Genomic DNA, 57671 nt, shown 5'->3' on the forward strand with positions numbered 1-57671 from the left:
TCCTCACAAACTTAAAACTACGAAAGCGGGGGTTTACCCGATTGTTACCTAAATATGCACTGCATTTGCGGGCTGCGCACAACAACCAGCCATATTAGCGCGCATGTGTGGCGGTGTGGCGCAATGTAGTGGCGACCTGCGCGATAATGGACGGGAATTACACGGAAACGTAAAGGCTTCTTAAAGAAATGGCGAGGATGAGGCGATGAACGAGCAGGTTTGTATGACGAGTGCGGGCGACGTGGGCGCTGGCATGGGCGCGGGCGGCTATCCGGTCGAGACCACGGGCAACGCGGTGCTGGACATTTTGGAGCACCGTTCGTCCACGCGCGCTTTTGCGCGCGATGACAACGACCGTCCCGTAGCAGTGACCGACGAGCAGCGGGCGGCGATTCTGCATGCGGCGAGCCGCGCGCCGTCGGCAGGCGCCATGATGATGTATTCCATCGTGAGTGTCCGCGAGCAGACAACGCTCGATCGCCTGGCCGACCTGTGCGACCACCAGCCCATGATCGCCAAGGCGCCCTGGGCACTTATATTTGTGGTCGACTATGCCAAGTGGATCGATCTGTTTGAGCACGTGGGTTGCTTTGAGCCCGAGTTTGTCGAGCGCACGGGCAAGGCGCCCCGCCGCGCGCCGGGTTTAGGCGACTTTGCCATCGCGGCGCAGGATGCCGTGATCGCTGCCCAAAACGCCGTGGTCGCCGCCGAGGCCCTGGGGCTGGGGAGCTGCTATATCGGCGATGTCGTCGAGAACGCCGAGGAAGTTGCTGCGCTGCTGGACTTGCCGCCCTATACCATGCCGCTGTCGATGCTCATCATCGGCACGCCCCGCAAGGAGCGCCCGGCGATTGCGCATCCCGTGGTGAACCTGGTGCACGAGGAGCGCTATCGCCGCGCCGATGCCGCGACCATGGATGCGCAGGTTGCCGAGATGGACATGATGTTCCGTCCGCATGCCCGCGAGGTGGGGGAGCGCGTCGTGGATATCTACACCCGCAAGCACACGAGCCCCTTTATGGCCGAGATGAGCCGATCCATGGAGTGGTGGTTCAAAAACTGGCTCGGAAAATGACGAATGTGACAAAGGGACAGTCCCTTTGTCACATTCCATATCGCCGCGGTGGCCTAAAGGCCGTATAAATGTTTATCTAGCTGGGAAAACAGTGCATTAAAACATGGGGTGATTATCTATAATCCCCTCGAACGTTAAAGTTGGGAGGAAACCGGCTTATGGAACAAAAGGCCAAGGAGGCAGCCTCGCACGCTGCGATTCCTGTGAGCATCTCGGCGATGCTCGTCACGCTGGGCGTGGTGTATGGCGATATCGGCACCAGCCCCATGTATGTAACCAAGGCGCTCGTTGCCGGCAACGGCGGCATCGGAAGCGTCACGGAGGAGTTCGTGCTCGGCGCGCTCTCGCTCGTCGTATGGACGGTCACGCTGCTGACGACCGTCAAGTACGTGCTCATCTCGCTGCGCGCCGACAACCATGGCGAGGGTGGCATCTTTGCTCTATACAGCCTGGTTAAGCGCTGCGGCAAATGGCTCATCATCCCCGCCATGCTGGGCGGCGCGGCGCTGCTCGCCGATGGCATCCTCACGCCTGCCGTTACCGTGACTACGGCTATCGAAGGCCTGCGCACCATTCCGGCAGTCCATGCCGTGCTGGGCGACGATCAGGCCCGCGTCGTGGCCATCACGCTTGCCATCATCATTGCGCTCTTCTTGGTGCAGCGCATCGGCACGGCCAAGATCGGCCACGCCTTTGGCCCCATCATGACGCTGTGGTTCCTGTTCCTGGGCGGCACGGGTCTGTTCTTTGTCTTCCAGCACCCCGCCGTGCTGCTGTGCCTCAACCCGGTGCGCGGCATCGCCTTTTTGTTGAGCCCCAACAACCATGCGGGCATCATGATTCTGGGCAGCTGCTTCCTCGCCACCACCGGCGCCGAGGCGCTTTATTCCGACATGGGCCACGTGGGCCGCGGCAACATCTACGCAACCTGGCCGTTCGTTAAGTGCTGCTTGCTGCTGTCCTACATGGGCCAGGGCGCGTGGCTTATCAACAACGCCGGCAACCCGGAGCTCATGGGTATCGCCGACCTCAACCCCTTCTACCAGATGCTCACCCCGGGCCTGCGTCCCTTTGCCGTCGGCCTTTCCACCGTCGCGGCCATCATTGCCTCGCAGGCGCTCATCACCGGCGCTTTCTCGTTGGTGTCCGAGGCCAGCCGCCTGGACCTCATGCCGCACATGCAGGTCTTCTATCCTGCCGAGACCAAGGGCCAGCTCTATATTCCCATGGTCAACAACGTCATGCTTGTGGGCTGCGTCATCGTGGTGCTGCTGTTCCAGAGCTCGGCGCACATGGAGGCCGCCTACGGCTTGGCGATCACCCTGACCATGATGTGCACGACGCTGCTGCTCTTCTTCTACCTGCATGTTGATCGCGGCCTTAAGGTCGTCCCGTATATCTTCGTTGCGTTCTTCCTTTTGCTCGAGGGCTTCTTCTTTGTGAGTTCGCTCACCAAATTTTTCCACGGTGGCTATTTCACTATTCTTATGGCCATGCTCATCATGGGCGTTATGCTGTGCTGGTACAACGGCACGGCGGTCGAGCGGCGTCAGTTTACGCTGCTGCCGCTGCGCAGCTATCTGCCGCAGCTCAAGCGCCTGCGCGACGACGATCGCTATGAGCTTATGAGCGACAACATCGTGTACCTGACCAAGGACACCAATACCGACTACATCGACCGCGATATCGTCTACTCGATTCTGGACAAGCATCCCAAGCGCGCCCGCGCCTGGTGGTTCGTGAACGTCGAGACCATGGACGAACCGCATACCTTTGCCTATTCGGTCGAGACGTTTGGCACCGACTATGTTTTCCGCGTGCATCTGTACCTGGGCTACAAGGTTAACCAGCGCGTGAACGCCTACCTGCGCCAGGTTGTTCAGGATCTGGCCGCCACTGGCGAGCTGCCGCCGCAGATGCATGACTACTCGGTCTACAAGGATCCGGGCAACATCGGTACGTTTAAGTTCGTCATGATCCGCAAGCTCCTGGCGCCCGAGAGTGACGTGGAGCCGAGCGAGCGCACGGCCATCACGCTCAAGTACATCATCCGCCGCTTTGCCGGTACGCCGGCGCGCTGGTATGGCCTGGAGAACTCCAACGTGAGCTTTGAGTATGTGCCGCTGTTCACCAAGTTCAAGGCTGTGAACAAGATGCAGCGCCTGGCCCCCAACGAGCGCCCGTAGTCGCCGACAAGTTGCATGGAGTTGGCCTTCGATGGACAGGAGTGTGCGCCCTGCTCGCGCACGTGCTGTTTGTCTAACGACCGCAGACTGCAAAGGCTATACACTTGGAACCACCACAAGGGAAACCACCACAAAGGTGCTGTCCCCTCTGTGGTGGTTTTTGTTTTTAAGAGAGGGGCGGGGTGCCGATGGATGTCCGTGCGGACGGCGATATTGCCGATAACTTTTGGTGGCGGCGCACAACGCTGACACGTCGCAGCCCTCTGTATGACGCCTGCGTATCGGCGGGGCTGCTGGTCGCGGCGACGATTGTGGGTGCGCTTCTCGACCATCCTGGTCTCGCGCCGAGCATCATGATCGTCTATGTGTTCGCCGTGCAGCTGTGCGCATTCTTTACCTGGAGCCGTCTGTATTGCTTGCTGAGCTCGGCTGCCGCCGTAGCGCTCTACAACTTCTTGTTTGTCGACCCGCGCTGCTCGCTATCGTTTATCGACCGCGTCTATCCCGGCATGTTCTTCATCATGTTTGTGGTCTCGCTTGTGTCGAGCTCGATTGCGTTGGCCCTGCGCCGCGCCTTGGCACAGGCTGCCGCCAGCGACCGTCGCACGCATATGGTGCTCGAGACCAACCGCATGCTGCAGCGGTGTTCCGATCAGCAGCAGATTGTGCATGCCATGGCAACGCAGCTGGCGCGTCTTTCGGGCTGTCCGGTCGTGTGGTACAGCGCCGACGCCGACGATGATGACTTGCTGCCGCGTGCGACGTACACGGCCGTGGGTGACGCCTCGCCGGTGCACCAGCTGACGCCCCAGATGCCGCCGCGGCTCTCGGCGTCCGCCTATGTGGGAACGCCGCTCGATGCCACCTATGGCGGCTCGGCGTTTTATGGCGTCTACCTGACGGTTTGCGCAGGCGACAGCTTCGTGCGCTCGGGCGACCCCGCCTCGGTGGTGGGCGTGCTGGCTATCGTTGCCGAGCCCGACGTGCTGACGCACGAGGAACGGACACTTGCCGACGCCATCGTGAGCGAAGGCGAGCTGGCACTCGATCGCGCCCGCGCCATGGAGGCCCGCGAGGAGGCGGCGGTGCTCGCCAAAAACGAACAGCTGCGCGCCAATCTGCTGCGCTCTATCTCGCACGATCTGCGCACACCGCTTACCAGCATTTCGGGCAATGCCGACGTGCTACTCGACCAGGGTTCGACCGGCACGGCCGTGCTCGATAGCCAGACGCGCCGCGGCATGCTCCTTTCCATTCGTTCGGATGCGCAATGGCTCAACGCCACCGTCGAGAATTTGCTCGCCATCACAAAGCTCGAGGGCGGCGGCATGCATCTGTCGACCACGCTCGAGCTCATGGACGATATCGTCGAGGAGGCGCTGCGCCACGTGAATCCGGCTGTACGCGAGCACGATCTTAAGGTGGTGCCGTGCGACGAGCCGGCGCTCGTCAACGTCGATGCGCGCCTGATGGTGCAGCTGGTGGTGAACCTGGTGAACAACGCTATTGCCTATACGCCGTCGGGCTCGCATATCGTGATCTCGATTATGGCGAACGATGGACAGGTGGCATGTTCCGTCGCCGATGACGGTCCCGGTATTGCGCCCGAGGAGCAGGGCCGGATCTTTGAATCGTTCTACACTGTCAACCATGGCTTGGCTGATAGCCATCGCAGCGTGGGCTTGGGACTTTCGCTCTGTCGATCCATTATGTTGGCGCATGGCGGTAGCATAGAGGTTGCCGCGGCGGACCCGCACGGCTCGGTCTTTACGATTGGGCTTCCCGCCGCCGACGTTTCGTTTGATAAGGAGTAACGCTGTGTCGAACTCTGCCATGAAACCGCTCATCTTGGTCGTTGAGGACGACCCCGCCGTCCGCAACCTTATCGTTGCCGCGCTCGAGGCGCACGGCTTGCGCCATATGGCCGTGGAGACCGCCCATGCCGCCATCGCCGCCGCCTCATCGCAGGCACCGAGTATTGTGCTGCTCGATCTGGGCCTGCCCGATATGGACGGCGTCAAGGTGGTGGAGTCGGTGCGCGCATGGTCGGGCATGCCGATCATTGTGGTCTCGGCGCGCAGCGAGGATGCGGACAAGATTCGCGCACTCGATGCCGGTGCCGACGACTACCTGACCAAGCCGTTTTCGGTCGAGGAGCTGCTCGCGCGCATTCGCACGACGCTCAGGCGCCTTTCGTATGCGCAAACGGGCGGCGTTGCCTCCGAGGGCTCGTTCGATACCGGTGAGCTGCATATCGATTTTGATGCCGGCATCGCCACGATGGATGGCGAGGAGCTGCATCTGACGCCGATCGAGTACAAGCTCTTGTGCCTGCTGGCGCACAACGCCGACAAGGTGCTGACGCACCAGTTTATCCTGCACGAGATTTGGGGCACGGCAACTAAGAGCGACCTGGCGAGCCTTCGTGTCTTTATGGGCACGTTGCGTAAGAAGATCGAGTCCGATCCGGCGCATCCGCGCTATATCCAGACGCACGTGGGTATCGGCTATCGCCTGGTCACCCAAGGCTAGATCGCCAACCACCATCCCAATATGAGTTGCGGTGAAATACGGTCTAAATTTGCCTAATTCCAGGCAAAACAGTCCGTATTCCACCGCAACTTGGTTTATCTGCCCTTGGGCTTGCTGGCGTAGAACTTCTTCTTTTTGGGCTTGCCGGCGCAGGCAGGCTTGCCGTCGCCGCGCGACCCTCGATCTCCGGCCTGCGCTTGCGCGGGCGTCGTTGCGCGGGGCTTGCGGGCCTCGGGGTTGCGCAGCTCTTCGGTTCGCTCTGCAATCTCCTCGGCGCTAAAGCCGACTTCGGCCATGGCGTCCTCGATGGGCAGGCGGCGCACGATATAGCAATGGTGCACCTTCTGGTTGCGCGCAAAGTCCTCCGGGATGGTCTGCGCCGTAATGTCCTCTAGCACGACGCCCGCGCGCGCGAGCTTGCGCGTCTCGGGGCGGAAGCCGCGCAGGTTGCAGCTAAAGATGGCGTGGCCGCCCTGTGCGAGCAGGCGCGATACGCCGGCCAAAAGCTCAACATGGTCGCGCTGGACGTCCCAGGTGCGGCGGCCCATCTTTGAGGAGTTCGAAAACGTGGGCGGATCGACAAAAATCAGGTCCCAGCGGTTGCGCGTCTGGCGTTGGTCGCGAATCCAGGCAAGCACGTCGTCGCGCACAAAATGATGCTGCGGACCAACAAAGCCGTTCTGGCGCATATTGCGCTCGGCCCAGTCCAGGTAGGTGTTGGAGAGGTCGACCGTCACAGTTTCCTCGACGCCGCCGTCTGCCGCATAGCAGGTAGCGGTGCCGGTATAGGCGAACAGGTTGAGAAAGCGCCGCGCCTGCTTGGCGTGCTCGCGCACCAGGTTGCGGGTGACGCGGTGATCCAAGAAGATGCCGACGTCCAGGTAGTCGTCAAAGTTGACGGCAAAGGTAAGGCCGCCCTCCTCGATGAGCGGCAGACGACGGCGTGCGATATTGGCGCGCTCGCCCGAGCCGCCCTTGCCGGCGCCCTGCTTGCCGTACTGCGAGCCGCCGCGCGAACGCATGCGGGCCTTGGCGTGCACGTGCTCGGCGGGAACATCTAGGATGCGCGGCGCGATGGCCAGAATGTCGAGCATGCGGGCCTGGGCAAGCGCGGGATCGATGGTCTTGGGCGCGGCGTATTCGGCGATGACGAGCCAGCGGCCCGGCGTCTGCGGGCAGCCCTCGTATAGATCGATGGCGGCGGAGTAATCGGGTAGGTCGGCATCGTAGACGCGGTAGCAGCTCACGCCCTCGCGCTTTGCCCACTTGCGGCGCAGACGGGCGTTCTTGCGCAAGCGGTTGGCGAACTGCTCGGACTCGGGGATGAGCACGGGCAGCGGCTTGCCGTCGCCCAGGTCGAGTGTGGCGGCAGGTTCGGGCATGGGGGTGCTGGCGGCTTTGTCATTGACTTCGTTGGTATCCGCAACCTCGGCCTCGGCATCTGCGCTGGTCGCAGCCTCAAACGCTGCGGCGGCGTGGTCGAGCGACGGCCAGGCTTCGACGGTCGCCTCCTCGTTGTTGGGCATGACGGCGATCGAGCGCTCGGGCTCGGCGTGGAGCGAGCGGGCCAGCAATCCATCGCGGGTGAGCGCGGCGACCGGCGCCGCGGCAAGCTCGGGCGCGCGGCGCAGCTCGCCGACCAGCGTCATGGCGTCGTGCATGAGCGAAAGCGGGGTCTCGGTGGTGTCTGCGACCACGGCGGCACCGGCAACAGCGCCTGCATGGTCCAGCACGGTGGCTGGCTTGGCAGCGCAAAAGTCGACAAAACGCTTGTAGCCGGCGCACTTGACCATGCGCTCGGCAGTCTTGCGGGCAGCGGGGTCAATGTCCACGGCGACAATGCGCACCTGGCGCTCGCGCGCCGCCGCCTCGCGTTCGCGTGCCTCGGCAAGCAGCTGCTCCCACAGGGCGGCGTCGTGCGGCTGCCAGCCTTCAAAGCCCCAGCGCTCGCGTGCAGCGCCCGGGGCGCGGTCGGTCAGAATGTTCACGGCTTCCAGCAGCAGACCGCCGCCGGCGCACGAGGCGTCGATCAGCGTGGGCAGGGCTTCGTTCTCGTAATCGTCGGCCGTCAACTCGCGCTCGCATAGTGCGGTCCAGCCGACCTGCGCCAGCAGCAGGGCGGCGTAGTCGGGGCGCAGCACGTGCGCGCCCTCGCCGGCGCGGGTCGCTGCGGGCGGCAGGCGTTTGAACAGCGGGTCGCCCGAAAGGTCCAGGCTTATGCTCGCACGGCGCTGGCGCAGCGAAAGCAGTAGGTGAACATCGGGGTCGGCGGCATCGACATCGGCACGACGGCCCGTGGTCTCGGCCAGACGGTCGCACAGCGCGTCCTTGGCGCGCAGGGCCGAGAAGCGCGTGTTGCGCAGCTGCTCGGTCACGCCGCGGGCGGTGATGGCGATGGTGGCGCCGGGGCGGATGATGTTCTCCCAGGCGATGTCGTAAACGCTATCGTACAGTTCGTCGGCATCCTGCGCCTCAAAGCGCCCAAGAACCACGAACACGCGGCTCGCCAGGCGCGACCACAGACAGGCGCGGTAGCCTTCTTCGAGCTCGCCCTCAAACGTAGCGCGGCCCTTCAGCCGGCGGACATGCGAAAGCCCGAGGCGTTTAAGCTCATCGGCGAGTGCGGACTCAAAGCCCTCGGGGCAGCTTGCGTAAAATTCCATGGGTGACCTCTCTGGTTGCGTCGCTCCATTATATGATGGATGCTTCGTTTGCCCTTATCCTCGAAAGGAACCCATATGATTGATGCGTGCCCCGATTCCGCCGTGCTCTTTTTTGACGTGGACGGCACGCTGACGTCGTTCGATCCCGACGATATGACCGATAAGGACTTTTCGGCGGTTCGCCCCTCGCAGACGGTGGTTGAGGCGTTCCGTGCACTGCGCGATGCAGGGCACAAGGCATTTATCTGCACGGGTCGCCCCCTGTGGCTTATCGCCGATAGCCTGCGTGCGCTCGACCCCGCGGGCGTCGTGGCCATGGCAGGTGCCACGCTCGAAGTCGAGGGACGCGTGGTACACGAGGACTGCTTTGACGAAGACGTTATCGAGGAGCTTGCGCGTCGCATTACTGTGGCAGGCGGCGAGGCGTTGTTCGAGACGAACGGTGCCACTTATTCACTTGAGCCAGTTGGTGTCGAACAGTCATTTCTGCTAGGCGCCGGCGTGGTGCATGGCGTTGATCAGATGCGCGTCGATGGCCGCTTGCGCGTAGGCAAAGTGTGTATCTCCGCGGGCGACCTGGCTCGCGTAGCCAACGATGACGGCTTTATCGATTGCGAGTTTGAGCTGTGCAACACCGGTGGCCAGAATCGCGAGCTGAGCCCCAAGGGTATTGACAAGGGCGTGGGCGTGGCGCGAGCGCTGGCGTATCTGGGCCGCGAAGGAAATGCGCGCACCTTTGGCTTCGGCGATTCGGGCAACGACCTGGGCATGCTCGCTTCGGTCGAGACGGCTGTCGCCATGGGCAACGCCATGCCCGAGGTCAAGGCGGTCGTCGACTACGTGACCGACGATGTCGCACACGACGGCACCGTCACAGCGATGCGGCATTTTGGGTTGATTGAATAAATGGCCGGGTCGCCCGCAGGGGGGGCGACCCGGCCATTTGAGCTATTTTGCAATATAGAGCTTGGGATGGCTGCGACTGTTCTCGATCGCCGCCGTCATGATGCCCTCGTCGTCTCCATCAACGATGATGCCATCGAGGTCATCGATCTGCGCGGACTGATAAAAACTGGTCTTGTTGAACTTTCCCTGGTCAACCATCATGTAACTCTGGTTTGAGTTGGTCAGGTACATATGCTTGATCATGGCTGAGAAGTCGTGCTCGACGGTAAAACCGTGGTCGGGGTGGAATCCGTCGGCACTGACAAACGCCTTGTCGGCATGGAGTTTGCTCATGCAGTCGAGCGTTAGCGCGCCCGCGAGATAGAGGTGGCCCTTGCGCACGGAGCCGCCCAGCAGCACTACCGAAGCATTGGGGAGATTAAAGCTGGCATAGTTCGCGATTGCAAGATCGCCGGTGATAATGGTGATCTCACGCTTGTCCATGAGGGCCTTAGCGAAGTAAAAGCCTGTGGTGCCGATATCAATTACCAGAACATCGCCATCATCAACAAGAGTTGCCGCGGTTGCGGCGATGGCCTCTTTGGCCTCGACTTGGACATTGATACGCTCCTCGGGATACGAGATTGCGTTGGAGCGAGAAAGCGATACCGCTCCGCCGCGTACGCGACGCAGCTTGCCTTCGGATTCCAGCGAGACGAGGTCGTGTCGTGCGGTGACTTCCGAAACCGAAAAACGGCGAACGATGTCGGATACCGAGATATTTGGCTTTTCGGCCAGCCAGTTCATAATAAATCGCTGACGCTCGGCCGGTGAAAGGTCTGAAGTAGATGCCATATGCCGCTCCTTTTGAACGAAAGGCAAAAGATACGCCTTTCGTAATCGAAATATAACGTATCGATATGAAAAGGACAAGGCAAAATCGAATGAATCAAATGAACGGAATGGCATGTCCCAAATGCATGCGTAGCAGATAGTTTGCACTTAAATAGCGTGTAGAGGGTCTTGTTCTGAAGGTGCCGCCCAAAAGAAGTACGTTCACACCCGATATTCGACCGTTCACGGAAAGATGACAATTGAGCTTTCGATAGCTTTTGAAATGGTTTATAAAAGAAAACCGAAAAGCTTTTGAAACAAAGAAGAAGGCTTTCGATGGCAATAGTGCTAGATGAGAAAGGACCGAACATGGCGATCAAGGTGTTTGCCGACGGCGCTAACCTCGAAGGCATGCTTGACATGCATGACAATGGTAACGTTCAGGGTTTCACGACCAATCCTTCCCTTATGAAGGCCGGTGGCGTGACTGACTACCGCGCTTTTGCCAAGACGGTTCTTGAGCACATCACCGATGTGTCGGTCTCTTTTGAGGTATTTGCCGACGACGAGGCGGGTATGGAAGCCGAGGCCCGCGAGATTGCAACCTGGGCAGACAACGTCTACGTTAAGATCCCGGCACTCAACACCAAGGGCGAGTCCACCGCCGCGCTGGTCAAGCGCCTTTCTGCCGACGGTATCAAGGTGAATGTCACTACCATCTTCACGCCCGAGCAGGTCGACGAGTTTGTCGATGCCGTCTCTGCCGAGACCCCCTCTATTCTGTCCATCTTTGCCGGTCGCATTGCCGATACCGGCGTCGATCCGCTGCCCCTCATGGCGGAGTCCGTAAAGAAGGCTGCCGTCAAGCCTGCTGCCGAGGTTCTTTGGGCGTCTACGCGCGAGGTCCTCAATATCTTCCAGGCGGAGTCCGTTGGCTGCCAGATCATTACGGTTCCCAATGCCCTTCTTGCCAAGCGCAAGAATTTCGGAAAAGATTTACTCGAGTACTCGCTTGATACGGTCAAGGGCTTCGCCCGCGACATTCAGGCACTTGGTTTCCATATCCTGCCCGAGGAGTAGGGGGCGAGCATGCTGACCGATCTTCTTAAGCCCGAGCTTGTTGCCTGCCACGTCGAGGCCTCCGATTGGGAGGAAGCGATCAAGGCATGCGGTAAGCTGCTAGTTGACGCCGGCAAATGCGACCAGAGCTATGTTGACGCCATGATTTCGTCGGTTCACAAATTCGGTCCCTATATGGTCTTGGAAGAGGGCATTGCCATGCCTCACGCTCAGGCCGATGGCAATGTGAGCGAGGCCGGCATCTGCATTGTCACGCTTGACCCTGCCGTTGCATTTGGACATGAGGATTTCGATCCGGTTCACGTGCTCGTGGGTATTTGCGCACCCGACCCCAAGGCTCATCTTGGCTGCTTGGCGGAGCTTTCGCAGATGTTCGAGGACGAGGACTGCGTTGCCAAGCTCAGCGCATGCGATACGCCCGAGCAGGTTTTGGAGACCATGCGTTCATTCTTTTAGGCCTTAATGGCACGGCGATGCGTCGCCGCTTTTGGATAGACGGAAAACCGTCACGTGTAGGAGAGGAAGGTTGCCATGCATATCATCACCGTATGCGGAAACGGCATCGGGTCTAGCCTGATGCTCGCTGGCAAAGTCGAGGAGCTTTGCGAGGAGGAGGGCATCAAGGCCGACGTTGAGTCTATGGACCTGAACGGTGCTTCTTCCGCAAATCCGGATCTGTTCATCACCGTTAAGGAGCTCGCCCCCGAGCTCCACGGCAACGTTGTGATCGTTCGCAGCTATGTGAACAAGAAGAAGATCCGCGAAGACGCCCTTGAGGCAATCAAGGCGGCCGCTGCTAACGCCTAAAGCGGCATAAAAAAGGGCGGTTCCCTGTGGAAGAGGGAAACGCGCCCACGTTAGAGAGAAAGGAAGCGCAGATGCAAGCCATCCTTCCCATACTTGAGTTTATCCAATCGATTCTGACCAAGCCAGCGTGGATCATGGGTCTGTTTGCCTTTGTGGGCCTTGTTGCGCTCAAGCGCCCTGCCCACAAGGTGATGACGGGAACCCTGAAGCCCATTCTTGGTTACATCATGCTGTCTGCTGGCGCCGCTGTTGTTCAGGAGAACCTTGCTCCGCTGGGGACCTTCATCGAGACCGGTTTCCACATCACCGGCGTCGTGCCTAACAACGAGGTCGTCGTTTCGATGGCTCAGAGCGTCCTTGGCGTTCAGACCATGATGATCCTGATTCTCGGCTACGTCGTAAACATTATCATTGCCCGCTTTACCAAGTTTAAGTACATCTTCCTGACGGGCCATCACAGCATGTTTATGGCTTGCCTGCTGTCTGCCGTTCTGCAGGCATCTGGCTTCCAGGATGTCCAGCTTGTCATCGTGGGCGGCATGTTCCTGGGCCTCGTGAGCGCTATGCTTCCCGCCGTTGGTCAGCGTTTCACCGAGAAGGTTACCGATGGCGATGAAATCGCCATGGGCCACTTCGGTTCACTCGCCTATTACATCTCCGCTGCAGTCGGTACGCTTTTTGCTAAGGACGCCGAGGAGAACAGCACCGAGAAGATCGAGGTTCCCGAGAAGTTTGCCTTCCTGCGCGACACCACCATCTCCACGGCTCTTACCATGGCTTTCTTCTACCTGGTTACCGCTTTTGCCGCTTACATCGCAGATCCTGCGGTCGTTACCAAGACCGCTGGCGGCGACAATGTGATCGTCTATGCCCTGACTTGTGCCCTGTCCTTCGCCGTCGGTGTCACTATCGTCTACAACGGCGTCCGTATGATTCTCGCCGACCTGGTCCCGGCTTTCCAGGGCATCTCCAACAAGCTGATCCCCGGTGCCATCCCCGCCGTCGACTGCGCTGTCTTCTTCCCCTATGCTCCCACCGCCGTCATCCTCGGCTTTGTCGCTTCCTTTATCGGTGGCGTTGTCGGTATGTTCATCGTGGGCGCTACCCTGGGCATCTTCATCATCCCGGGCATGGTTCCCCACTTCTTCTGCGGTGCTACCGCCGGTATCTACGGCAATGCCACGGGCGGTCGCAAGGGCGCAGCTCTTGGCGCTTTCGTCAACGGCCTGCTCATCACTTTTGCCCCTGCTCTGCTCCTGCCCGTTCTTGACGTCTTTGGCTTCAAGAACACTACGTTCGGCGACTTCGACTTCTCCGTCATTGGTATTACGCTCGGCCGCGCTGCCGAGGCCTTCGGTACCACCGGTGTCTACGCGATTCTCGCCGTCCTTCTGATCGTCGCCTTCGTCCCCAACTTCATCCACACCAAGGGTGCTGTGATCAACCACGTTGAGGAAGAGTAATCCAGGCATACGTTAAGCCCTAATCGGGCGGAGCTCCGATAACCGGCTCCTACACGGAAGCGGTGACGTCTCAAATGAGGCGTCGCCGCTTTTTGTTTTGGAGCGATTGCGAAAACGCGCCGGTGAAGCGCTGTCTCAGCGCCGCCAACGGAATCAACCGCGATGATTAGCAAAAACGTTTTGCCGCTGGGGCGTCGATATAAAAATGGTAAAACCGCAAAACCGTTCGCCGAGAAGATAAAAAACCGCAGTTCACGCCTTAATAAACGTAGGTAAAGTGTTTAGCAGCTCAATGCCCGTATGCAAACGAAAGGAATCAGGCAGATGGCAATCAAGGTGTTCGCTGACGGTGTAAACCTCGAGGGCATGCTCGACATGTACGAGAACGGCAACGTTCAGGGTTTCACGACCAACCCGTCCCTTATGAAGAAGGGTGGCGTGACGGATTACCGCGCGTTTGCCAAGGAGGTTCTGGCCCACATCACCGATGTGTCCGTGTCGTTTGAGGTCTTTGCCGACGACGTCGAGACCATGGAGGTCGAGGCCCGCGAGATTGCTACCTGGGCAGATAACGTCTACGTCAAGATTCCGTGCGTGACCACCAAGGGCGAGTCCACCGCCGAGCTGGTGCGCAAGCTTTCGGCCGACGGCATCAAGGTCAACGTTACCACCATCTTTACGCCTAAGCAGGTCGATGAGATGATCGATGCCGTTGACGCCGAGACGCCGTCCATCATCTCGCTTTTTGCCGGCCGTATCGCCGACACCGGCGTCGATCCCATTCCGTTTATGACGGAGTCGGTCAAGAAGGCCGCTGCCAAGCCCAACTGTGAGGTCCTGTGGGCGTCCACGCGCGAGCTTATCAACATTTACCAGGCCGAGGCCTGCGGTTGCCAGATCATCACGGTGCCAAATAGCATCCTGGCCAAGCGCAGGAACATCGGCCGTGACCCGTACGAGGTCTCGCTCGATACCGTGCGCGGTTTTGCCAAGGATATCGCCGCTTTGGGTTTCCATATTCTGCCCTAAGCAAGGGTACCCCCTGCAGCGACGTGCAAAATCGCGAGTTTTCAGCATGGTAAAGACTTTTACCAGCTGGTTGAAGCGCGGAACGGCCCCCGTTTTGGCTCTAAAACGCCAAAACGGGGGCCGTTTTTGCTTTTATGGCCCTCTGAAGCGCCGCGGGGCTATCGGGAGATGCTGAATACTCGCAATTTTGCACGCCGCGAAGAGGGGGACGTCCGCTTTGGCGGCTATTTGCCCTGAACCATGGTGAGCGAGATCTTCTTGCGGTTGCGATCGACCTTTTCGACCCACACCTTGACCGTGTCGCCGACGCGCACCACGTCGCTGGGGTGCTTGACAAAGCGGTTAGCCAGCTTGGAGATATGCACGAGGCCGTCCTGGTGCACGCCCACGTCGACGAAGGCGCCAAAGTCCACAACGTTGCGCACCGTGCCCTTGAGCTCCATGCCGGGTTCCAGGTCGTCGATGGAAAGTGCTGAGCGGCTAAAGACCACCTCGGGCGCGTCGTCGCGCGGGTCTCGGCCGGGCTTCTTGAGCTCGTTGACGATGTCGATGAGCGTGAGGGTGCCGCAGTCCAGGTCGCTTGCCAGCGCCGAGATGCTGCCGATGCGTCGCTCGATGTCGGGCACGCCGCCGCGGCTGAGCTCGCTTGCCGCCACACCCGCACGCTCCAGGACGGCCGTGGCCACCTCGTAGCTTTCGGGGTGGACGCTCGTCGCATCGAGCGGGTTCTTACCGCCGCTGATGCGCAGGAAGCCCGCGGCGTTGAGATATGCCTTGGGTCCCAGCTTGGGGACCTTCTTGAGCTGGCGGCGATCGGTAAAGGCGCCGTTCTCCTCGCGGTAGGCCGCGATGTTTTTGGCTACGCTCGGCGTGATGCCCGATACGTATCCCAGCAGGCTCGCACTTGCAGTGTTTACGTCGACGCCCACGCGGTTGACGACGTCCTCCACCACATGTCCCAGGGTGCGCGAAAGCTCGGCCTGGTCAAGGTCGTGCTGGTACTGGCCAACGCCGATGGACTGGGGCGGAATCTTGACGAGCTCTGCCAGCGGGTCTTGCAGGCGGCGGCCCAGGCTCATGGCGCCACGCACGGTGACGTCCAGGTCGGGATATTCCTGGCTTGCGAGCTCGGAGGCGGAGTACACCGATGCGCCGGCCTCGTTGACGATGGTGTATCGCAGTCCAGGCGCCTGTTCGGCGATAAACTCCGAGACGACTTCCTCGGTCTCGCGGCTGGCGGTACCGTTGCCGATGACGATGGTGTTGACGCCGTCCTTCTTGACGAGGCGGGCGAGCTCACGCTTGGTGCCGGCAACGTCGTGGCGCGGCTTGGTGGGGTAGACCACGCCGTGGTCGAGTAGCTTGCCGGTCTCGTCCATGACGGCGACCTTGCAGCCGGTGCGGTAGCCCGGATCGAGTGCGAGCACACGGGCGCCGCGCACGGGGCGTGCCGAGAGCAGGCCCTCGAGATTCTTGGCAAAGACGTTGATGGCCTCGGTCTGCGCGCGGACGGTGAGCTTGGCGCGGGCCTCGCGCTCCAGCGAGGGGGCCATGAGGCGCCTGTAACCGTCGGCGATGGCGGCGTCAAAGACGGGTGCGAACACGCCCTGACGACGGGGCCAGCGGCTGCCGAGGCGCGCCGTGGCGGCGGCGCTGTCGACGTTCACGCGCACGCGGAGCTTGCCCTCGCGCTCACCGCGGTCGATAGCCAGCACGCGGTGGTTGGGTATACGGCGCAGCGGCTCGTCATAGCTGTAGTACGGCTCGTAGGGAGTCTTCTCGGTGGGGTCGGTGGCCTCGACGACGATGTCGGCGGTGTTCTGCGTAAAGGCGCGCAGGTCGGCGACGTTCTCGGGGTCCTCGGCCACCGTCTCGGCCACGATGTCCGCCGCGCCGGCAAGCGCCTTTTCGGTCGTGTCGAAGCCGGCCTCCTCGTTGACGTATGCCGCGGCGGCGTCGAGTGCGCTGCCCTTGACCGAGGCCTGCATGATGATCATGTTGGCGAGCGGCTCAAGGCCTGCCTCGCGGGCCTTCTGCGCGCGAGTCATGCGCTTTTTGCGGTAGGGCTTGTAGAGGTCCTCGACACGCTGGAGCTGCGTGGCCTCGCGAATCTGCTGCTCGAGTTCGGGCGTGAGTTTGCCCTGGGCGTCGATGAGCAGGATGACGTCCTCTTTACGCTGCTCAAGATTGCGCAGGTAGGACAGGCGCTCGTCGAGTGCGCGCAGGGCGACGTCGTCCATGCCGCCCGTGGCTTCCTTGCGGTAGCGCGAAATAAAGGGGATGGTGTTGCCCTCGTCGATGAGCTTGACGGCTGACTCGATGTTGGCGGCCTTAAAGTTGAGCTCGCGGGCGAGCTGGGCGATAAGATCCATGGGACTCCTTGCGTTTAAGGTGCGTTTGCAGCACAGGGCTACCAAGGATACCACCCGACGTTCTGCCAAAGCAGTCTTTTTGGGACGGGGCTAAATTAGCTGTTTTTGGATTAGGGCTCAGTTGCGATTTGTTGATTCATCGATATTGGGATGGAGAACCAGCTAATTTAGCCCCGTCCCAAAAAGACTGGTCCTCCACCACCTCCCAAATCATCCTTACAAAACGAGGCCCTGGCCAAACGGCCAGGGCCTCACCACTTCTTTTCAGGCTGCGAGAAAAGACCGTGTGCGCAGGAGCTCCCCGAGGGAGACGGGGTGTTTGCTCCGCGCGCGGTTCCGCAGCGAAGCGAGAATGTTTGAGCACGGAGTAAACACCCCGTCTCCCTCGGGGAGGTCCGTTGGGAGCGTAGGGGATGTTTTGAGCTACTCCAGCTCAAACGCTCCGGTATAGAGCTGGTAGTAATATCCGCGCTTGGCGATCAGCTCGTCGTGGTTGCCACGCTCGATGATGCGGCCGTGATCCAGGCAGATGATTGCGTCGGCGTTGCGCACGGTGGACAGGCGGTGCGCGATGACAAACGTCGTGCGGCCCTCCATGAGCTTATCCATGCCCGCTTGCACGATGGCCTCGGTGCGGGTGTCGATGCTCGACGTGGCCTCGTCCAGAATCATTGCCGGCGGATCGGCGACGGCAGCGCGTGCGATCGAAATCAGCTGGCGCTGGCCCTGCGACAGCTGCGCGCCGTTGCCGGTGAGCATGGTGTCGTAACCGTCGGGCAGGCGGGTGATAAAGTCGTCGGCGCCCGCGAGCTTGGCCGCCGCGATGCACTCCTCGTCGGTGGCGTCCAGGTTGCCGTAGCGGATGTTGTCCATTACAGTACCGGTGAACAGGTTCACGTCCTGCAGCACCACGCCCAGCGAGCGGCGCAGATCTGCCTTGCGGATCTTGTTGACGTTGATGCCGTCGTAGCGGATCTTGCCGTCGGCGATGTCATAGAAGCGGTTGATGAGGTTGGTGATGGTCGTCTTGCCCGCGCCGGTGGCACCGACAAACGCGACCTTCTGGCCCGGCTTGGCAAACACGGACACGCCGTGCAGCACCTCGTGGTCGGGCGTGTAGCCAAAGTCGACGTTGTCCATGACCAGGTCGCCGCGCAGCGGTACGTACTCGATCTCGCCGGTTGCACGGTGCGGGTGTTTCCATGCCCACATGCCGGTGTGGTGGTCGGCCTCCTCGAGCTGCCAGGTATCGGGGTTCACCTGCGCGTTGACGAGCGTCACGTAGCCTTCGTCGGCCTCGGGCTCCTCGTCGATGAGCTCAAAGATGCGGTCGGCGCCGGCGAGACCCATGACCACGGCGTTGATCTGCTGCGAGATCTGGCCGATCTGTCCGCAGAACTGCTTGGTCATGTTGAGGAACGGCACCACGACGGCGATGGACAGCGTCATGCCCGAGAGGCTCAGGTTGGGCACGTCCAGCTCCAGGAAGATGCCGCCCGCCAGCGCGACCAGCACGTAGAGCAAGTCGCCCAGGTTCCCGAGGATCGGCATGAGGATGTTGGCGTACATGTTGGCCTTCTGCGAGACCTCGAAGAGCTTCTCGTTGCGCTCGTCAAAATCGGCCTCGGCAGCGGACTCGTGACAGAACGCCTTGACGACTTTCTGGCCGTTCATGACTTCCTCGATATGGCCCTCGACCACGCCGAGCTCGGTCTGCTGCGCGATAAAGAAGCGCGCGGAGTTGGAGCCGAGCAGCTTGGTCATAAAGGTCATAAAGGCGACGCCGGCAACAATGACCAGACACATCCACACGCTGTAATACAGCATGATGAAGAACACGGTGACGATGACGATGATCGTCATGAGCAGGTTGGGCAGCGATTGGCTGATCATCTGACGCAGCGTGTCGATGTCGTTGGTGTAGTGGCTCATGATGTCGCCGCGCTGGTGCGTGTCGAAGTAGCGAATCGGCAGGTCCTGCATGCGGTTGAACATCTTTTCGCGCAGCTTCTCGAGCGAGCCCTGCGTGATGACGGCCATGGCGCGGTTCCAGAAGAGCGAGGAGGCGACGCCCACGGCGTAGATGCAGCCGAGGGTGGTCACGAGCTTCAGAATCTTGGGCTGCGCGGCCGTCCAGTCGCCCGACTGCCACGATTCGCTAATGACCTGCAGCGCGCTCTGGAGAAACGTCGCGCCGATGGAGTTGATGATGGCGCAGAGCACAACGCCGGCGACGACGAGGGGCAAAAGCACCGGGTAGAAGCCAAAGAGCATCTTGATCAGGCGCGTCATGGTGCCGCCCTTGCGGTTGCGCGCGCGCTCGGCGGTAGCGGCCTTACTCATGTGCCTCGCCTCCTTCCTGAGTCTGAGCTTGCGGTGCGGATGCCTCGGTGTCGGCTGCGGCGGTCTCGACCGCGTCCTCGCCTTCGGCACTCATCTTATTTTGCGAGGTAAAGGTCTCGCGGTAGATCTCGCTCGTCTTGAGCAGCTCATCGTGGTTGCCGATGTCCTTGATGCGGCCGCCCTCCATGACGATGATGCGGTCGGCGTCCTGAACGGAGCTGATGCGCTGGGCGATGATGAGCTTGGTCGTGTTGGGCAGGTAGCTCGCCAGGCCCTCGCGGATCTTGGCGTCGGTCTTGGTGTCGACGGCGCTCGTGGAGTCGTCCAGGATCAAGATCTTGGGGCGACGCAGCAGGGCACGCGCGATGCACAGGCGCTGCTTCTGGCCGCCGGAAACGTTGGAGCCGCCCTGCTCGATCCAGGTGTCGTAGCCCTTGGGGAAGCCGTCGACAAACTCGTCGGCGCAGGCCAGATGTGCGGCCTCGCGGACTTCCTCGTCGGTGGCGTTCGGGTCGCCCCAGCGCAGGTTCTCGGCGATGGTGCCGCTAAACAGCACGTTTTTCTGCAGGACCATGGCTACCTGGTGGCGCAGCGCGTCCAGGTCGTAGTCGCGCACGTCCACGCCGCCGACGCGCACGGTGCCCTCCGTGACATCGTACAGACGGGCGATCAGGTTCACGAGCGTCGACTTGGCCGAGCCGGTGCCACCGATAATGCCGATGGTCTCGCCGCTCTTAATATGCAGGTCGATATCGTCGAGCGCCTGGCGGCGGGCATGCTCGGAATATTTAAAGCTCACGTGATCGAAGTCGATGGAGCCGTCGGCAACCTCGTGCACGGGCTCGGTCGGGTTAGCGATCGTGGGCTCGGCGGCCAGCACCTCGGTAATTCGGTGTGCCGACTCATCTGCCATGGTCACCATGACAAAGATCATCGACAGCTGCATTAGGCTCATCAGAATCTGGAAGCCGTAGGTAAAGATGGAGGAGAGCTGGCCCACATCGAACAGGGTGCCCTGGCTCGTGATGATGAGCTTGGAGCCCAGGTAGATGATGACGACGAACGCGCCGTTGACGCAGATGTTCATCATGGGGTTGTTGAAGGCGAGCAACTTCTCGGCGCGGGTGAAGTCCATCTGGACGTCGCGCGCGGCGGTGGCGAACTTCTCCTTCTCAAAGTCTTCGCGCACGTAGCTCTTGACCACGCGCATGCCGGTGACGTTTTCCTCGACCGATTCGTTGAGCGCGTCGTACTTGCGGAACACGCGGGTAAAGATCGGGCGCACCTTATAGATGATAAAGAACAGGCCAAAGCCCAGCAGCGGAATGATGACCAGGTAGACCATGGCGACGCTGCCGCCCATGGCGTATGCCATGGTAAAGGCAAAGACCAGCACCAGCGGCGAGCGCACGGCGATGCGGATGAGCATCATAAAGGCCTGCTGCACGTTGTTGATGTCGGTGGTGAGGCGCGTGACGAGCGAGGAGGTCGAGAACTCGTCGATGTTGGCGAAGCTGAACGTCTGGATCTTGTAGAACAGGTCGCGACGCAGGTTCTTGGCAAAGCCGCAGCTGGCATGGCTGCAGGTGATGCCCGCGGCGGCGCCAAAGGCGAGTGACGTCAGTGCGATGAGTACGAGAAGGCCGGCGGTGGGCAGCATCTCGGTAACGGCGGTGCCGTCCTTGATGGCGTCGATCATGTCGGCGGTGATAAACGGGATCATCATCTGGCAGATTACCTCGCCAAGCACCAGCAGCGGCGTAGCGATCGTGACCTTCATGTAATCGCGGATGCTGCCCATAAGGGTTTTAATCATCCAGTTCCTCCCAGGTTACGCGGATTTTCTCGAGCATCTCGGCGAGCTGTTCACGCTCGTCGTGGGTGAGCGCGCTAAAGGCCTGTTCCCTAAAGCGGATGCGCGAGGCTTGGTCGATGCGGGCCTTCTCCCAGCCGATCTCGGTTAGGCGAATGGTGAGTTGCCGTCGATCCTGGGGGTTACGGCTGCGCTCAATGAGGCCGTTGAGCTCGAGCTTGGACAGGATCTCGGAAAGCGACCCCGGCTTGAGGCCGAAGTGCATGCCGAGTTCCTGCTGCGACATCTCGCCGCCGGGCTGCTTGGCCAGTAGGCAGATGATGGGCGCCTTGCCGGACACGCCTCCGCCATGAAAATGCATGTAATGGCCGCAAAAGCCCAGGTTATTGAGGATGCGCTTGGCAAGCTTGTCTTCCGAGCTAACCGCTTCGGATACATCCGCCGGCTGTGACGGGTCGCCGCCGGGCTCGTGCGAACAAAGGCTAAGAGGTTCATCGCACATGAATGAGTGCTGCTCCTTTCTTTAGTTAGGTAGTGGAATTGTTTTGTGCCTAACCAATTTAGGAGCGTGAGAAATCAATGTCAAGGTACCAAACTTATAGTTACGGCGTTTTGCCAAACGCCGTAACGGCTCGACGCTGCAAACCCGCCAGAGCGGCAATCTGCCTTTCAACTTCGGCGGCATGACCAGAAGGTCAATGCCGCCTCGTTTCAAGGCACCTTGCTCACTCTGGCGGGTTTTCGCTGACTTCGCCAAAACATCGGCGTTGCCCTTGTTGGGATAGTCGTTGGGGACGTTCTTGTTTGACTAGTCGTTTAAGAACGTCCCCAACGACTAACTTAAAAACTATGCCGGATTACGGGGCTGAATGACGGATTGCCGACCATGCCGAAATTGGTAAAAAGAAAACCGCAGGTAGAAGGTTCGCTATGATTTGAAAATAAGGGGTGTGGTTGGCTCATTCAGGTTCAGCCCCGTAATCCGGCATAGTTTTGAAATGGCACTGAATAAGTGGCGGCAAATGAGCCGCAATGAAGCAAGCTAGCCCCTCGTTTCCGAAACCTTTCCGCAACAATTTGCCCTTCGTGCCGCTCGACTCCGCTCGCAACGTCCCCTGCGCTACACTTAGTCGCACTGTGGCGCCGTTGCGCCGCGCCCGACCCAAGGGGGACACTCATGAAGAACACTCAGCTGTTGCTGATCAACGATATGTGCGGCTACGGCAAGGTCGCGCTTTCCGCCATGCTGCCGGTGCTGTCGCACATGGGTTACCGTATCCACAATCTGCCGACGGCACTTGTGTCCGATACGCTCAACTATCCCAAGTTCTACATCCACGACACCACGGAGTACGTGCGTCAGAGTCTTGCCATCTGGGAAGAACTCGGCTTTGAGTTCGACGCCATCTCGACCGGCTTTATCGTGACCGAAGAAGAGACGCGCATCATCTCAGACTTTTGCCACCGCCGCGCGCAAAAGGGCACCAAGGTATTCGTCGACCCCATCATGGGCGACAACGGCAAGCTCTATGCGGGCGTGCCCGAGTCCACGATTGGCCTTATGCGGCACCTGCTGGAGTGCGCAGACTACGCGGTGCCCAACTATACCGAGGCGTGCCTGCTTGCCGATAGGCCTATTGCCGAGCAAATTACGCCCGAAGAGGCCCACGCCCTTGTGGACGCCATGCGCGCGCTGGGCGCCAAGTCGGTGGTCATTACGAGCGCTGTGGTCGACGGCACGAACGCCGTCATCGGTTACGACCACGTGGCGGGGGAGTACTTCACGATTCCCTTCGACCTGATCCCGGTCTATTTCCCGGGCACCGGTGACACGTTCTCGGCGGTGCTCGTCGGTCGCGTTATGGCTGGCTGGAGCCTGCAGCACGCAACGGCCGATGCCATGCGTGTGGTGGCCGAGCTTATCGAGCGCAACGCTGACCAGGAGGACAAGTCTGCCGGCCTGCCCATCGAGGCCTGCCTGGATGTGATCGACCATGAGTAGCGCCAGCGAAAGCGGCCCCGAGCCCGCGAGCGAGGGCAAGTTGCTCGGCGCGCCACGCGGCAAGCGCCCACGTATCCGCATTAGCTGCGTGGACCAGCTGGGCACGTGCCGCTGCCACCATGGCCACACGCCCGGCGACGTCTTCGACTTCGACCGCGATCGCGGCAAGATGTGCTCCATGGCCTGCCATGTGGGCTTTCCCTATATCGACATCCTGCGCTACGGCGGAACCGTGCCCGGCAACGAGCCCGGTACGGCAAAGTTCTGCTGCCCCGAGGTCGATACGTTGAACGTCTGGCTCGCCGAGATCGTCGACGAGTAATCGAGCGTGGATTTTCTCCCACCAAGATAATGAGCGTGGATAATCTCCCGTTTAGAGCGCCGTTTTGCGTTCAAAGTGGGAGATTATCCACGCTCAATTTGTATGCGGGAGATTATCCACGCTCATTTTATGCCGATGGCGTGGCTCACGCATCCGCGCCGCCCGGGCGCCTACAGTTGCTCGAGCATGGCCGTGCAGCCGGCGAGCACATCGCGGTAGGTGGCATCGAAGTTGCCGGTGTACCAGGGATCGGCGACGTCGCCGGGGCGATCGGTCCAATCCAGCAGCCGCGAAATCTTGCCGTCGGCATCGTCGCCGAAGATGCGACGCAGGCCGCGCGCGTTCTCGGCATCCATATAGACGATGTGGTCCCAGTCACCATACTCCGCGCGACGAACCTGGCGCGCGCGGTGCGCAACGACGGGAATCCCGACCTCGCGCAGCTTGGCGACGGTGCCATGATGCGGAGGGTTGCCAATCTCCTCGGTCGAGGTCGCGGCAGAGTCAATGACGAACTCCGCCTCGCGCCCAGCACGGCGCACCAGCTCGGCAAACACCGACTCAGCCATCGTCGAGCGACAGATGTTCCCATGACAGACAAATAGGATTTTGCGCATTGGCTAAAACCTCTCGAATATCAGAGTTTTCGCAGATAATCGCACTGCTTTTTGATCCCTCGTCAAGGACAGAATATCAAATTGATTCATAAATGAGCGGATTATTCTTCTTTCCAGCGTCGTAAGAATTGTCGTAAAGAACGAGGGTTTACGACTTGTTGTCACAATGTTGACCGTCCTTTGCATCCAATTTTCAGCATATCCTCTCTGACGTCGTCGAAATCAAGATGGGTGTATGTGTTAAAAGTCACGTTGATGTCGGAGTGGCCCATGATGCATTTTAGCTTCGCAGGGTTCATTCCCCTGCGTGCCATCTTCGAGCAGAAGGTATGTCGGCAGACATGTGGTGTGATTTTGGGAAGCTCATCCTTGTAGATGCGATTATGTTTCTCTATCGCGTGGTGGAAGTACTTCTCCCAGTGCAGGGCAACACGCGGCATCTCGTTTTTATCAAGAAACAGAAAACCGCTAACACCGTCAACGACCGGCTCACTCGAAGGCTTTAGACGTTGCGCAAGGATACTCCTGAAACACTCTGTCACGGCTTGAGTCATGGGAACATAGCGGATCCCGCTCTCCGTCTTGGGACGTTCGATGTAGTATCGCATGTTGCTGGTCCGCTGAAGTTGCTTGTTTACCCGAATGCTTCCGTTTTTGAAATCAAGGTCTTCGACGGTAAGACCGCAGAATTCAGAAATGCGCAGGCCCGTATTTAGAAGGATGTAGATGGCGTCACGATAGCGGTGAAAGTGTTCATCGCCCTCCACGAAAGCAAGAAATCTGCGTTCTTGGTTAGTGGCCAAGGCCTTGCGTGTAACCATGTCGTTTGTCAGTATCGTTGCGAGCTCGAAATAGAAGGGATTTCGGCGAATCAGGCTGTTCTCCTCTGCCAGTTGAAACGCCGGTCTCAGAACACCACGGATGCTATGGATTGTGCTATAGCGCTTGCCGTGGATTTTTTGCAGGTTGATGAGCCATTCCTTGGCATCAAGGGAGGTGACACCGCATATTCGTCGCGAGCCGAATTCATCTGTAGCAAGAAAATTGAGGATTGTCTTGTAGGCGGCTCGAGTGGATTGTTTCACGGCAGTCTTTGTTTCAGTGTAACGAGATGCGAGTTCGTAGACTGTCATATTGTTCGGCGCGACCTTATCAAGCAGATCGCGCTGGATCTCATGCTCCAACGCGCGCAAGCACGGACTGGCTTTCTTCCCCTTCGGAGTTAGATCATGAGTTGTCAAGGTCCACGAGTAGACGCTCCGCGTTTTACCTCTTGCATCCACATACTTGAAGCAGTAACGGCCGTTTTTTCTCTGGCTTTCCCCGCGTCTGAGGATTCGCCCTTTGCTGTCTTTTCTCACAGTCACTAGCAGGCTCCTTCCTGTTCAGAAAAGAGCCCCGATGCGATATTTCAAGATTATCGCACGGGGCCCGATTGGTTAAGCTGTCAAGTGCGAAACGGTGTCGAGAAGCTCTTTATAAAGAGCGTTGGCGCAGGACGAGGGGGCGAGTCCTCGCGCATAACTCGAATATGGGTTTGTACGAGAGGAACCTTCGACCGGCCAGTATCCGTCGAGATCGTGCCTAAACTCAGAGAGACAGATCTCCCTCGTCTGCATCTCCGCAACGACGGAGAGGCGCCTCTCAAGTTGACCAAATCCGTCGACATCGTTTTGCGGACGATAAGTCGCGGATCGGCGCATCTGTTCTCCATAGAATTCCAAGGGGCTGTAGGGCGTCGTGACGATTACGAGATCGGCGGCTATCGCTTTGTCGGAATATCGGGACGGTGCCATCACCTCATGCTCCATCGCATAGGGATCCGTGATGCGAAGCAGGTCGGCGTAGGGGATGGATGAGGGACGAAGTTCGTCAAGAATCACCGTGTGCTTGCCCTCATACCCCTGAAAGATGTCTCTCGTAGATCCAGAGACGAAGAACGGTTCGCCCTTCCGCTTCGCATAGAGCTTTGCGAGGGTGGACTTCCCCGTTCCAGCAGGCCCGAAGATCCAAACTGATTCCACCCTTCTTTCGCCCTTGAGCATCAACCCCCGCCATTCCCGGGCCTGAACCTGAAGGCGGCGTGCATAAACGTCTTCGATCTGACGCTATGTCCGGGCATATTCGGATCCGGAGAGCTGAGAGATCAAGGACTCCTTGTCGATACGACCTTCGAGAAGGTCATCGAGAAGGACTTTGATGCTGCTATGGGACCTCGTTCGAGCAACGCGCGACTCAATAGAAGCAAGTAGCGCTGGGTAATCGAAATTGGAGCGCACGATTTTGGGGTCGTACTGATGCTTGGATCGTGCGCCATCCGTTCTGTGGCACAGGTAGGAAAAACCGTTTTCCACACCTGCCTTCCAAGCCTCGATGCGCTCAGGTTTATCTCCAAGGAGCTTCGCGATGCTATTGAGCGAGCGCGGATTCTGGAACTCCATCATCACGTGAAGATGCGCGGCTGCCGGACGTCCCGCGTCCGTCGTGTCGCTGTCGTGCACGATGCCCGCATAGCGCTTCGGGGCGAGTGTTTCGATTCTTCGGTACATTTCGTCCACAAGACGGGGCAGGTGATCGAGCTGCTGCTCGTACATCATCGCGCGGGTCTTCATGGGCAGAGAATTGGTCATGGTTCCGAGTCCTTTCTCGTAAATGAGCTATTTCGGGACGATTTTGGAACGCGCCCGAGGGTGCGCCTTGGGATAACAAGCTCCCCAAGGCGCATAAATGAGCAGAATTTCAAGTAATGGAACAATCGACGGGGTCCGCTTTTGCTGCGCGAAGCGGACCCCGCGGTGGTTATTCTCTGAAGTACAGGTCAAGGAGCCGCCCAAGCTCGCGGTACACGGGGAAGTCCATGATCGGAAAATGCACAAAGCCGATGCGGTCGTGCGCCCCGTCCGTACTGCTGAACCAAGCGTCGCCCGGGGAGAAGGTGCGAGGTGCACCGAGGTCGAGCAGGCGTTCCGCGCCCCATATGAGCCGCGCCTCGGGAAGCGTCGGCTTGAAGAGGACGCGGGTGCTGCACGCCGAGCGCAGCATCGACGGCAAGCCCCCCTCCTCAACAGACGCCTCGGCGATCGAGATGATGGCGTAGCAGCCCGCGCTCGCCCCCATCGTTACGATGCGCTTCACCAGCCCATCAAACGTCGCGAGGCAGTAATCGGGGTCCTCCTTGCTCGCGCGCTTGGGAAACAGCGTGCGGAGTGCCACGTACTCATCCATGAAGAGAAGCGAAACGTGAAGCCTCGCATCCCACCAGTGCACGGCGTCTCCCGTCTCTGTCGACCTGTCGTTGAGGAAGCTCTGTCGCTCTTTGATGCTGTCGGCGAACCGTGATAACGCAGACAGGATTGCGCGAGCGTCCCTGTCAGCATTCAGTGAAACCACGCGAGGAAGTCGGGAGGGCTCGGCCTGCTTGGGGTCTATGATGAGGACTTGCGATCCGTGTCCGTCAGGACCAGCCAACAGGGCTTGGAGCAAGAGGGCGATCACGCCCGTGGTCTTTCCAGCGATGAGCATGGAACCGGAGGTGCGGAGGTCGATGCTCGTGCCGTTTTGAACGCGGAATTCGTAGGCGTTCGCCGGGCACAAATCCTCGACACGCGATGCCTTGATCTCTCGATGCAACGTCACATCTTCAAGGAAGAAGGTCACTTGATTGCATGCGACGTCTGCTTCGGCAAGTACGACGGCGTAGCGGGAGAACCTTCCGCGAAGTCGGGAGCTAATGCTAGGTCCCATCTTCGATATTTCTTCTGCCGTTGAGGATGAGGTTGAGATGGCGAGCTCGAACTGTCCAGGAGCCGTCTCTTTGCAAGAGATGTCGGGAAGAAGCTCGCCTTCTCGCAGGTGTAGAGGATTCCCGTAACGTGGATCAAAGAGCCCCTTCCTAATGCGTGCATGCAACCGTGTTGATTCAGATAGCATGACGTAATGTGTGATCCCTCCCGCAAACAACATGGTCCCAGCGAGGCTAAGAGTGGCCGCTGCGGAGGTAAGGTTGCCGCCAAACGCCATCACCGTACTGGGCTCTATGGCGATGGGCGCAAGAATGGTGTTCACGAATAGCCCGATGCAATAAACGCACGCGGCGACCGCAAATAAAGCGACCCCCAGCACACAAAGCTTTGCGCTGGGGGTCGAATACACGATCGCCGGTGCGCCACTGGAGTAACGCACCACAATCACCTAGCCCTTCGCGGGGATGACGGTAATGCCGTCCGCCGTGATGGACAACTGGTTGCGATAATCACCGTAAACCTTTGCGACCACGCCGGTGGGAATGACGTGCTGATTGACGGGAATCTCGATATCGTTCGAAACCTTGATGGAAAGCTTCTCGAAACGATTGCTGACCACCTCGCCTTCGTTTTGGTGATACTGCGTGTTATCGGTTGTGATCACCACGTCGATCTTGGTGCCGCGATGCTCTTTGGTGTTTTAATCAACCCATTTACCACCTCCGACACAAAGGAAACGCTTGCCTTTCGCAAAAGCTTCCCAATCGAACTTCATAAACTGATTCAATTTCCTCATACTCGAACTCCTCTCAATCCAATTATTTGCTGACTCCACGTTGCGGCTCGCCGTGGACATCGAGATAGAGGCGCAGGACGTTGCGCAAGATCTCCTCGACATTTCTTGTTGCGGCATGAAGATCATCGTCCCCAAACATTGCCCCATGGAGCTTCGTGTGGGCACAAAGAATCTGGCGATACATGACGCGAGAGAACATCTCTTCGGCCTTCAGGGCATGTCGAACAGCTCGTTCAGAACAAGTCGGCATGCTCGCCGAAGACTCCTTTATAGACGACATTGCCGTACTGGTTGTTGAGATGGAGCCGCATTCAAACGGTCCGCGCATGATCTTCGGTCGGGTCATACACACCTCTTTCCTAAAATTGGATATTACCGACGATTCGTCAACCGTCATCGAGCACTCGGTGAGCACATCATGCCATAAGCTTCTGAGCTGGGATTATTTCGCAAGGACCTGTCGTTCTCGACGTCCTCTGATGAGAAGAAGTGGGGCGTAATGATGACAAAGTATTCAATCACGGAACAAACACAATTTAATAATCACCCAGATGGGGCAAATATGGACATCCAGATATTGAATCGTCGGTATCGTTGGTGTCGCTGAGCCTTCAGGCTGAGGGGGATGGGCCATTTGCGCTGAGTTGCTTGCAAAACGGGGGAGGGGATATCAGAAGAAGGCGGCTTGCAGAAGACATGCCTGAGCGCTAGAGGAGGGGCTGACCAATAGTGTGCTCCTCTTCTGGGGCCAAATCCAAGCGGAGGGGGCATGAGGCCGAGAGGAACTGCTCGTCATGGCTCACCAAAACAAGCGCGCCGGGAAAGGCGGAAAGCGCTCGCTCGAGTGCCTCCACCGAGTGCAGGTCCAGGTGATTCGTGGGTTCGTCCATGACGATGATTTCGGGGGCATCTAGTATACCGCGGGCGAGCATGAGCTTCCGCAGCTCCCCCGGGCTGATGTTCTCGCCGGACAATATTCGTTCGGGATCCGAATTGAGTTGCGCAACGATCGAAAGCAGGGCTCCACGTTCGGCTTGGGGCAGGTCCTTGATTTCCGAGAGGAATTCAATTGAGGATGAATCGTCGACTTCCTGAGGGATATACAGCGTGCGAATGTCCAATCCCGTGGCCTTGCGGCCTTCCAATATCTCCAGGATATGCTTGACCAGTGTTGTTTTCCCCGCTCCGTTGGGGCCGCTTATGCCCAGATGATCGGTATTTCCCAGATAAATCTCGGGAACCCGCAAAGATTGCCTCGGGCCGCACGGTATGCGATCTGAGCTGACGTGAATCAGTGTTTTGCGCGGGCTGGGTTGCGCTTCCATCCACAAGGTGCTTTCGTAGCGCTTTTCGACATGGTGGGCGTCGACGGCGGCTTGCGCGCGCTGGATTCGGGAGTCCATGCGCGAAGCGAGCTTGCCCGCAACGCCGTCTCTGCCAGTGAGAATGGCGAGTTTGATTCGTGCTTTCGCGTCGTGATCCTTCGGATCGACATGACGGGCGCTTCTCTTGGATGCGGACCGTGAGGCGTTTTCAACGCGCCTGATATACTCAGCCTTCATGCGCTTTTCTTCGGATCGCGCAATCGATTTGGCCCGCGCCGCGCTTTCGCGCTCCAGATTCGCCTGCGAGCGAGCTTGGGAGTAGTTGCCGGGGCGCATGGTGACGTGCCCCGACTCAAAGCACAGGCAGTCATTTGCCAAGGAGTCGAGCAACGCACGGTCGTGCGAGACGAGGAGGCCAATACCCTTGTACTCGGCGAGTGCTTTGCAAATCTGCCTTCTGCATTCTGCGTCCACATGGTTAGTCGGTTCATCCATTGCCAGAAGATCGGGATTCTGCCAAAGCGCGACGGCTATTTGAATTTTCTTCTGCTCGCCACCGGAGAGCTCGGAAAAACGCCAGAGCATATCATCGGTGATGCGGAGCATCCTTCTGAGGTGCGTGGTCGCCGGGGCGAAGTCGCACGCAAAATCGAAGAGCATGGGCGGTTCGACTCCGGCTTCTTGCGCGCAATATGCGGAGACGAGACGCGGTGAAACGACGCCGCGATCTGGAATCAGAAGTCCGCACGCAATGCGGACGAAAGTTGATTTCCCGCACCCGTTGTCTCCGACGATGCCGTGCCAGCCGGGGGCAAATGTCGCCGACACGTTGTCGAGTGCGGGCATTGCGCTGCCAGGATATGCATAAGTAATATGGGAAAGAACGAGGGTGGTGGAGCTGTTCAAATTGGTTCTTGACATTGTGCCTCCTCGGCATGGGAGGCCGCGTTTTGCCGCATATGCTCTGATTGGCTCGTTCCGACCAACGTGAACGCCCGTCGACTCGAGTCAAGCTGAAAGAAAATGAGTCGACGGCAATGCTCGCAAAGGTAGTGTTTAGGATATACGAGGATCAGTGAAAAGACGATACGACAAATGTGCAGCCAGATTTATTCTTGGATAGATGGCAATTTGCAAATTGGCGTCGATATGTATCGTCTACAGCTTCACGAATCCTTTTCCTTTCCGGGGCGCTGGCTTGGCATATGGGCCTGCGCTGAATTCTTCCGTAGAGTCTAACAAAGCAATAATGCGGACGCAAGGAGGCGTTGCGTCTGAAAGCACGCCATTGCGTTGGACGCTTGAAGGGGTTTGCAAGTCGATTGAAAGAATACTAGTGCATCCGCTTCTTGTAACTAGCATGCGATGGTGGGCGTCGTTGTTAGCGCCGGGCGATTTTAGCCGCTAATAGTCAACCGATTTTGACCAATCCCGGTCACCGAATAATGGCCACCGTGCCTCCCCGCCGCCACTACGCTGGTGGCGCCAACACGCCGCCCTCGACAGGCTGCTCGACAAGGCGTCGGTGTTCGTGATGCGGGGCCCGAGCTACCGCGGCAGGGGGCTCGACACGTACTCGGTGGAGGCCGTCCCCCAGGCGGTGAAGGTGAGGGGGATCCAGCCCGAGGGGATGTAGGAATGCGATAGGAAAGTCATAGATGCGGGCGTGTTGGCCAAAATGGGTCGGCCGGGATTGGTCAATCTCGGCCGACTATATTTGGCTAAATTTTTCCGACACTAACATCGTGAATGTTGAGCGAGGTCATCGACTTGATTTTTCTGGTGTTTGAGATATTAGCTTTCGCGATTTACCCTCCAAATTGCAGAGGTTTGAGACGACCGGAAAGGAATGCTTATGCTCGATTCTCCGTTCTTCAGCTACTGGGGAAAGGCGAAAGGAGTTGCTTTTCTCCATCACGGCAATATCGCATCGGGGCTCAAAGTCGTAAAAACGTCGTAAGGTACGCGATATGGTTCGCCGGGATCCTAACTAGCTAGGCATTTTTCTGAATCTGCAGATGTTCCCATGACAGATAAACAGTACGCGTTGCATAGGGCGATACCTTTCATATAGAAGGCTGCTAAAGAGTCGAAGCCGGGCGCATACCAAGTTTTATTTCTTGGCCAGTTTGAAGTAGCGCTCAAATATCAATTCGAAAACGTAATAGAACATCAATCGACTGTCGAGGTCCATGCTGCCCAAGCGGATTTCTTTTTGCACGGTGTAGATAGGGTAGTCGGCTAGTTTCGAGAGGGAATTTCGAGAAAAGCCGGTGAGCGTGACAACCTTGCATCCGCGCGTTTTGGCTATCGATGTGGCGTCAATAGACACCTGCGTCTCGCCGCTTACGGAAACGCTGAAGACCAGGTCGTTTTTGCCGAGGAGTTCTGCGTAATGCCTCATGACGTGGCGTTCACTGAGCGTGTCGGTATTCTTGCCCATTATTTTGAGCTTTTCAGCCATCTCGAGGCACGGGTATTTCGAAAAGCCCGAGCAGAAGAAGACGATATGCGAGGCGTCCTGGATAAGACTCACAACCGAATCGATGACCCGGTCGTTAAGCAGATCTTTGGTCTGTACGAGCTGGGTATCAAGAGGAAGTGCCTCGATAGTGAATCGATTGCGATCGAGCGAGGCGGAATACGATTGTTTGAGCTCCGTAAACCCCGAGAAGCCAAGTTTATGGGCAAGCCTGACGATTGTATTGGGAGCGACGAAGAACCGTTCGGCAACGCTCTTAAGCGTGACATCGTCAATATCATCACGCAGCTCGATGATGTAGCGCATGATCTCGCTTTCGAGATCGTTGAGCTTGCTCTCGCCAGCTCGCACATGATCATAAAAAGATTCTTGATCTTTCATAAGATGTTTCAGCCCCTCGCACCTCGCCGTACATATGGTACCGCTTTGTGTAGCCAGGTGAGAAATCGGTAATCGGTCAAGATTGCCTATTGCCCATGAACTGGGCAAACGCGCGTGTCTGCCTACACATATCTGTGTCGTGAGCGAAATCATGTGTCCCCGTTTCGCATTGGCCCACACGGGGACTTGCAAATGACCTTATGTCGCAAAATACCAATCGAAACGAAGCAAGCCGAGGACAGCCGCGGAGCCCAAGGTCTTCGAGAACACCGATCAGCCAACCCTGGAGGGACGGAACATGAAGGACAAGCTCAATATTGTGATTGTTGGCGGCGGCTCCACGTGGTGCCCTGGCATTCTTAAAGCCCTGACCAAGCACATGGACATTCTGCCGCTGAACCGCGTGATGCTCTATGACATCGATGCCGAGCGCCAGCGTCCGATCGGCGAGTTTGGCAAGATCCTCTTCGCCGAGGAGGAGCCCGGTGTGGAGTTTGGTTACACCACCGATAAGGACGAGGCTTACACCGACGTCGACTTTGTGCTCTGCCAGATTCGTACCGGCGGCTACGAGATGCGTAGCAAGGACGAGAAGATTCCGCTGCATATGGGAATCATCGGCCAGGAAACGGTGGGCCCTGGCGGCATGGCTTACGGTATGCGCTCCATGAATGACATGGTTGAGATTGTCAACGACGTTCGCGCCCATAGCCCGGAGGCGTGGATTATCAATTACACCAATCCGGCTGCTATTGTGGCATATGGTCTCGAGCGCGTCCTGCCCGATGAGCATCGCGTTCTCAACATCTGCGACCAGCCTGTCAACCTCATGCGCTCTTACGGTCGCCTGCTCGGTCGCGATATGAGCAAGACGGAGCCCGTGTACTTTGGCCTCAATCACTTCGGTTGGTTCAAGCACATCTACGATGAAGAGGGCCATGACCTCGTCCCGCAGATTAAGGAGTACACGGAGAAGAACGGCTTCCTTCCTGCCGATGCCGAGCAGCGTGACCAGTCCTGGCTTGATACCTACGCCATGGTCAAGGACATGCTCGAGGACTTCCCCGACTATCTGCCCAACACTTATCTGCAGTACTATCTGTATCCCGAGTACAAGGTCGCTCACCTCGACCCCGACTACACTCGCTCCGACGAGGTTATCAACGGTCGCGAGAAGCGCGTGTTCGCCGAGTGCGAGCGTGTTGCCAAAGTCGGCACCGCAAAGAACTCCTCGGTTGTGCAGAACGATGCTCATGGCGATATGATCGTGGAAATCACCTCGGCCATTTATCGCAACACCAACAAGACCTTCATTGTCATCGTGCCCAACAACGGCATTATCGAGGGTATGCCCGATGACGCCATGGTCGAGGTCGCGGCAAGCGTGGGCGCCAATGGCCCGCAGCCCTATGCTGTTGGCAAGATTGGCACCTTCTATCGCGGTCTTATGGAGAACCAGTACGCCTATGAGCGCCTGACTGTTGAGGCTTGGATGGAGGGTTCCTACGAGAAGGCCCTGCAGGCACTCACGCTTAATCGTCTGGTCGGTGACGCAAAGAAGGCGCGCAAGGTGCTCGATAAGCTCATCGAGGCCAATAAGGATTACTGGCCGGAGCTTAAGTAGCTAGTTCCATAGCGTTAGATAACTGTTATGGGGCGTGTGGGTTGTAGAGCTGCACGCCCCGTTTCTTTAAGAGGGGTATCCCATGAACAAAGATGAGCTGCTGGCAAAGTTCCAGCGCCTGGGCAAAGTCCTCATGACGCCTGTCCTAATCCTGCCAATCGCCGGTATCCTTCAGGGCTTTGGCAATGCCTTTACCAGCCCCACCCTTACGGCAGCTGTTCCCTGGCTTGCTGCTCCGGGCTTTGCGATTTTCTTTTCGATTCTTAAGGCCGCAGCCGGCATCGTTATGAGCAACATCCCGGTTATCTTCTCGATTTGTCTCGCCTATGGCTTCGCCAAGTCCGAGAAGGCTACCGCGGCGCTTTGTGGCTTTTTGGGCTACATGTGCATGAACTCCGTGATGGGCACGTTCCTCACGGCGACCGGCGTTATCGATCCCGCCAATCTTACGACGGGTCAGAGCACGATCCTCGGTATCACCACGCTCGACACGGGCGTTATCGGCGGTCTTCTGGTGGGTGCAATCGTCGCATACCTGCATAACCGTTACTACAAGATTGAGCTGCCTGCCGTGTTCTCCATCTTCAACGGCACGCGCTTTATTCCGGCGGTAACGCTGCTCTCATGCAGTGTCCTCGCATTGGTCATGTCCTTTGTTTTCCCGTTTATCCAGAACGCTCTCGGTGCGCTGTCCGAGTTCATCAAGACTACGGGTGCCTTTGGTGCATTTGTCTACGGCGCTGGCGAGCGCATGCTCCTGCCTTTTGGTCTGCATCACTTTGTCTATTTACCGTTCTTCTTCACGTCGCTCGGTGGCGTCGAGACCATCGACGGCCAGACCGTTCAGGGCGCTATCAATATCTACAACGCGATCCTGGGCTCTCCTAGCACGCCGTTTAACATCGAGGTCAGCCGTTTTGTCATGAACGGTAAGGTTATCTTCGCCATGTTCGGCCTGCCCGGTGCTGCACTCGCCTTCTACAAGACGGCGCTTCCCAAGAACAAGAAGAAGACCGCAGCGCTCATGATTGCCATCGTGGTGCCTTGCATCCTCTCCGGCATTACCGAGCCGCTCGAGTACTCCTTCCTGTTTATCGCGCCCATCCTCTACGTGTTCCACGCTCTCATGGCTGGTCTTGCCTATGCGCTGACCTATATCCTGCAGTTCAACGTGGCCGGCTCCGCATCCTTTGGCGGCCCGCTCTTGTCGTTGATCTTTAACGGCATTATGGGTGCAGCCAAGGGCTCCAACTGGCAGGTTATCCTGTTCCTCGGCCCCATCTACTTCGTGGTGTACTACTTCGTCTTCAAGTTCATCATTCTTAAGAAGGATCTAAAGACCCCTGGCCGTGAGGAAGAGTCTGGCGATGAGGCCGAAAAGGCTCCCAAGACCGTGATCAGCGACCTCATTCCCGCCATCGTTGAGGCAGTGGGCGGCGACAACAACATTAAGTCTGTCGAGGCCTGCTTCACCCGTCTGCGCATCCAGCTCAATGACTGTGACAAGGTGGTTGATGACGCCGAGTTTACCGAAAAGCTCGAAGCGCGTGGCATCGTGCATGTTAACGGCGGCGTGCAGATTGTCTACGGCAACATGGCATCTAACTACGCAACCCAGATGCGCGAGCTGCTGGGTATGGAGTAAACGTCCCACATATCTATAAAATCCTGTATAAACGGCGGTGGCAGACAATGTGTCTGCCACCGCCTTTGAGTTGCCCCACGCGCATTTCGTGTATTTGAAATACACGAAATTGCACTGTCGGAGCTTGCAGGCGGATAGGCACTACTCGTATGGGACGGTTTTCACCGGTTGCTCGCCACCTTGGGCTATGTTCGCCCCTATGCCTGCATCCGGGGCTGTGTTGATTGACGACGGCGTTCCCAGCGGGCGAGCTTAATCGTCACCAGCGTGAGCGCCCAGGCCACAAGCGAGAACGCGGCGCCCACTGCGCCTACGTACGCAATGCCAATGTTGCTTACCACGGCTCCGCCCACTGCGGTGCCAAACGTGATGCCGACGCTAAACCCATGGGCTTAACCGAGCTTGCGAGTACCATCGACTTGGGATGGCGGCGGCGTGCCACGTCCATGAAGTGCGTGAAGCATGACACCGAGAACAGGCACATGAGCAGCGCCAAGCTAATGTGACAAAGGGACAGTCCGTTTGTCACATTCCATACCTTAGAAACTTGCAAATTCTGCAAGTTTCTAAGGTAACATCTTATAAACTTGCAAATAATGCAAGTTTATAAGATTTCATGTCTGGTCGGGCGCTAGGGAGACTCTATGGATATCGTTCGCCGAAGCCGTTATCTTGATCGACTCATTGCTTTTCAGGATACCGACCTCATCAAAATCGTGACGGGCATACGCCGTTGTGGCAAATCAACGTTATTGGACATGATGAGGGACTATCTGGCGCAACAGGGGGTGCCAGCCGAGCGTTTGCTGACCTTTAAGATGGAATCTCTAGAGTACGCGGGAATTACGGATTATCTGACGTTTTATCGTATGGTTCGGGAGCGCATCGACGGCATCGATCATCCCTACCTGTTCTTTGACGAGCTCCAGAATGTCGAAGGTTGGGAAAAGGCGGTCAACTCGCTCCGAGTGGATTTGCCGTGTGATATCTATGTCACGGGCTCCAATGCCTTTTTGCTATCGAGCGAGCTCGCAACGCTTATCTCGGGCCGATATGTCGAGGTCAAGATGCAGCCTCTCACGTTTGGCGAATATCTTGATTTTCGCTCGATTGATGCGGTCGCCGCTGAAGGGCTTGGTGAGAGGGTCGAACTTGTTTCCAAGACGGGCGATCGCCTTAATTCAAATACCGTGCTTGAGCAGTACATAACCTATGGCGGCATGCCGTTTCTGGCCCATGATGAGCCGAGACGTGAGCTGTGTCGCGACTATATCCGTAGCCTCTACCAGACGATCGTCGCGCGCGATATCCTGTCGCGTGTGACGCGTAGGGGTCGCGGAGCTATCACCAAGCGCGATGTTCTCGAGCGGCTCTGTGCGTATCTGGCAGACAACATCTCCAACCAAACCTCGGTCAACAAAATCGTAGGGACGCTCAACGAATCAGCGGGCGGTAAGACCAACGCATCGACGGTGTCGGCATATATTGACGCTCTGGAAGAGACGTACCTGTTTACCAAAGTAAAAAGGTATGACATCAAGGGGCGGGAGCTTCTTAAGACAGGCGGTAAATATTACATAGCTGATACGGGAATTCGCAGCTATCTTGACGGATATAGAGGTAGCGATAGCGGAAGGATGCTCGAGAACGTTATCTACAACCAGCTTGTCTTTGAAGGATACGAAGTGTTTTGCGGCCATCTACGCGCGGGGGAAATCGACTTTGTCGCAATCGGCGAGGGATCAGACCGCAAATATATCCAGGTTACCGAACGGATCGATGCCGAGGCGACGAGGGAAAGAGAGCTGCGACCGCTCAAGCTAAGCACGCTAGGAAAAATTCCTGATTCGTATGAGAAGATCCTGATTGTCAGGGATGGCGACCATCCAACGGACATCGATGGCATCAGAATCGTGGGGGCAGTCGACTTCTTGTTGAGAAATAAGATTACCCGCGGCTAAACGTAAACAGATCCGTTTCGATGCGACAAAGGAGCAGTCCTTTTCGCATTCCGTGCGAGCCCTCGTGCCGTCTGGGGGTATAAGGCTAGCAGGTGTTTATTTGCGAGGCCTAAGGGGCGCCCCGTATGGATATCGATGACTTTGAATGGTGGTATAGCGAGGGCGAGGTTCCGGACGAGGAGTGGGACGAGCCCGCGCCGCATGACGTGTCGATCGACGAGGACGAGAGCGGCAACGATGCCGTCGAGACGGACGCCGCTTCCGACTCGGCCGAACCCCTAACCTTTGAACAGGCCTGGGCCCAGGCTGAGGCCGACGAGGCAAAGGCCGACGCCACGGCCACACTGGGCGAGCCGGCCGACATGTCCATCTCGCCGGCAAAGACCCCACAGCCGCGTCACACTATCGACCCCGACAGCACGGCATCCTTTAGCATTCTCGACGTGCCCGCGCAGGGCGCCCAGGCGCCTGCGCCCACGCATCGCCCCGATCTGGCTCGCGAGGAAGGCGCGGGCCGGCGCTCTCCGCTCGGCCCCATCCTCATCGCCTTCATGGCCGGCGTTATCGCCTGCTCGGCAATCGGCAGCGTCTGGAGCCATGTTGAGCAGCAGCGCCAAGACGCCGCCAAGGTCGAGATCTCCGTCGAACAATCGCTCAGCCGTACGCGCTCGGTGCATGTGTCGGTCGAGGTCAAGGACGGCGCGACGTGGGATACCGCGCGCGGCGACAGCCAGATGCTCATCCATATCGTGGGCCGTACGCTCAAGGGACAAGCGATCGACGAGCACCAATACGTCAATTCCGAAGGTGACGGTATCGAGCTCAAGCCCGGCGACTACGAACTTACGGTCGATGAGCCACCTGTCGCCACCGACGGCACGCGTTTTCGTGCCTCGAAAAGAATGGTTCCCGCGAGCTTTAACTCGCGGGCGCCCGATACGGTCGACACCACCTCGCAGGGTGGGTTTGACCTTTACGTGGATACCCAGTAGGCGCTCGCCGCCCATTTCCGCTATGGCTACTCAATAATCGCCTGTCGTCCCGTCCCGCCGCCAAGAGTGGGACAATAGTCCTCGACACTATTGTTTACTTTTGGAGGAAGCAGCATGTCTACCGTCACTACCATCAGGCGCGGCGGCCTCACCGCGGCCATCGATTCCATGGGCGCCCAGCTCACGAGCCTTGCCCTCAACGGCAACGAGTATCTGTGGCAGGGCGATCCCGCTTTTTGGGGCAAGCATGCGCCCATCCTGTTCCCCATTGTGGGCTCGCTGCGCAACAACACGGCGACGTCTGCGGCCGGCAGCTGCGAGATGGCGCGCCACGGCATCGCGCGTATCGTGGAGCACAAGCTGGTCGAGGTGTCGGAGGACGGTTCGTCCGTTACCTACGAGATCACCGATACGCCCGAGTCGCTCAAGGCCTTCCCGTTCCACTTTAAGCTCAACATGACCTATGCCCTGACTGGCGACGCCACTCTTACGCAGACCTTTGCCGTCACCAACACCGGCGACGTGGACCTGCCGTTTTCGGTGGGCGGCCACCCCGCATTTAACGTGCCTGTTCCCGGTGCCGAGGACGAGGCGTTCGAGGATTACGAGCTGGCGTTTACCGAGGCTTGGACTAACGAGGCCCCCATCATCACGCCCGATGGCCTTATGACGTTCGAGGGAAGTTACAAGGCTCCCGATAACTCGGACGTGCTGCCCATCACACACCGTAGCTTCGACAACGACGCCATCATGTTCACCGATACCCCGGGCTCCACGCTCACGCTGCGCGGTCGCAAGTCGGGCCACGGCGTCAAGATTGACTTTGAGGGCTTTAAGTACATTGGCGTGTGGTCTGCCGCCAACGACGCCCCGTTCGTGGCGCTCGAGCCTTGGACCGGACATACCACCATGGACACCGAGGACGACGTCTTCGAGCACAAGGTCAACACCATCACCTTGGCTCCCGGCGCCACCGACAAGCGCGCCTTCGAGGTTACGCTGCTCTAGAGGTTCCGCCGTTCTAACGAACGGCGGACCGGTCGACGCTGCGCGCCACCCAGAGCGACACATTTGTCATTCAAAAGGCAAGGCATGACCAGAAGGTCTATGCCTTGCCTTTTTCATGCCAACTTGTTCGCTCTGGGTGGCGCTCGCTGGCATTGCCGAATCATCGACGTCCCCAACGACTGTCCCCGATGACTACTTGTTTGACTGGTCGTTTAAGAACGTCCCCAACGGCTACCAATCGTTTTCAGTTTGTTAATTTGTATATATGCATCTGCTGTAGGTAACGCTGAGCGGTATCCTGTTAAGTCATTAGCATACGATTCAACAGGGAAGGCAGATTATGCATTCTCCCCATCAGTGCGACGTGCATCCACAGCCGGTGTGCAGCCGTCGCATCTTCTTGGGTAGCGCTCTTGCCGCGAGCGCTTCCGTCGTCGCCGGCGCGCTCGCCGGCTGTCAGCGCCCGTCCACGCTCAAGGTGGTTCAGCCCACGACGGGCGGCGGTCGCGATGACCTGTCCGATTCCGTGATCGGCAAGGATAAGATCCGCATCGGCATGGAGGCGGCCTACGCCCCGTACAACTGGCAGGTTTCCGAAGCCAGTGAGTACACCATCCCCATCGACAACGTACAAGGCGCCTATGCCGATGGCTACGACGTGCAGATCGCCAAGATCGTCTGCAAGGCCCTCGGTGGCGAGCCCGTTGCCGTCAAGCAGAGCTTCTCGGGCCTTATCGATTCGCTCAACAACGGCCAGATCGACCTCATCATCGCCGGTATGAGCGCCACGCCCGAGCGTGAGGAGTCGGTCGGCTTCTCCGACCCGTACTTTATTGGCTACTTTGGCCTGTTCGTAAAAGAGGGTTCCCCCTACCAAAACGCCACCAAGCTCAGTGACTTCAGCGGCGCCACGGTGCTCGGCCAAAAGGACACCATGCTCGATACCGTCATCGACGAGATCCCGGGCGTCGTTCACAAAAACCCGGTCGACTCCGTCCCCACGGTGTTCTCGAACCTGCTGCAGGGCACCTGCGACGCCGTGACGTACAACACCGAAAACGAAAAGGGCTACATGGCCCAAAATCCCGGTATCGTCCCCATTCATTTTGCCGAGGGCGAGGGCTTTAAGCGGGAGGTCGCGGCAAACGTCGGCTGCCGCAAGGGCTCGGACAAGCTGCTTAAGCTCATCGACAAGACGCTCAAGGGCGTCAGCCAGGAGGAGCGCGACCAGATGTGGGACGCGTGCCTCGACCGTCAGCCGGCATAGGGAGGCAGCATGAAAGCCATCAATCGTCTGGTCTCCTTTATCAAAGCCGACCATCGTTATGTGTACCTGGGCACGAGCGTCATCGCGGCGCTCGGACTGGCGTTTAGCCAGCGCAACCCCACGCCGCTGAGCTTCCTGGCCCCCACGGGCGTGTTCCAAGATTGCCTTTGGGCGATCCTGTGGGCGTGGCTCGTCGTGTCGGCGGCGGCGCTGGTCACCAAGCTTATGCACAGGAGCGACTATCGCGAAAAGTCGCCGTTCGCATCCGAGCGTTTCCGTCGTGGAGCACGCTTGGGCAGCTACGTCGCGGCCGCCATCGCGGCAGTTTTCTTTATCGACCGCTGCGTCATGTCGTTTATCGACCTGGTGCAGGTGAGCATTGTCTCGGATTCCAACCCCAGCGACTTTTTGTCGAGCCTGGTCTACATGACCTACAAAAGCGGCGACTTCTTCATTCGCGGCATCGAGATCACCGTCGCACTTGCGACCTTCGGCACCGTTATCGCCTTTTTCCTGGCACTGCTCTTTGTGTTTTTGCGCATTCAGACCTTCGATCGCGTGGACAACGACCTGGTGCGCTTCTTTAAGAGTATCGGCCGCGGCTTTACGACCGTCTACTCCACCATCGTGCGCGGCACGCCCATGATGGTCCAGGGCCTGCTCATCTATTACGCGGGCTTCACCGTTTTGCGCGGCATGGGCTTCGAGACCGCCCAGGCCAACCAGATTTGGAGTACCTTTACCGCCGGCCTCGTCACCATCTCGCTCAACTCCACCGCCTACATGATGGAGGTCCTGCGCGGCGGCATCGAGTCCATCGATTCCGGTCAGGCCGAGGCGGCGCGCTCGCTGGGTCTGTCGCAGTGGCAGGCTATGCGTAAAGTCGTGTTTCCCCAGGGCATTAAAAACGCGATTCCGGCGCTCACCAACGAGCTCATCATCAACATCAAGGACTCGTCGGTGCTCTCGGTCATCGGCGTGTTCGACCTCATGTACGCCACTACCACCGTCGCCGGCGTGTACTACCGCCAGATGGAGGTCTACTGCGTGACGCTCGTGGTCTACCTAATCCTGACGCTCGTGGCGAGCCGCCTGCTCGAGGCCTTTGGCAAAAAGCTCGGCGCCGAGGCCCCGGCCACGCTGCCCAGCTCCAACTAGGCTCAAGACGAGGAGAATCATCATGGCAGATACCGCCACTACCGGCGCTGCGGCCGCCGCACAGACCAATGAGCCGCTCATCCGCGTCGAGGGCCTGCACAAGAGCTTCGGCTCGCTCGAGGTGCTCAAGGGCATCGACCTGTCCGTTAACCCCGGCGAGGTCGTTACCATTATCGGCGCTTCGGGTTCGGGCAAATCGACCTTTCTGCGCTGCCTCAACCTGCTCGAGACCCCGGACGCGGGCCATATCTGGTTCCATGGCCAGGACCTCACGGCCGAGCGCTGCAACATTAACAAGCTGCGTGAGGACATCGGCATGGTGTTCCAGGGCTTCAACCTGTTTAACAACATGGACGTGCTCGATAACTGCACGCTTGCGCCCGTCACGCTCAAAAAGATGAGCAAGGCCGAGGCCGAAAAGGTCGCGCTGGAGCATCTGACGAGCGTGGGACTCGAAAAGTTCGCGCACGCCGCCGTGGGTCGCCTGTCCGGTGGTCAAAAGCAGCGCGTGGCCATCGCTCGTGCCCTATGCATGAATCCGCAGATCATGCTGTTCGACGAGCCGACCTCCGCACTCGACCCCGAGATCGTGGGAGAGGTGCTCGAGGTCATGCGCAAGCTCGCTGCCGACGGCATGACCATGGTCGTCGTCACGCACGAGATGGCCTTTGCCCGCACCGTGTCCGATCGCGTGGTCTTTATGGACAAGGGCGTGGTCCTCGAGGACGCCGCGCCGGCGGAGCTCTTTGGCAACCCCAAGCACCAGCGTACCCGCGAGTTCCTCTCGCGCTATCTTGAGGACAAATAACCAACCGCAAATGTTTGCATGGCAGGGCCGTTCCGGTGGGGCGGCCCTCGTCATCACAATCGAAAGGATGTCATGGCCGAGGTTTGGCGCTTCTTTGCGCATGAGGATGATTTTGCCGATTTGGACGAAGTTGGCGCGTGCGAGCGTCTGGGGCGCGTGCTGTCGTTTCCGACCGTTTCGAGTATGGATGCCGAGGCGGTGAACTGGCAGCCGTTCGATGACCTGCGCGCCTATATGCAGCAGGCGTGGCCACATGTGTTCGCGGCGGGCGAGGTCGAACTCATCGACCACTCGCTGCTGGTGACACTTGGCGGTTCCGACCCTGCCCTCAAGCCCGTTATGCTCATGGGCCACATGGACGTGGTTCCCGTGGTGCCCGGCACCGAGGCCGACTGGACGCATGCCCCCTTTAGCGGTCACGTGGACGACACCTACATTTGGGGTCGCGGCGCTATCGACATGAAAGACCAGGTCGCAGGTATTCTCGAGGCGGTTGAGTATGCGTTGGTGCACGGCTGGGAGCACGAGCGGACGCTGCTGCTCGCCTTTGGCCAGGACGAGGAAACCACGCAGTATGGAGCGGGGGCCATCGGCCGCGTGCTCGAGGAGCGCGGCGTTGAACTTGAATACCTGATCGACGAGGGTGACTACCGTATTGTTTCGGCTGCCGAGTACGGCGCGGGCGAGGGCTGGCTTATGCATGCCGACCTTGCCGAGAAGGGCTATGCCGATATCGTGCTCAAGACGAAGAGCGAAGGCGGACATTCGTCCAACCCCTACGGCGGCACATCGCTCGAGGTATTGAGCCGCGCTATCGCCGCAATCTGCGATATCGAGTGGCCGACGCGCGTGACCGATCTGCTTGCCGCGCAGCTTGTCGAGTTGGGGCTCTACACGGCGGATGAGATTGCCGCCAACGGAGGCGTCATTGTTCGCGACTGCCTCGCCAGCAACAAGCTCTATCCGCTCGTGACCACTACCTGTGCGCCCACGCAGATTGAGGGCGGCAGCACTGGCGCCAACGTGATGCCGCAGGATATGTGGGCCAATATTAACTTCCGCATGCTCGAGGGCACGGGCGTGGCTGATGTTGTTGATCGTTGCCGCGAGGCCGTTGCCGCTGCGGGCCTTACCGGGCGCGTGGAGGTCGAACTTGGCCCCGGCAGCTCAGAACCTTCGCCGTCCCCACGTGTTGGCGGACCGGGGCTCGAGGCCGTTCGCGCTATTGCCGCCCGCTACTTTCGTGATCAAAAGGGGGCGGAGGAAAACGTACCGAATGCGGCGGGCGGGGCTGCTGTCGGCATTGTGCCCTCAACTGTGATCGGTGCCACCGATGCGGCTAACTATCAGCGTATTTGCTCTGAATGCATTCGCTTTTCGGCGTTTGTGGTCGACGATGACGAGTGCGATCGCGGTGTCCACGGCACCAACGAGCGCATTACCCGCCGTGCCTACCTCCAAGGTGTCCACTTTTTCATCGCTCTGCTTCAAACGCTCTAGAATGTGACAAAGCGACAGTCCCTTTGTTAGCCGTTGTAGTCGTTGGGGACGTTCTTAAACGACTCGTCGTTAAGGAACGTCCCCAACGACTACGTCCACTCATTCCGTGCGGGTTATATGCAGGTTTGCCTGCGCACGCTATCATATATGGGTTAGACCGCAACTATGTACCCTATACGCGAAGGGATGCGCATGTATCTGAAAATCGACATGTTCTAGCTGGGCTTACCCCGCAACGGCGCCATGCGCCCCATCAATTCCGCCGATTTTCACCTTCACGCATATAAAGGAGTTCCGCCATGCGCGACAAGCTCGAAAAGATCATCAAGGCCTACGAGGAGCTCGAGAAGAAGCTTTCCGACCCGGCCGTCGCCTCCGACATCAAGGAGTTCACGCGTCTCAACAAGGAGTACGCGCACCAGTCCGACCTCATTGCCGCTGCGCGCGAGTACATCGGCGCGCTCGACGACATCGAGGCTGCCAAAGAAATGCTCCGTGACACTACCGATGCCGACGAGAAGGAGATGCTCCAGATGGACATCTCCGAGAACGAGGACAAGCTTCCCCAGCTCGAGGAAGACATCAAGTACATGCTCATCCCGAGTGACCCCAATGACGACAAGAACACCATCGTCGAGATCCGCTCCGCCGCAGGTGGCGACGAGGCGGCCATTTTCGCCGGTGACCTGTACAAGATGTACCAACGCTTCTGCGAGTCGCGTGGCTGGAAGACCACCGTGCTCGACTCCAGCCCCAGCGAGGCCGGCGGTTTTAAGTCCATCGAGTTCAAGGTCGAGGGCGACCGTGTCTACTCCGTCATGAAGTTCGAGTCCGGCGTGCACCGTGTCCAGCGCGTTCCCAAGACCGAGTCCCAGGGCCGCATCCAGACCTCCACGGCAACTGTCGCCGTGCTTCCCGAGGCCGAGGAGATCGACGTTCAGATCAACCAGTCCGACCTGCGCATCGATACCTACTGTGCCTCCGGTCCTGGCGGTCAGTGCGTTAACACCACCTACTCCGCCGTGCGCATTACCCACCTGCCCACCAATACCGTGGTGCAGTCGCAGGAGCAGCGTTCCCAGATTCAAAACCGCGAGGTCTGCATGCAGATGCTGCGTGCCCGTCTGTACGAGATGGAACTCGAGAAGCAGCAGGCCGAGCTCGGCGCCGAGCGCCAGAGCCAGATTGGCCACGGAAACCGTTCCGAGAAGATCCGTACTTACAACCAGCCCCAGGACCGCGTGACCGACCACCGTATCGGTTTCAACTCCACCTACAACGGCGTCCTTCTGGGCGACCAACTCGGTGCCGTCATCGAGGCGCTTGCCGCCGCCGAGCGTGCCGAGAAGCTGGCACAGGCCGTGTAGTAGGTTCCGCCGTTCTACCGAACGGCGGACCGGCCGACGCTGCGCGCCGCCCAGGGCGACAATTTGTCATTCAAAAGGCAAGGCATGACCAGAAGGTCTATGCCTTGCCTTTTTCATGCCAACTTGTTCGCCCTGGACGGCGCTCGCTGTCCGTCCTCTACCTGCGGCGGGTAGTCATTGGGGACTTATGCTCAGCCTGCGGCGCCTCAGAGGTAGTCATTGGGGACGTTCTTAAATGACTAGGTTGGGTAAATTACTTTTCGAGTTTATTTAATCTGCTTTGTTGGAAATTGAGCTGTCTACCTGCTTAAAGTAATTAACAACCTTCATCTGCTATTGAAAATATTGCTCGAAAAATCGTCCAAGAAGTCGCGGGGCCATTTTTGGTGCGTCGCACGTTAAGTGATTTGGCAAGTTCTTGGTTAGATATTGGTCAGTTTTGGGGCAACCTTGCCAAAAGCTTGACGAATGCAAATCTAGACGTCGGCGAATGAACACTTTGAACGAGCCCGGTGCAAAATTCTGGGCTGATTCTCGATAATCGCTTCCAATCGTCTCTTGCCGCGTGCCGCCCTCGCGTACAATCTGCTCCGACATTCGCGCGCCGCCCGGCGCTTAAGAGGGGAGGACCCATGGCAAACGAGATCTGGACCATCAGGCGTTGTCTCGAGTGGACCAAGGAGTACCTAGCCGAGCGCGGCGAAGAGCACCCCCGTCTTTCTGCCGAGTGGCTGTTGTGCGCAGCCACAGGCCTAGCGCGCATCGACTTATATATGCGTATGGACGACACGCTCGATGCAGCGCAGCTCGAGACCATGCACGCGGCGGTTGTCCGTCGCGCCAAGGGCGAGCCGCTGCAGTACATCACCGGCAGCACGCAGTTCCGCATGATCGACGTCGCGTGCGCCCCCGGCGTGCTCATTCCACGTCCCGAGACCGAGATGCTCGTCGAGGAAGTCCTCAATTATCTGGATGCCGAGGTTCTGAGCCCCGAGGCTGCCACCCGCCAGCGCGTAGAGTTGCCATGGAACGACGAGGTCGAGCAGGCGCGTAAAGCCGAAGTCGCATTGGCTGACGAACGCGCGACTGCCGAGCGCCGTGCCGCCAACCTCACGGCTGCCGATGAGGCGGCGTTGGGCGGAGACGTGCTGGGCAGCCGAGCTTATGCCGAGGAGCTGGCCGATCGTGAGGCCGAGGAAGCCGCCGCGCAGGCAGCTGAGGCCGAGACCGCGGAAGTCGCTGAGCCCGAGCTCGACGAATACGGCATTGCCATCGAAGGCGTCGAACAAGAGACGGCCCTAGTGCAGGATGCCGCCGCGTCTGTGCCTGCCGACCCCCGCATTGCCCGAGTTCTCGAGGTCGGCTGCGGCACGGGCTGCATTTCGCTCTCCCTTGCTTGGGAGCGTCGCGGCCATGTCGCCTGCACCGCTACCGATATCGAGCCGCGTGCCATCGACCTGGCCACCAAAAACCGCGATGCACTCGGGCTTACGTCCGATGAGGTCGCCTTCAGCCTCACGAACCTGGTGAGCTCTATCCCCCGCGAGGAGTGGGGCACCTTTGACGTGCTCGTTTCCAACCCGCCTTATATCCCGACTGACGTCATGCGCTCGCTGCCGCACGAGGTCAAGGACTTTGAGCCCGATTTGGCGCTCGAGGGCGGCGCCGATGGCCTTGATATCTTCCGCCGCCTGCTCAATGCGGCGCCCTATATGCTGCGCGCCGGCGGCCTGTTTGCCTGCGAGCTCTATGAGGGTGCCCTCGACGCCGCGGCCGAGCTCTGCCGCCAGGCGGGTCTTTCGGACGTACGCATCGTCCGTGACCTCACCGATCGTCCCCGCATCGTTCGAGCTATCGTCACCGAGCCCAAACAACGTCAGTAAAGTACGAAACGTATTGGCGGCGCGGCGGCGGGAGCGCTGCGCCGGAAATGTAAAGAGGCTTGTCACAGCTCAATTACCCCTCACTTTCACCGACTGCTATAGCCGCTCACCAAACCAACATGCGCTGTGGACAAATAGGTTAAACGTTTCGTGCGAGAATGCCCCTCAGTAAACAAACTTTCACCAGAGCGTAAGGGGCTGGCATACACATGCAGACGGTCTATCGGGTATTCGAGGGAGCGCGCGAGCCGCATCGGCTCGCCGTCGAGCGTACGGCCGAGGTGCTCGGCCGTGGCGGCCTGGCCCTGATCCCAACCGAGACCGTCTATGGCGTCGCTGTGGCAGTCAACACCTTCTCGGACGCCGTGCCCCAAGATACAAGCGAATCTCTGCCGTGGCCGCGCGATCCGCAGGCTGCCGTCAACGGCGCCGCGGTGCCCGCGCTCGGTACCGGCTACCGTCGCATCTTTACCCTCAAGCAGCGTGAGCTCACCCAAACGGTCGCCTGGCTGGTCGATGATGCCGAGGCCCTCGACCGCTACGGCGTGGATATCCCAGAAGAGGCACGCATACTTGCCCGACGATGCTGGCCGGGCGCCCTGACTATTGTGGTCAAGGCGGCTCCCTGCGTGCCGACCTTTATGCGTGCCGCCGACGACACGGTGGCTCTTCGCGCGTCGGCCTCGCCCGTGGTACAGGCGCTCATTCGCACCTGTGGCAGCCCACTTGCCTGTACGAGCGCCAATACACACGGCGCGCCCGCACCGGCAAGCTTTGCCGACGTTGAAGACCGCATTCTAGAAGGGGTCGACGTGGCCGTCGACGCGGGCGAGACGCCGTGCCGCGACGCTTCGACCATCGTGTCGTTCCAGCACGGCGGGCTCCAGATCCTGCGCCAAGGCGCACTTCCCGCGTCAGAGATTGAGCGGGTCCTGTCCGACCCGATGCAACAGAAAGGTGTAAGCGATGTCGTTGAATCTGGGCAGCCTGGGCATGGAAGATGCCTCGTTTGACTTTGGCGGTTCCTACATCATGGCGCTCGACTGCGGCACCACCTCGGTACTTGCGACCATCGTCGACGAGTACGGCTGCATTGTCGCCCAAGCGCGCCGCAGCGTCAAAACCAGCTTCCCGCGTCCCGGCTGGGTGGAGCAAGACCCCATGGCGGTCCTTGCCAGCCAGATTGCGGTCATGATGGAGGTTCAGTTTAAGAGCGGGATTCATTCCGATCGCATCGCCGCCATCGGTATCTCCAATCAGCGTGAGACCACGGTGGTCTGGGACCGCGTGAGCGGCCAGCCCATCTATAACGCCATCGTATGGCAGTGCCGTCGCACCGCGTCTCTGATCGATAATTTGGTTGAGCAGGGCGCAGAAGAGCTGGTGCGCTCCCGCACGGGGCTTACGCTCGACCCGTATTTCTCGGCCTCCAAGGTGCAGTGGATTCTCGACAACGTCGACGGCGCACGCGAGAGCGCGGCGGCGGGCGACCTCATGTTTGGCACCATCGACACCTGGCTCATCTACAACCTCACCGGCAGCCAGGTCTTTGCCACCGACTACACCAATGCCAGCCGCACGGCACTCTTTAATATCCATACGCTCGATTGGGACGACGACCTGCTGGCGCTCTTTGACGTTCCACGTTCCATGATGCCCGAGGTTCGTTGGAGTTCGGGCGACTACGGCCGCGTCGCGAGCGACATCATGACCAACATGCCATCCATCATGGGCGTGGCGGGCGACCAGCAGGCGTCGCTGTTCGGCCACTGCTGTTTCCATCCCGGCCAGACCAAAAACACCTATGGTACTGGTTGCTTTATGCTCATGAACACCGGCGACGAGGTCGTCGAATCCAAGAACGGTCTGGTCTCCACCATCGGTATCGCCGCGGACGGGAAGATCAGCTACGCACTCGAGGGTTCCATCTTTGCCGCCGGCTCCACCATGAACTGGCTTCGCAACAACATGGGCATCATCTCGAGCGTGAGCGAGTCGGCACAACTCGCCGCTTCGATTAACGACAACGAGGGCTGCTACTTCGTTCCCGCCTTTGCGGGTTTGGGCGCTCCCTGGTGGGACCCGCGTGCCCGCGGTATCGTGTGCGGTCTGACCGGCGCCTCGAGCCGTGCGACCATCGTACGTGCCGCCTGCGAATCCATGGCATATCAGAGCTACGACGTGCTGCGCGCCATGGAGCAGGACGTGGGGCTTTCGATCGAACGCCTGTCTGTCGATGGCGGCGCGTCGCGCAACGAGTTCATCATGCAATTCCAGGCCGACCTGCTGGATATCCCCGTGCTGCAATGCGAGACGGTGGAGACCACGGCAATCGGTGCCGCGTACTTGGCGGGCCTTGCCGTCGGCTATTGGGAAGACCTGGAAGAGCTGGAGCAAAATGCCCAGATCGTTAGGACCTTCCTTCCCCACATGTCCGCCGAGCGCCGCGAGCAAAACCTTGCGGGCTGGCGCGATGCGGTCAAGCGCTCGCTCAGTACCGCACAGTAGGGCTGCGACGGGCCACTCGATACAGCAAACCGCTAAACTTGTGTATGGCGCGCGGCGGCAACATCGCTGCGCGCCATGCCAGCAAGGTCGTTTTACGGCCGCAACGAAAGGGGCAATCAACTCATGACCGTTACCTACGATGCGTCCCGTGTGACGCTTGTCGATCATCCGCTCGTCCAGCACAAGCTGTCGATCCTGCGCGACAAAAACACCGGCACCAATCAGTTCCGCCAGCTCGTGCGCGAACTCGCGCTTTTTGACGGCTACGAGGCCATGCGCGACCTGCCTATGGAAGACGTCGAGGTCGAGACCCCCATCACTACCGCCACGTTCAAACAGCTCGCCGGCAAGAAACTCGCCATCGTGCCCATCCTGCGTGCGGGCCTTGGCATGGTCGACGGCATCCTCGACCTGGTGCCCTCCGCTCGCGTGGGCCACATCGGTATGGAGCGCGACGAGGTTACCCACGAACCGCATGAGTATTACTGCAAGATGCCCAAGGATATCGACCAGCGCATCTGCCTGGTTGTCGACCCCATGCTCGCCACGGGCGGTTCGGCCGAGATGGCCATCAGCTACCTGCGCGAGCGCGGTGTCAAGGACATCCGCATGCTGTGCATCGTCGCGGCCCCCGAGGGCCTCAAGTCGCTGACCGAGAAGGACCCAGATGTGCATATCTATACCTGTGCCATCGACGACCATCTCAACGAGGCTGCCTACATCGTTCCCGGCCTCGGCGACGCCGGCGACCGCATCTACGGCACGCTCTAGTCGCTGGGCATGGGCAGCTGCACGTGCTCATTCGTGCATGATTGGTGCGTGCGGGTGTACGAGTGACGCCTGCACGCATATTTATGAGTGTCGTCGCAGTCACAGAGGGCCCAAAACGCGCTATACCGTAGGTACGGTATAAAGAGTGTCTTAAGAAAATGTACAGTTGTGTATTAACTTACGTTTTTCCACTTGTCATCGCGTGTTCGGTTCGTACAATAGTCAACAACGCTGTCGCGCTGCGCTTACGCGGGTGCGGCGGCGTTTGTCAAGTACGCTCGTCGGCCATCGCGACCCATTCGTCCTCAGTGCTCGGCCTTTTGTCCGTTTGACACCCCAAGGGGCTAAAGACGCGATTAAGGTTGGGCAACAGTGCATTGATTTTGCAATCATGCGCCCTAAAATACTAGGACGATGTGAGCGGGGTATGGCTCCATGTGGGCTATATGTCGCGAGAAGGGAACGCACATGCCGGTTGAGCTGGCAGGCCACGTGCCGTTCATCGCAACGGGATTCGTCGTCGGTCTTGTTGCATTTTTGCCGTTGTACCTTGCGCTTGCTTCGGTGCTGGCGCATCGACGCGATGCCAACATGACGGTAGGCATGTTGGGTATCATGGTGTCGTTTGCGGTGCTCTTTATGGGCGTCGTAATTGTGCACCTGGTAGCCCCCGTGGCGCTCATCGCCTTTTTGTGCGGCGAGCTCGCCGGGTTTTTGATTTGTTGGATCGTGATCGCCTGCATGGTGATTATGAAGGATTAAAGGCGTTGCCCCACCTTGGTGCGGGCAAACAGGGAAGGTGGAATCTTGGACGCATTTGCCAAGTTACCCAGCGCGATCGCCGAGCTCGTCGCTGAGTTCTCCTCGGCTCCGGTCGTGGGTGACCTTAACGCGGGCCTGACGCAGTACTCGTTCTGGCTGCTTATCGCCGCTGTCGTCATGTTCGTGGTCTTTTTCGCGTTTACTAAGAAGCAGAAGGTTGTCCCCGAGGGCTTCTTCGTTAACGGCGTCGAGTGGGTCATCGAGTACGTGCAGGACGATATCGCCAAGGGTGTCGTTGGCGACAACTGGAAGAAGCACTTCCCGTTTTTGGCCTCGCTGTTCTTCTTTATCCTGATCAACAACTTTATCGGCCTCATCCCCGGCATGAAGCCCGGCACCGGTGCCATCGGCTGTACCGCCGCCCTCGCACTCGTATCGTTTGTGTACTTCATCTATTTCGGTATCAAGAAGCACGGCTTCTTTGGGTACTTCAAGAGCCTCGCCCCTGCGGGCGTCGCCTTCCCCATGAACGTCTTCGTGTGGGTCATCGAGCTCTTCTCGCTGTGCCTGCGCCTGGTCACGCTCGCCGTCCGTCTGTTCTGCAACATGTTCGCCGGCCACATCGTCATGGGCTCGTTCGCCATCATGGCCACGCTCTTTGCCCAGCCGATGCTGGAGCACTTTACGGCCATGAACGCCGTGGGCGCCCTGCCCAGCGTGGCGTGGGTTTTGATTCTTTTGGTAATCTACGCCGTCGAGCTGATCGTTGCCTTTGTTCAGGCATACGTTTTTACGGTCCTCGAGGCCGTGTACATTCAGATCGCAGAGGCTGACGCCCACTAGCGGTCGCATTTATTTGGTGTTCGGAGGCGCGGCACCCGCGTGCGCCTCTACAACATAGGTATTTATCCTGCGCACACGCGCACGACAAAGGAGGAATCGTGGGAGTTATCGGATATGGTCTCGGCGTTATCGGTGCCGGTCTCGCAATTGGTCTTGCAGCATTCGGTGCTACGGGCGCTATGGCTCGTCAGCCTGAGGTCCAGGGCCGTGCCTTCACCGTCTTCATTCTTGCATCTGCATTCACCGAGGCTCTGGGCCTGATCGGCTTCGTCGTTACGCTGATTTCGTAATTGAGCACGAAGGTAGTCGCCATGAAGCATTTCAACCACGCGAAAGTCGCTGCTGCGCTGACGGGCGCCATGCTCGCCATGCCGGTGTCGGCATTCGCCGAGGAGTCTGAGAACAAGGCCGAGATCCTCGTCCCCAAGATGGCGGAATTCGTCCCTGCACTCATTGCCTTCCTCATCATCTTCATCGTTTTGGCCAAGTTCGCCTGGCCGCAGATTCTGCAGACGATGGAAGAGCGCGGCAGGCGCATCAAGGACAGCCTCGATGAGGCTGAGACCACCAAGCGCAAGGCCATCGAGGCCCGCAAGGAGTCCGACGCCCTCCTCACCGACGCCCGTCGTCAGGCTGCCGACATCGTGACCGCCGCCCGTCAGGACGCCGAGTCCGAGCGCGCCCGCATTGTCGCCAAGGCTCACGAGGAGGCCGAGGACATCATTGCCAAGGCCCACGCCAACGCCGAGGACGAGCGCAACTCCATCTATGCCGCCGCTGCCGGCTCCATCGCCGATCTTTCCGTCTCCGTTGCGACCAAGATTGTCGGCGAGGCCCTCGAGAACGACGACGAGCAGCGTCGTCTGATCGAGCGCTACATAAAGGAAGCAGGTAGCCTGAATGCCTAACAGCCGCATGGAGAACAGGGTTCTCGAGACCTATGCACGTACCCTCCTGGAGGCCGCTAAGGCCGAGGGCCGTGTGTTCCGCGATCTTCACGAGCTTGAGGTCATCGCGAACGCCAGCCCCGAGGTGCTTGCTGTCCTCGGTACCGTGTTCGAGCGCGGCCAGCTCGATCTTCTGCCGCAGATTGCATCGGCTTATCGGATGGTAACCGCGACCGACGAGGACGTCGTAGGCGTCACCGTCACCACGGCTGTCCCGCTCGATGACGAGCTGCGCCGCACGATTACCGAGAAATGCGAGGCCGATCTAAAGCGCAAGGTGTTCCTGATCGAGAAGGTCGATCCGTCCATCATCGGCGGTCTGATTCTCGAGGCCCGCGGCCAGCGTCGCGACGTTACCGTCAAGACCCAGCTGCGCGCAGCGCGTGAGGCCCTCGGTTCCACGATTTTGAATAACGGAGGTGAAGCCTAGTTATGTCCGATACCCTCAATGCCGAAAGCATCGCCCGCGTCCTGCAGGCGAAGCTCGATGGCCTGGCGGCTACCGTCGACACGCAAGAGGTTTCCCATGTTGACGAGGTTGGCGACGGCATCGCGCGCGTCTCGGGACTGCGCAACGCCATGGCCGGCGAGCTCTTGGAGTTCAAGAGCTCCGAGACCGGCGAGACCGTCTACGGCCTTGCCCAGAACCTCGACCGCGATGAGGTCGGTGCTGTTCTGTTCGGCGCCGTCAACGTCATCAAGGAAGGCGACGAGTGCCGTACCACCGGTCGCGTCATGGATATTCCCGTGAGCCGCGCCATGCTCGGTCGCGTCGTCAACCCGCTGGGTCAGCCCATCGACGGCCTGGGCGATATCGTCGCCACGCACCGTCGCCCCATCGAGTTCAAGGCCCCCGGCGTTATCGACCGCACCCCGGTCTGCGAGCCGGTTCAGACTGGTCTGCTCGCTATCGACTCCATGGTTCCTATCGGCCGTGGCCAGCGTGAGCTCATCATCGGCGACCGTAAGACCGGCAAGACCGCCATCGCGATCGATGCCATCCTCAACCAGCGCGGTAAGGACATGGTCTGCATCTACGTCGCTATCGGCCAGAAGGCCTCCACGGTTGCCAACATCCGTGAGACCCTCGCCCAGCACGGCGCACTCGACTACACCATCATCGTCTCGGCTACCGCTGCCGACTCGGCCCCTATGCAGTACATCGCCCCTATGGCCGGTGCCGCTATCGGCGAGTTCTTTATGTACAACGGCGAGAACGGCGAGCCCGCCAGCGAGACCAACCCCGGCGGCCATGTGCTCGTCATCTACGATGACCTATCCAAGCAGGCTGTCGCCTATCGTCAGATGTCGCTGACGCTGCATCGTCCGCCCGGACGCGAGGCCTATCCTGGCGACATCTTCTACCTGCACTCTCGCCTGCTCGAGCGTGCCGTCAAGATGTCCAAGAAGAACGGCTACGGATCCATGACGGCCCTGCCGGTCATCGAGACCCAGGACGGCGACGTTTCGGCCTACATTCCGACCAACGTCATTTCCATTACCGATGGTCAGATCTACCTGCAGTCCGAGCTCTTCTTCCAGGGCCAGCGCCCGGCAGTCGACGTCGGCATCTCGGTGTCGCGCGTCGGTGGCTCCGCTCAGACCAAGGCCATGAAGCAGGTCGCCGGCAACCTCCGTCTGGACCTTGCCGCCTACCGTGAGCTCGCCGGTTTTACCCAGTTCGGTTCCGACCTGGATGCAGCCACCCAAAAGCAGCTTACCCACGGTGCGCACATGACCGAGCTTCTTAAGCAGCCGCGCTTTAAGCCGTTCGACGTCGCCGAGCAGATCGTTACGCTGTTCGCCGGCAACGAGGGCTTTATCGACGACCTGCCCCTTTCCGAGGTGCTGCCGTTCCGCGCCGAGCTGCTCGAGTACATGAATGCTGGCTTTGGCGGCTTGCTGCAGAAGGTCCGTACCAACAAGATCGACGGCGAGACCAAAGAGCAGCTGCTTCAGGCCATCACCGATTTCAAGAACGAGTACGCCTCCAAGCATGCCTCCACCGCGAGCGCAGCTGAGGGCGCAGAGGAGAACTAAGCTCTATGGCTAACCTTCGCGACATTAAGAAGCGAATCTCCTCGGTCACGAGCACCAAGCAGATCACGCGCACGATGGAGATGGTCTCTACGGCCAAGATCCGTCGCGCGCTCGATCGAGCCACGCAGGCTGAGCCCTACAAGAAGGCGCTCACCGACGTCATGCACACCGTTGCGAGCGATACAGAGACTGTCGGCGACAACCCCATGCTCAAGACGCATGAGGAGTTCAAGCGCGGTCTGATCATCGCGATCACGTCCGATCGCGGTCTGGCGGGCGGCTTCAACGTCAACGTTGAGCGCACCTGCGAGAAAATCGCTCGCGAATGGGCACATGATGGCGCCGAGTGCGAGATCATCGCATGCGGTCGCAAGGCGAGCGAGTATTTCCGCAGCCGTGCCAACACGGTCATGCACTTCGAGGGTTCCTCGGCCGACCCGAGCCTCGAGGATGCCCGCATGATCGCGAGCTATATCTGCGACGAGTACTCCAAGGGTCAGCTCGACCGCGTCGAGATCGTGTACCATCACGCTCGCAACCGCGTCGATCAGGTTCTTCGTACCGAGCATTTGCTTCCGCTCGACCCCGAGATGATCGCCATGGCACATGGCCCGCGTAAGAACGCAGACGAGGGCCCCGAGCGCGTTTCGTCCTCGTTCAAGTTCGTGCCGAGCGCCCAGCATGTGTTGGCTGAGCTGGTCCCCAGCTACATCCTGACCGTCATTCACCAGGCGCTGATCGATTCGGCCGCCGCCGAGCAGGGTGCGCGCCGTAAGGCCATGCACTCCGCCACGGAGAACGCGTCGTCGATCATCTCGACTCTTACCCGTACGTATAACCGCGTGCGTCAGGCTTCCATTACCACGGAGATCAACGAGATCGTGGGCGGAGCCGCAGCATTGGAGGAACACTAATGGCAGATACCACCGTTAAAGCGGCGGTCGAGGAGGCCACGGCACGTCAGACGGCCGGTGAGGGACGTATCGTCCGTATCATCGGCGCAGTTGTCGACGTTAAGTTCGATGGCGCTGTCCCCTCGATCTACAACGCGCTCACGGTCGAGGCCGATACGCCGATGGGTCACATCAGCACCATCCTGGAGGTTGAGTCTCAGCTTCCCGGCGGTGTCGTTCGTACCGTCGCCATGACGTCGACCGACGGCTTGCAGCGCGGCGTCGTCGCGGTCGACACCGGCGCACCCATGAAGATGCCCGTCGGCCCCGAGACCCTCGGCCGCATTTGGAATGTTATGGGCCAGCCTGTCGATGGTAAGCCCATGCCCCAGATCGATGAGTTTTATCCCATCCATCACCCGGCACCTCATTTCGACGAGCTCACTACCAAGACCGAGATCTTCGAGACCGGCATTAAGGCCGTCGACCTGCTCGAGCCCTACATCCGTGGCGGCAAAACTGGTCTGTTTGGCGGCGCCGGCGTCGGCAAGACCGTTCTGATTCAGGAGCTCATCAACAACCTCGCCCAGGAGCATGGCGGCACCTCGGTGTTCACCGGCGTTGGCGAGCGTACCCGTGAGGGTACCGATCTGTTCCTCGAGATGAGCGAGTCTGGCGTTATCGACAAGACCTGCTTGGTCTACGGTCAGATGAACGAGCCGCCTGGAGCGCGTCTGCGCATCGGTCTGGCCGGCCTCACCACCGCTGAGTACTTCCGCGATCGTGGCCAGGACGTCCTGCTGTTCATCGATAACATTTTCCGCTTCTCCCAGGCCGGTTCCGAGGTTTCCGCCCTTCTGGGCCGTATGCCGTCCGCGGTTGGCTACCAGCCCACGCTGGCTACCGAGATGGGCGACCTCCAGGAGCGCATCACCTCGACCAAG

General features: G+C 59.2%; 50 protein-coding genes (1 of these 50 only partly in view). 34 read left to right on the forward strand and 16 right to left on the reverse strand.

Going from position 1 to position 57671, the window contains the following annotated elements; translation table 11 throughout:
- Positions 1–205 precede the first annotated feature (205 nt).
- The 4 genes from ACTQX9_RS06440 to ACTQX9_RS06455 all read left to right on the forward strand — a co-directional run bounded on the left by ACTQX9_RS06440 (position 206) and on the right by ACTQX9_RS06455 (position 5793).
- Positions 206–1075 (forward strand): nitroreductase family protein, encoded by an 870-nt coding sequence (locus ACTQX9_RS06440; protein WP_441540799.1) that lies wholly within the window; start codon positions 206–208, stop codon positions 1073–1075.
- A gap of 158 nt (positions 1076–1233) precedes the next feature.
- Positions 1234–3261 carry a KUP/HAK/KT family potassium transporter gene (locus tag ACTQX9_RS06445; RefSeq protein WP_441540800.1) on the forward strand — a complete coding sequence of 676 codons (2028 nt, stop codon included), beginning with the start codon at positions 1234–1236 and terminating at the stop codon, positions 3259–3261.
- A 188-nt stretch (positions 3262–3449) separates the two neighbouring features.
- Positions 3450–5075: a sensor histidine kinase gene (locus tag ACTQX9_RS06450; protein ID WP_441540820.1), complete on the forward strand. Its 1626-nt coding sequence runs from the start codon at positions 3450–3452 to the stop codon at positions 5073–5075.
- Between the two features lie 4 nt (positions 5076–5079).
- A complete protein-coding gene (locus ACTQX9_RS06455) occupies positions 5080–5793 on the forward strand; it encodes a response regulator (protein ID WP_370450656.1) in 714 nt (237 codons plus the stop codon).
- Between the two features lie 95 nt (positions 5794–5888).
- On the opposite strand, the gene rlmKL is transcribed toward ACTQX9_RS06455, so the two are convergent.
- Entirely contained in the window at positions 5889–8456 is a 2568-nt protein-coding gene (gene rlmKL / locus ACTQX9_RS06460) for a bifunctional 23S rRNA (guanine(2069)-N(7))-methyltransferase RlmK/23S rRNA (guanine(2445)-N(2))-methyltransferase RlmL (protein WP_441540801.1), read from the reverse strand.
- A 75-nt stretch (positions 8457–8531) separates the two neighbouring features.
- Between rlmKL and ACTQX9_RS06465 the strand changes: the two genes are divergently transcribed.
- Positions 8532–9362: an HAD hydrolase family protein gene (locus tag ACTQX9_RS06465; RefSeq protein WP_441540802.1), complete on the forward strand. Its 831-nt coding sequence runs from the start codon at positions 8532–8534 to the stop codon at positions 9360–9362.
- Between the two features lie 42 nt (positions 9363–9404).
- On the opposite strand, the gene ACTQX9_RS06470 is transcribed toward ACTQX9_RS06465, so the two are convergent.
- The gene (locus tag ACTQX9_RS06470; protein ID WP_320677128.1) at positions 9405–10196 is read right to left on the reverse strand and encodes a DeoR/GlpR family DNA-binding transcription regulator; all 792 of its coding nucleotides are present in this window, start codon (positions 10194–10196) and stop codon (positions 9405–9407) included.
- Between the two features lie 348 nt (positions 10197–10544).
- On the opposite strand from ACTQX9_RS06470, the gene ACTQX9_RS06475 reads away from it, so the two are divergent.
- The 5 genes from ACTQX9_RS06475 to ACTQX9_RS06495 all read left to right on the forward strand — a co-directional run bounded on the left by ACTQX9_RS06475 (position 10545) and on the right by ACTQX9_RS06495 (position 14554).
- Complete coding sequence (locus tag ACTQX9_RS06475; protein ID WP_117564350.1) at positions 10545–11255, forward strand: transaldolase; 711 nt, start codon at positions 10545–10547, stop codon at positions 11253–11255.
- 9 nt (positions 11256–11264) lie between these two features.
- Positions 11265–11711: a PTS sugar transporter subunit IIA gene (locus ACTQX9_RS06480; protein WP_154517874.1), complete on the forward strand. Its 447-nt coding sequence runs from the start codon at positions 11265–11267 to the stop codon at positions 11709–11711.
- Between the two features lie 75 nt (positions 11712–11786).
- Entirely contained in the window at positions 11787–12062 is a 276-nt protein-coding gene (locus ACTQX9_RS06485; RefSeq protein WP_022094539.1) for a PTS sugar transporter subunit IIB, read from the forward strand.
- Positions 12063–12133: 71 nt separating this feature from the next.
- Positions 12134–13525: a PTS ascorbate transporter subunit IIC gene (locus tag ACTQX9_RS06490; RefSeq protein WP_117635569.1), complete on the forward strand. Its 1392-nt coding sequence runs from the start codon at positions 12134–12136 to the stop codon at positions 13523–13525.
- A gap of 324 nt (positions 13526–13849) precedes the next feature.
- A complete protein-coding gene (locus ACTQX9_RS06495) occupies positions 13850–14554 on the forward strand; it encodes a transaldolase (protein ID WP_441540803.1) in 705 nt (234 codons plus the stop codon).
- Positions 14555–14778: 224 nt separating this feature from the next.
- Here the strand turns inward: ACTQX9_RS06495 and ACTQX9_RS06500 are convergent, their stop codons facing one another.
- The 4 genes from ACTQX9_RS06500 to ACTQX9_RS06515 all read right to left on the reverse strand — a co-directional run bounded on the left by ACTQX9_RS06500 (position 14779) and on the right by ACTQX9_RS06515 (position 21584).
- Positions 14779–16926 (reverse strand): Tex family protein, encoded by a 2148-nt coding sequence (locus ACTQX9_RS06500; protein ID WP_441540804.1) that lies wholly within the window; start codon positions 16924–16926, stop codon positions 14779–14781.
- A gap of 423 nt (positions 16927–17349) precedes the next feature.
- Positions 17350–19269, reverse strand: a complete 1920-nt coding sequence (locus tag ACTQX9_RS06505) for an ABC transporter ATP-binding protein (RefSeq protein WP_441540805.1) — start codon at positions 19267–19269, stop codon at positions 17350–17352.
- On the reverse strand, positions 19262–21085 hold the full coding sequence (locus tag ACTQX9_RS06510) for an ABC transporter ATP-binding protein (RefSeq protein WP_441057599.1): 1824 nt from the start codon (positions 21083–21085) through the stop codon (positions 19262–19264). The genes ACTQX9_RS06505 and ACTQX9_RS06510 overlap by 8 nt, the downstream gene beginning before the upstream one ends.
- Entirely contained in the window at positions 21078–21584 is a 507-nt protein-coding gene (locus ACTQX9_RS06515; RefSeq protein WP_441540806.1) for a MarR family winged helix-turn-helix transcriptional regulator, read from the reverse strand. The genes ACTQX9_RS06510 and ACTQX9_RS06515 overlap by 8 nt, the downstream gene beginning before the upstream one ends.
- A gap of 675 nt (positions 21585–22259) precedes the next feature.
- Here ACTQX9_RS06515 and ACTQX9_RS06520 point away from each other — a divergent pair.
- Together ACTQX9_RS06520 and ACTQX9_RS06525 are read left to right on the forward strand one after the other, a co-directional pair.
- Positions 22260–23084: a PfkB family carbohydrate kinase gene (locus ACTQX9_RS06520; RefSeq protein ID WP_441031977.1), complete on the forward strand. Its 825-nt coding sequence runs from the start codon at positions 22260–22262 to the stop codon at positions 23082–23084.
- A complete protein-coding gene (locus ACTQX9_RS06525) occupies positions 23077–23406 on the forward strand; it encodes a TIGR04076 family protein (RefSeq protein ID WP_441017131.1) in 330 nt (109 codons plus the stop codon). Before ACTQX9_RS06520 ends, ACTQX9_RS06525 begins: the two co-directional genes overlap by 8 nt.
- Before the next feature lie 170 nt (positions 23407–23576).
- Here the strand turns inward: ACTQX9_RS06525 and ACTQX9_RS06530 are convergent, their stop codons facing one another.
- From ACTQX9_RS06530 to ACTQX9_RS06570, 9 genes are all read right to left on the reverse strand, one after another.
- Positions 23577–24023, reverse strand: coding sequence for a low molecular weight protein-tyrosine-phosphatase (locus tag ACTQX9_RS06530; protein ID WP_117743459.1), 447 nt, complete (start codon positions 24021–24023; stop codon positions 23577–23579).
- A gap of 161 nt (positions 24024–24184) precedes the next feature.
- Positions 24185–25390 (reverse strand): site-specific integrase, encoded by a 1206-nt coding sequence (locus ACTQX9_RS06535; RefSeq protein ID WP_199407132.1) that lies wholly within the window; start codon positions 25388–25390, stop codon positions 24185–24187.
- A 72-nt stretch (positions 25391–25462) separates the two neighbouring features.
- Positions 25463–26068: a hypothetical protein gene (locus ACTQX9_RS06540; RefSeq protein ID WP_117734894.1), complete on the reverse strand. Its 606-nt coding sequence runs from the start codon at positions 26066–26068 to the stop codon at positions 25463–25465.
- Positions 26069–26131: 63 nt separating this feature from the next.
- Complete coding sequence (locus ACTQX9_RS06545; RefSeq protein WP_117743461.1) at positions 26132–26653, reverse strand: Rep family protein; 522 nt, start codon at positions 26651–26653, stop codon at positions 26132–26134.
- A gap of 169 nt (positions 26654–26822) precedes the next feature.
- A complete protein-coding gene (locus ACTQX9_RS06550; protein ID WP_441540807.1) occupies positions 26823–28214 on the reverse strand; it encodes a hypothetical protein in 1392 nt (463 codons plus the stop codon).
- Positions 28215–28430, reverse strand: coding sequence for a hypothetical protein (locus ACTQX9_RS06555; protein ID WP_117743463.1), 216 nt, complete (start codon positions 28428–28430; stop codon positions 28215–28217).
- Positions 28431–28584: 154 nt separating this feature from the next.
- Complete coding sequence (locus ACTQX9_RS06560) at positions 28585–28908, reverse strand: hypothetical protein (RefSeq protein WP_117734898.1); 324 nt, start codon at positions 28906–28908, stop codon at positions 28585–28587.
- Between the two features lie 361 nt (positions 28909–29269).
- The gene (locus ACTQX9_RS06565) at positions 29270–30808 is read right to left on the reverse strand and encodes an ATP-binding cassette domain-containing protein (protein WP_441016970.1); all 1539 of its coding nucleotides are present in this window, start codon (positions 30806–30808) and stop codon (positions 29270–29272) included.
- Positions 30809–32000: 1192 nt separating this feature from the next.
- Positions 32001–32750, reverse strand: a complete 750-nt coding sequence (locus ACTQX9_RS06570; RefSeq protein WP_117757480.1) for a MurR/RpiR family transcriptional regulator — start codon at positions 32748–32750, stop codon at positions 32001–32003.
- Between the two features lie 298 nt (positions 32751–33048).
- On the opposite strand from ACTQX9_RS06570, the gene ACTQX9_RS06575 reads away from it, so the two are divergent.
- Positions 33049–34374, forward strand: coding sequence for a 6-phospho-alpha-glucosidase (locus tag ACTQX9_RS06575; RefSeq protein WP_427794057.1), 1326 nt, complete (start codon positions 33049–33051; stop codon positions 34372–34374).
- 82 nt (positions 34375–34456) lie between these two features.
- The gene (locus ACTQX9_RS06580; protein ID WP_427719711.1) at positions 34457–36019 is read left to right on the forward strand and encodes a PTS transporter subunit EIIC; all 1563 of its coding nucleotides are present in this window, start codon (positions 34457–34459) and stop codon (positions 36017–36019) included.
- Positions 36020–36216: 197 nt separating this feature from the next.
- On the opposite strand, the gene ACTQX9_RS06585 is transcribed toward ACTQX9_RS06580, so the two are convergent.
- Positions 36217–36360 carry a hypothetical protein gene (locus ACTQX9_RS06585; RefSeq protein ID WP_195838622.1) on the reverse strand — a complete coding sequence of 48 codons (144 nt, stop codon included), beginning with the start codon at positions 36358–36360 and terminating at the stop codon, positions 36217–36219.
- Positions 36361–36663: 303 nt separating this feature from the next.
- Between ACTQX9_RS06585 and ACTQX9_RS06590 the strand changes: the two genes are divergently transcribed.
- From ACTQX9_RS06590 to atpD, 20 genes are all read left to right on the forward strand, one after another.
- On the forward strand, positions 36664–37980 hold the full coding sequence (locus ACTQX9_RS06590; protein WP_427719709.1) for an ATP-binding protein: 1317 nt from the start codon (positions 36664–36666) through the stop codon (positions 37978–37980).
- A 125-nt stretch (positions 37981–38105) separates the two neighbouring features.
- Positions 38106–38972, forward strand: coding sequence for a hypothetical protein (locus ACTQX9_RS06595; RefSeq protein ID WP_441540808.1), 867 nt, complete (start codon positions 38106–38108; stop codon positions 38970–38972).
- A 114-nt stretch (positions 38973–39086) separates the two neighbouring features.
- On the forward strand, positions 39087–39980 hold the full coding sequence (locus ACTQX9_RS06600; protein WP_427727722.1) for an aldose 1-epimerase family protein: 894 nt from the start codon (positions 39087–39089) through the stop codon (positions 39978–39980).
- 340 nt (positions 39981–40320) lie between these two features.
- Positions 40321–41247: a transporter substrate-binding domain-containing protein gene (locus ACTQX9_RS06605; protein WP_441540809.1), complete on the forward strand. Its 927-nt coding sequence runs from the start codon at positions 40321–40323 to the stop codon at positions 41245–41247.
- A gap of 9 nt (positions 41248–41256) precedes the next feature.
- Entirely contained in the window at positions 41257–42405 is a 1149-nt protein-coding gene (locus ACTQX9_RS06610; RefSeq protein WP_441540810.1) for an amino acid ABC transporter permease, read from the forward strand.
- 22 nt (positions 42406–42427) lie between these two features.
- Positions 42428–43213 carry an amino acid ABC transporter ATP-binding protein gene (locus ACTQX9_RS06615; RefSeq protein ID WP_154518360.1) on the forward strand — a complete coding sequence of 262 codons (786 nt, stop codon included), beginning with the start codon at positions 42428–42430 and terminating at the stop codon, positions 43211–43213.
- 72 nt (positions 43214–43285) lie between these two features.
- Positions 43286–44713, forward strand: coding sequence for a M20/M25/M40 family metallo-hydrolase (locus ACTQX9_RS06620; protein WP_441067853.1), 1428 nt, complete (start codon positions 43286–43288; stop codon positions 44711–44713).
- Between the two features lie 299 nt (positions 44714–45012).
- The gene (prfA, locus tag ACTQX9_RS06625) at positions 45013–46080 is read left to right on the forward strand and encodes a peptide chain release factor 1 (protein ID WP_154518366.1); all 1068 of its coding nucleotides are present in this window, start codon (positions 45013–45015) and stop codon (positions 46078–46080) included.
- 632 nt (positions 46081–46712) lie between these two features.
- A complete protein-coding gene (locus ACTQX9_RS06630) occupies positions 46713–47963 on the forward strand; it encodes a N5-glutamine methyltransferase family protein (RefSeq protein ID WP_441031993.1) in 1251 nt (416 codons plus the stop codon).
- Between the two features lie 209 nt (positions 47964–48172).
- Positions 48173–48976, forward strand: a complete 804-nt coding sequence (locus tag ACTQX9_RS06635) for an L-threonylcarbamoyladenylate synthase (RefSeq protein ID WP_441540811.1) — start codon at positions 48173–48175, stop codon at positions 48974–48976.
- A complete protein-coding gene (gene glpK / locus ACTQX9_RS06640; protein ID WP_441540812.1) occupies positions 48930–50471 on the forward strand; it encodes a glycerol kinase GlpK in 1542 nt (513 codons plus the stop codon). Before ACTQX9_RS06635 ends, glpK begins: the two co-directional genes overlap by 47 nt.
- Positions 50472–50594: 123 nt before the next feature.
- The gene (gene upp / locus ACTQX9_RS06645; RefSeq protein WP_040359658.1) at positions 50595–51242 is read left to right on the forward strand and encodes a uracil phosphoribosyltransferase; all 648 of its coding nucleotides are present in this window, start codon (positions 50595–50597) and stop codon (positions 51240–51242) included.
- A 468-nt stretch (positions 51243–51710) separates the two neighbouring features.
- Positions 51711–52004, forward strand: a complete 294-nt coding sequence (locus ACTQX9_RS06650; protein ID WP_441031998.1) for a hypothetical protein — start codon at positions 51711–51713, stop codon at positions 52002–52004.
- A 45-nt stretch (positions 52005–52049) separates the two neighbouring features.
- Positions 52050–52847 carry a F0F1 ATP synthase subunit A gene (atpB, locus tag ACTQX9_RS06655; RefSeq protein WP_441032000.1) on the forward strand — a complete coding sequence of 266 codons (798 nt, stop codon included), beginning with the start codon at positions 52050–52052 and terminating at the stop codon, positions 52845–52847.
- A 98-nt stretch (positions 52848–52945) separates the two neighbouring features.
- Positions 52946–53137, forward strand: a complete 192-nt coding sequence (locus tag ACTQX9_RS06660; protein ID WP_303941830.1) for an ATP synthase F0 subunit C — start codon at positions 52946–52948, stop codon at positions 53135–53137.
- 21 nt (positions 53138–53158) lie between these two features.
- Positions 53159–53755 carry a F0F1 ATP synthase subunit B gene (atpF, locus tag ACTQX9_RS06665; protein WP_441540813.1) on the forward strand — a complete coding sequence of 199 codons (597 nt, stop codon included), beginning with the start codon at positions 53159–53161 and terminating at the stop codon, positions 53753–53755.
- Positions 53748–54224: a F0F1 ATP synthase subunit delta gene (locus ACTQX9_RS06670; protein WP_427727743.1), complete on the forward strand. Its 477-nt coding sequence runs from the start codon at positions 53748–53750 to the stop codon at positions 54222–54224. The genes atpF and ACTQX9_RS06670 overlap by 8 nt, the downstream gene beginning before the upstream one ends.
- Positions 54225–54226: 2 nt before the next feature.
- Positions 54227–55834: a F0F1 ATP synthase subunit alpha gene (gene atpA / locus ACTQX9_RS06675; protein WP_441540814.1), complete on the forward strand. Its 1608-nt coding sequence runs from the start codon at positions 54227–54229 to the stop codon at positions 55832–55834.
- Between the two features lie 5 nt (positions 55835–55839).
- Complete coding sequence (gene atpG / locus ACTQX9_RS06680; protein WP_441041458.1) at positions 55840–56748, forward strand: ATP synthase F1 subunit gamma; 909 nt, start codon at positions 55840–55842, stop codon at positions 56746–56748.
- Positions 56748–57671: the 5' portion of a F0F1 ATP synthase subunit beta gene (gene atpD / locus ACTQX9_RS06685; protein ID WP_427727748.1), read on the forward strand. The gene runs 531 nt beyond the window's last position; only the first 924 of its 1455 coding nucleotides appear in the window; its start codon is at positions 56748–56750; its stop codon lies beyond the right edge, outside the window. Before atpG ends, atpD begins: the two co-directional genes overlap by 1 nt.

This window comes from Collinsella sp. LCP19S3_F2 (assembly GCF_052121015.1).
GTDB lineage: Bacteria > Actinomycetota > Coriobacteriia > Coriobacteriales > Coriobacteriaceae > Collinsella.

What these genes read in the sequence shown, in the direction of transcription:
- ACTQX9_RS06440 (WP_441540799.1), top strand. Translation starts at nt 206, where the DNA reads ATGAACGAGCAGGTTTGTATGACGAGTGCGGGCGACGTGGGCGCTGGC.
- ACTQX9_RS06445 (WP_441540800.1), top strand. Translation starts at nt 1,234, where the DNA reads ATGGAACAAAAGGCCAAGGAGGCAGCCTCGCACGCTGCGATTCCTGTG.
- ACTQX9_RS06450 (WP_441540820.1), top strand. Translation starts at nt 3,450, where the DNA reads ATGGATGTCCGTGCGGACGGCGATATTGCCGATAACTTTTGGTGGCGG.
- rlmKL (WP_441540801.1), bottom strand. Translation starts at nt 8,456, where the DNA reads ATGGAATTTTACGCAAGCTGCCCCGAGGGCTTTGAGTCCGCACTCGCC.
- ACTQX9_RS06465 (WP_441540802.1), top strand. Translation starts at nt 8,532, where the DNA reads ATGATTGATGCGTGCCCCGATTCCGCCGTGCTCTTTTTTGACGTGGAC.
- ACTQX9_RS06470 (WP_320677128.1), bottom strand. Translation starts at nt 10,196, where the DNA reads ATGGCATCTACTTCAGACCTTTCACCGGCCGAGCGTCAGCGATTTATT.
- ACTQX9_RS06475 (WP_117564350.1), top strand. Translation starts at nt 10,545, where the DNA reads ATGGCGATCAAGGTGTTTGCCGACGGCGCTAACCTCGAAGGCATGCTT.
- ACTQX9_RS06480 (WP_154517874.1), top strand. Translation starts at nt 11,265, where the DNA reads ATGCTGACCGATCTTCTTAAGCCCGAGCTTGTTGCCTGCCACGTCGAG.
- ACTQX9_RS06485 (WP_022094539.1), top strand. Translation starts at nt 11,787, where the DNA reads ATGCATATCATCACCGTATGCGGAAACGGCATCGGGTCTAGCCTGATG.
- ACTQX9_RS06490 (WP_117635569.1), top strand. Translation starts at nt 12,134, where the DNA reads ATGCAAGCCATCCTTCCCATACTTGAGTTTATCCAATCGATTCTGACC.
- ACTQX9_RS06495 (WP_441540803.1), top strand. Translation starts at nt 13,850, where the DNA reads ATGGCAATCAAGGTGTTCGCTGACGGTGTAAACCTCGAGGGCATGCTC.
- ACTQX9_RS06500 (WP_441540804.1), bottom strand. Translation starts at nt 16,926, where the DNA reads ATGGATCTTATCGCCCAGCTCGCCCGCGAGCTCAACTTTAAGGCCGCC.
- ACTQX9_RS06505 (WP_441540805.1), bottom strand. Translation starts at nt 19,269, where the DNA reads ATGAGTAAGGCCGCTACCGCCGAGCGCGCGCGCAACCGCAAGGGCGGC.
- ACTQX9_RS06510 (WP_441057599.1), bottom strand. Translation starts at nt 21,085, where the DNA reads ATGATTAAAACCCTTATGGGCAGCATCCGCGATTACATGAAGGTCACG.
- ACTQX9_RS06515 (WP_441540806.1), bottom strand. Translation starts at nt 21,584, where the DNA reads ATGTGCGATGAACCTCTTAGCCTTTGTTCGCACGAGCCCGGCGGCGAC.
- ACTQX9_RS06520 (WP_441031977.1), top strand. Translation starts at nt 22,260, where the DNA reads ATGAAGAACACTCAGCTGTTGCTGATCAACGATATGTGCGGCTACGGC.
- ACTQX9_RS06525 (WP_441017131.1), top strand. Translation starts at nt 23,077, where the DNA reads ATGAGTAGCGCCAGCGAAAGCGGCCCCGAGCCCGCGAGCGAGGGCAAG.
- ACTQX9_RS06530 (WP_117743459.1), bottom strand. Translation starts at nt 24,023, where the DNA reads ATGCGCAAAATCCTATTTGTCTGTCATGGGAACATCTGTCGCTCGACG.
- ACTQX9_RS06540 (WP_117734894.1), bottom strand. Translation starts at nt 26,068, where the DNA reads ATGCTCAAGGGCGAAAGAAGGGTGGAATCAGTTTGGATCTTCGGGCCT.
- ACTQX9_RS06545 (WP_117743461.1), bottom strand. Translation starts at nt 26,653, where the DNA reads ATGACCAATTCTCTGCCCATGAAGACCCGCGCGATGATGTACGAGCAG.
- ACTQX9_RS06560 (WP_117734898.1), bottom strand. Translation starts at nt 28,908, where the DNA reads ATGACCCGACCGAAGATCATGCGCGGACCGTTTGAATGCGGCTCCATC.
- ACTQX9_RS06565 (WP_441016970.1), bottom strand. Translation starts at nt 30,808, where the DNA reads ATGTCAAGAACCAATTTGAACAGCTCCACCACCCTCGTTCTTTCCCAT.
- ACTQX9_RS06570 (WP_117757480.1), bottom strand. Translation starts at nt 32,750, where the DNA reads ATGAAAGATCAAGAATCTTTTTATGATCATGTGCGAGCTGGCGAGAGC.
- ACTQX9_RS06575 (WP_427794057.1), top strand. Translation starts at nt 33,049, where the DNA reads ATGAAGGACAAGCTCAATATTGTGATTGTTGGCGGCGGCTCCACGTGG.
- ACTQX9_RS06580 (WP_427719711.1), top strand. Translation starts at nt 34,457, where the DNA reads ATGAACAAAGATGAGCTGCTGGCAAAGTTCCAGCGCCTGGGCAAAGTC.
- ACTQX9_RS06590 (WP_427719709.1), top strand. Translation starts at nt 36,664, where the DNA reads ATGGATATCGTTCGCCGAAGCCGTTATCTTGATCGACTCATTGCTTTT.
- ACTQX9_RS06595 (WP_441540808.1), top strand. Translation starts at nt 38,106, where the DNA reads ATGGATATCGATGACTTTGAATGGTGGTATAGCGAGGGCGAGGTTCCG.
- ACTQX9_RS06600 (WP_427727722.1), top strand. Translation starts at nt 39,087, where the DNA reads ATGTCTACCGTCACTACCATCAGGCGCGGCGGCCTCACCGCGGCCATC.
- ACTQX9_RS06605 (WP_441540809.1), top strand. Translation starts at nt 40,321, where the DNA reads ATGCATTCTCCCCATCAGTGCGACGTGCATCCACAGCCGGTGTGCAGC.
- ACTQX9_RS06610 (WP_441540810.1), top strand. Translation starts at nt 41,257, where the DNA reads ATGAAAGCCATCAATCGTCTGGTCTCCTTTATCAAAGCCGACCATCGT.
- ACTQX9_RS06615 (WP_154518360.1), top strand. Translation starts at nt 42,428, where the DNA reads ATGGCAGATACCGCCACTACCGGCGCTGCGGCCGCCGCACAGACCAAT.
- ACTQX9_RS06620 (WP_441067853.1), top strand. Translation starts at nt 43,286, where the DNA reads ATGGCCGAGGTTTGGCGCTTCTTTGCGCATGAGGATGATTTTGCCGAT.
- prfA (WP_154518366.1), top strand. Translation starts at nt 45,013, where the DNA reads ATGCGCGACAAGCTCGAAAAGATCATCAAGGCCTACGAGGAGCTCGAG.
- ACTQX9_RS06630 (WP_441031993.1), top strand. Translation starts at nt 46,713, where the DNA reads ATGGCAAACGAGATCTGGACCATCAGGCGTTGTCTCGAGTGGACCAAG.
- ACTQX9_RS06635 (WP_441540811.1), top strand. Translation starts at nt 48,173, where the DNA reads ATGCAGACGGTCTATCGGGTATTCGAGGGAGCGCGCGAGCCGCATCGG.
- glpK (WP_441540812.1), top strand. Translation starts at nt 48,930, where the DNA reads ATGTCGTTGAATCTGGGCAGCCTGGGCATGGAAGATGCCTCGTTTGAC.
- upp (WP_040359658.1), top strand. Translation starts at nt 50,595, where the DNA reads ATGACCGTTACCTACGATGCGTCCCGTGTGACGCTTGTCGATCATCCG.
- ACTQX9_RS06650 (WP_441031998.1), top strand. Translation starts at nt 51,711, where the DNA reads ATGCCGGTTGAGCTGGCAGGCCACGTGCCGTTCATCGCAACGGGATTC.
- atpF (WP_441540813.1), top strand. Translation starts at nt 53,159, where the DNA reads ATGAAGCATTTCAACCACGCGAAAGTCGCTGCTGCGCTGACGGGCGCC.
- ACTQX9_RS06670 (WP_427727743.1), top strand. Translation starts at nt 53,748, where the DNA reads ATGCCTAACAGCCGCATGGAGAACAGGGTTCTCGAGACCTATGCACGT.
- atpA (WP_441540814.1), top strand. Translation starts at nt 54,227, where the DNA reads ATGTCCGATACCCTCAATGCCGAAAGCATCGCCCGCGTCCTGCAGGCG.
- atpG (WP_441041458.1), top strand. Translation starts at nt 55,840, where the DNA reads ATGGCTAACCTTCGCGACATTAAGAAGCGAATCTCCTCGGTCACGAGC.